Source organism: Corynebacterium massiliense DSM 45435 (assembly GCF_028609805.1).
Classification (GTDB): Bacteria; Actinomycetota; Actinomycetes; order Mycobacteriales; family Mycobacteriaceae; genus Corynebacterium; species Corynebacterium massiliense.
This window is the reverse complement of sequence record NZ_CP063189.1, coordinates 398,323-454,885: the sequence shown is the minus strand read 5'-3', so window position 1 is coordinate 454,885 and position 56,563 is coordinate 398,323. Positions and strand designations below refer to the sequence as shown.

Sequence of the window (56,563 nt, the reverse complement as noted above, 5' to 3'; positions counted from 1 at the left end):
CGGCCGCGCGGGTCTCGGCCGCGAGATCCTTGGTGCCGGTGTGGCACAGCGTGACCGTGGCGTTCTCGCTGCGGCGGGTGAGCATGAGCCCAATCGGGCGGCCGACGGTCACCCCGCGGCCGATGACCACAGCCTTCGCCCCGTCAAGCTCCACACCGAAGCGGCGCAGCAGCGAGATGCAGCCGTTCGGCGTGCACGGCAGCGGCGCCTCCTCGTTGAGGACCAGCTTGCCCAGGTTGACCGGGTGCAGGCCGTCGACGTCCTTTTTCGGATCGATAAGCTCCAGCACGCGGTTTTCATCCAGGTGTTTCGGCAGCGGCAGCTGCACGATGTAGCCGGTGCAGGCGGGGTCATCGTTCAGCTCCGCGATGACGTTTTCCAGCTCCTCCTGGCTGATATCTTCCGGCAGATCCTTGCGGATGGACTCGATGCCGAGCTTCTCGCAGTCCTTGTGCTTCATCTTCACGTAGGACTGAGAGCCGGGATCCTCGCCCACCAACACGGTGGCAAGACCCGGGGTCACCCCCTTTTCTTTGAGCGCGTCAACGCGCTTTTTCAGGTCTGCAAAAATCTCGTCGCGGTAGAGTTTGCCGTCCAGTTTGGTTGCGCTCATGGCCACCATCCTAGACTTCTCCCCATGAGCCGCTTGCACCTCGTCTTCGATAATCCGGTCATCCCGAACAACACCGGAAACGCCATCCGCACCGCGGCGGTCACCGGCGCGAAGCTCCACCTCATCGAGCCGCTGGGCTTCAACTTCGAAGACAAGCACCTCAAGCGCGCAGGCCTGGACTATCACGACCTAGCTGACATGGACATCCACGCCAACTTCGACGCCTGCATGGACGCGCTGCCCGGTGCGCGCGTCTTCGCGTTTACCACCCAGGCCACCCGCTGGTTCACGGACGTGGACTACCAGCCGGGCGATGTGCTCCTCTTCGGCACCGAGCCAACCGGCCTGCCGGAAGAACACCGCAACCACCCGCGCGTGACCGACCAGGTGCGGATCCCCATGCTTCCGGCGCGCCGCTCGATGAACCTGTCCAACTCGGCCGCCATCGCCGTCTACGAGGCATGGCGGCAGCTGGGTTTCAACGGGGCGGTCTAGTTCCCGACTCCTCCGTTTTCAGCCGCCGCGGCCCAGACGAAAGGCCTGTACACACCCCAAATTGGTGACATTGACAACAACCCTGCCCGCCTCGCATGTTTAGGCTAGACAAACCTACAGACAAAAGAGTAAACCTATCCCTGCATGAAGGTTAGGCAACCTAACACTCCGGTTAGGCCCGCTGACCTGCGAAAGGTTTACTGCTATGACTACCACCCACCCGTTGCCCACGGCCGATACTCTGCCCGAGGGCGCCACCGTCACCTTGGGTGAAAAGTGCATTTCCGGCCAGTGCGATTCCGCCCTCGCGGTCCGGCTCGGCGAGCTGGGCATCCGGCCCGGGGCTAGCGTCACCATGGGCCGCCGCGTCGCCGGCGGTGCCCGTCTCGTCACCGTGGGGACGTGCCGCTATGCCATCGACAAGCGCACTCTGCGCGCCATCGAGGTGTAACGCCGCCGTGTCTGTTGCCTCCCCTAGCTGCCACAGCGATCCCGGCGGCGCCGTCGCCCCTGCTGGCTCCCCCATCATCGCCCTTGTCGGCGCCCCGAATTCCGGAAAGTCCACCCTGTTCAACGCCCTGACCGGCGCTCGCGCGCAGACCGGCAACTGGCCGGGCACCACCGTGGAAATCAGCCGCGGCGCGTGGAAACTCGGCGCGCCGTGCCCGGTCGAACCGCCGGTCACGGCCGACGTCATCGACTTCCCCGGCGCGTACTCACTCGACCCCTTGAGCCCCGATGAGGCGTTGACCCGCGCGATGCTCATCGACTGCCCGGATGCCGAAAAGCCGGACGCCGTCATCGTGGTGGTGGACGCCACCGCTGTCGCCCGGGGCCTTAACGTGGCCTTCCAGCTGGCCGAGCACCCCAACCGCTTGATGATCGCGCTGACCAAACTCGACGTCGCCGCGGCACAAGGCACCCACGTGGACGCCGCCGCATTAGAGACCGCCACCGGCATCCCCGTCTTCCCCGTCGACGGCCGCCGCCGCACGGGCCTGGACAGCTTGCGCGATCAGACGCGTGCGCGTCTGGGCGAGGGGCCGGAAACGCTGCGGGACGATGCGTCCATCGACACCCGCTTTGCGGATCTCGATGCCGCCGCCAAAGCCGCCGTCCGTACCACTGACCACACCACCCCGCTGTCGCACCGCCTCGACGCCGTGGCGCTGCACCCGGTCGCCGGCCCGCTATTGTTCCTCGCGGTCATGTGGGTGGTCTTCCACATCACCACCACGGTCGCCGCCCCGCTCCAAGACGGGCTCGAGGCGTGGGTGACCGGCCCGCTCAGCGACGCCGCCCGCGCCGCGCTCAGCGCCATCGGCCTGGGCAACAGGCTGGTCACCGGTCTACTCGTCGATGGTCTCATTGGTGGCGTGGGCATGGTGCTCACCTTCGCCCCGCTCATGGCGCTGATGTTTCTGTGCCTGGCCGTGTTGGAAGATTCCGGGTACATGGCCCGCGCGGCGGTGGTCACCGACCGCGTCATGCGCGCCATCGGCCTGCCGGGCAAGGCGTTCATCCCCATCGTCGTCGGCTTCGGCTGCAACGTGCCGGCCATCTCCGCCACGCGCGTGCTGGGCAACCCACACCACCGCATCATGACGTCCCTGCTCATCCCGTTTACGTCGTGTTCGGCACGCTTGGTGGTCTTCGTCATGCTGGCCACCACGTTCTTCCCCGCGCACGCCGGGTCCGTGGTCTTTGCCATGTACGTCATTTCTATTGCGCTGCTCGTTCTCGTGGGACTGGCGCTGCGCCGCACGCTGTGGCGGGCGGTGCCGGAAGAAGCACTGGTCATCGATCTGCCCTCCTACCAGCTGCCCACGGTGCGCTTGGCCGTGTCCGTGATGTGGACCCGGCTCAAAGGGTTCCTGCGCACCGCCGGCGGCATCATCGTCAGCACCGTCGTAGTGGTCTGGCTGCTGATGGCCATTCCGGTTGGCGCGCCGCTGGACTCGGGGCAGCCGGCCCCTGAGGACTCCGCGTACGGTGCGGTAGCGCGCACCATTTCGCCCGCCTTCGCCCCGGCCGGCTTCGACTCGTGGTCACTCACCGGCCCGCTGGTCACCGGGTTCGTGGCCAAGGAGGCGCTTATCTCTACCTGGTCACAGACTTACGCGGTCGAAGACGTCACTGACGCCTCGCCGGAAGAGCAGGCCCAAAGCGACTTAAGCGATCACGTCCGCGCGGATTTCGCGGGCGCGTCCGGCGGCCACCCGCTCGCTGCCGTGTGGGCCTACATGCTCTTCCTGCTGGCTTATACCCCGTGCGTGGCCACGATTGCCGCCCAACGCCGCGAGTTGGGCTGGCGGTGGACGCTGTTCGGGTTCGGCATCCAGCTCGTCACCGCCTGGGTGCTCGCCGTGGGCGCCTTCCAAATCCTCCGACTGTTTGTGTAAGCCATGAATTCACCGAACACGACCGGCCCCATTGACGCGGTGCGCGCCGCGATGGCCGAAGGTATTACCTCCCGCCGCGCCCTGGCCGCGCGTACCGGTTTAGAACCGGGCACCGTCGACGTGGTCTTGGCGCACCTGGAAGCCACCGGGGATCTCACAGCGGAGACGATGACCGCCTGCCCAGCGGCGGGGTGCGGTTCTTGCAGCGCGGCCGCGGTATGTGGATCCGCCCATTCGCGCGGGCCCGTACTGCTTACGCTGCGCCGGCCCGCTCGCCCCGGGATCAATGCGAACAGCGTTCCTGCACACGCGGCAGCTGCCTCCCGCGCAGGTGGTGCAAAAGCTCGGTGGCGTCCGCGGCGCGTAGCTGCTGCGCGTTCATGGACACAGGCCCGGGAACGAGATTAAACCGCAGGTCGCTTACCCCCATCATCCGGTTCAGCGGGCCACGCGTATAGGTCAGCTCCTGGATGTGCGGCGTAGCCACTACGGACATCCGGCGGGCCCACCGTCCTTTATGCACCACCGCGCACTCCGCGTGCTCTGCGGTGGGTTCAACGAGTGTGACCGCCTGCTGTGCCCTGTCGATGGGCGTGGCCCAGAACGCCGCCCGGGGCGTGGTGTAGGTGGGGTTGGTATGACCGTCCGGGTCAGCAAATGCTTCTACTTCCTCCGCGTTAAGGCCCGTGGCCAGCTGCACCAGCGCGAGTGCCTCGTCGCGCGTCCCGACGGGCAAGACCCGAGTCGACCCCGAATTGTCCCTCAGCACACTGCCGTAGCCGGCGACGGACACCTCCACCCGGTACCACCCGGCGAAGCGCCACAACATCGGCCGCTGGACCGCGACCGCGTGGATGCGGTCGACGCGGATGGTCTGCCGGCGGCGTTCAGTCAGCCCGTAGGACACCACTAACTGCCTGTCCCCGCTTGCCGGATCCTCATTCACGTGCGCGGTGAACCGCCACGCCTCGTTAAGGAACCGGAAAACGGAGGGCACAGTTCCCAACACAAAGGGCAACGCCGCCGCCCATCCCAGCGGGCTGAGCAGTGCGAGTCCCCCGCCGATAACCAGCACAATGACCCAGGGGTGCAGCAGCACCCCACCCACGGAACGATTGAGCGGTATCTCCGAAATCAGCGCATCTGCCCCTAGATCCGCATCCGGCTCCGTCTCGAGTCCCGATTCTGACCCCGACGCGGGTTCGTCTTCCCCACCGCCTACGACGTCGGCGCCGCGCACGCGCTGCAAGACGACGTCACGCAGTGCTTCAGCGTCGGACATGCGTAGGTAGTTGATCACGATGACCGAATCGACGCCGCCGGCAGTCTCCACCCGCACAGCGGCCAGCCCGAAGAGGCGGGCGATGAACGGCTCCACCACGTCAACCGCCTGGGTGCGCTCAAAGCGCGCCGTCCGCACGTGGGAGGACAAGACGCCGTGGCGAAACGACAGTTCCTGATCCCCCACGCGATAGCCCATACGCCGCCACCACACACCGGAAACGAACCAGATGCCGACGCAGGCCACAGCGAAACCGAGCGCCGCCACAACCGCGCTTACCAGTGCAATCTTGCCGTGGCCAGTTGTGAGAAAATCCCACAGCATGGCCACCACCTTGTCGTAATGCATGACGATGGCAAGCACGAACGCCACGATGCCGGACCAGAATTTCAACAGGGGCGTCGCGCGATGAACCCGGTGATACCCCTGCTCCGTGATGTCGGCGCTACTCACAGGCCACTCGCTTTCTCGCGGGCCTGGAGGGTCAGCCGATCCCGCAACGCGTCGGCATCGGCTGCAGGCAGGCCAGGGATCGATGCATCCGTGCTTGCCGATGCCGTGTTGAGCTGAACCTTTCGCAGCCCGAAGAGGCGATCAATGGGGCCGGCAGTGACGTCAATGAACTGGATACGGCCATACGGCACAACGGTGAGGGTGTGCCACCACCTGCCACGGGTGATGAGCAGGTCGTGCTCGGTTTCCTTCCACCCCAGGCGTTTAACCTGCAAACGGATAAAAGCGAATTCAACCACCGCCCACACGGCGAAAATTCCGGCCGGGATGTAAAACGCCCAGTGCAACAACACCGCGCAGACCACGCACGCGACAATGAGGACGGAAAAGACGATCCCGGTAGCGAGAAAACGCGCTGCAATCAGTTTGGGCGAGACCGGGGTGAAATCCATAGCCATGACCCTATCGGACCAGACTTACTGGGCCACTACCGGAAATCGCGGGAGCCGCGGCTGAACCACTCGCCCACCTCGAGCGGCTCCAGCTTGTCGGCGACGACACTAATGGCGCCGGTAGCGTTTTCGACGACACCGCGGATGATGAGCGAATGGGCGGTGCGGGCGAGCACCTTCTGCCGTTTCCACAGCCCCGGCGAAACCATCACGTTCATCAGACCGGTCTCGTCTTCCATTCCGAGGAATGTCAGTCCCGAGGCGGTGCCGGGGCGCTGGCGGTGGGTGATCACGCCGGCGATGCGCACGCGCGTGCCGTCGGGAACGTCGCGGAGTTGGGCGGCGGTGAGGATGCCGGCATCGGCAAGCAGGTTCCGGATTGTCTCCATCGGCTGCTTGTCGTGGGTGACCCCGGTGGCGGCCACGTCGGTGGCCAAAAGCTCAAACGAGCTCATCCCGGGAAGCGAGGGGGCCTCGATGGCGGACAGGCCCGGCAACATGCCGTCGCGTTCGGTGGCGGCGACTCCCGCCTGCCACAGCGCCTGGCGGCGGGTAAGCCCAAAGCAGTCCAACGCGCCGGCGGTGGCAAGTGCCTCCACCTGGGAGACGGTGAGATCCGCCCGGCGCGACAGGTCCGGCACGTCGCGAAAGGGTCCTTCGGCGGCTGCTGCCGCTTCGATGCGCTCGGCGGCCTTATCGCCCAGCCCCTTGATGAGGTTCAGGCCCAGCCGGATCTTCGCCGGGGTATCTTTCCCGCCCACGACGCGGGCCTCGGCCCCGGAATCGTTAACGGTAGCCGGCAGTACCTCAATCCCGTGGCGGCGCGCGTCCTGGATGAGCGACTGCGGCGAGTAAAAGCCCATCGGCTGCGCGCGGAGTAGCCCCACGCAGAACTGCGCCGGGTAGTGGTACTTAAACCAGGCGGAAAAGTACACCAGCGAGGCGAACGACTGCGAGTGCGACTCCGGGAAACCGTAGGCGGCGAACGCCACGATCTTCTGCCACAGCTTTTCCGCCACGTCACCGGTGATGCCGTTGGTTCGCGCCAGCCCGTCGAAGAACCGGGATTTCAGCGCGTTCATGCGCTCCGGGGAGCGCTTGGACCCCATCGCGCGGCGCAGGTCGTCGGCCTCCGCGCCGGTAAACCCGGCGGCATCGACGGCGATCTGCATCAGCTGCTCCTGAAACAGCGGGATACCCAGCGTCTTTCCCAGGGACTTCTCCAGCACCGGATGGTCGAAGGTGACGGATTCCTTGCCGTCGCGGCGCGCGAGGTACGGGTGTACCGACCCGCCCTGGATGGGACCGGGGCGGATAAGGGCGACCTCCACGACGAGGTCGAAAAACACCCGGGGTTTCAGCCGCGGCAAGGTGGACATCTGCGCGCGGGACTCCACCTGGAACACGCCCACCGCGTCGGCGCGGCAGAGCATGTCGTAGATCTCCGGCTCGGCCAGGTCCAGCTCCCACAGGTTGACCGTGCGCCCGGTGGACTCTTTCACCAGATCGATCATGTGGTGCAGCGCCTCGAGCATGCCCAGGCCCAGCAGGTCGAACTTCACCAGCCCGGCGGCCGCGCAGTCATCTTTGTCCCACTGGAGCACGCTGCGGCCTTCCATGCGCGCCCACTCCATGGGCACCACGTCCGCGATGGGCCTATCGCACAGCACCATGCCGCCGGAATGGATCCCTAAGTGCCGCGGCTGGCCCTCGAACTGGGCGGCGAGGTCGGCGACATCGGCAGGCGGCTCGGCGATCCCCTTCGACCACGCGTCGGCCGCGCCCTGCGGGTAGCCGAGCGCGCGGGCGGCGTCGCGGGTCGCCCCCTTGTGGCGGTAGGTAATCACGTTGGCCACCTGCGCGGCGCGGTCCCGGCCGTGCTTGTCGTAGGCGTATTGGATGACCTCTTCGCGTCGAGTGGACTCAATATCGATGTCGATGTCCGGCGGGCCTTCGCGGTCCGGTGAGAGGAACCGCTCGAACAGCAGGCCTGCAGAAATCGGCTCGGCGTTGGTGATGCCGAGCGCGAAGCAGACCGCCGAGTTGGCCGCCGAGCCGCGCCCCTGGCACAGGATGTTGGCGGACTTACAAAAGTCGACCAGGTCGCACACGATGAGGAAGTAGCCGGGAAAGCCGAGCTTGTCGATGACGTCGAGCTCGTGCGCGATCTGCTTTCGCGCCTTGTCCTGCACGTCTGCCGGACGGCTGGCGTAGCGCGCGGTGGCGCGCTCGCGGACTAGGTGCCGCAGCCAGGTCATCTCCGTGTGCCCGTCTGGCACCGTAAAGTCCGGCAGGTTGGGCGCAAGCGCATCCCAGGTAAACGCGCACTCCTCGGCCACCCGGACGGTCTCGGCGATGAGGTCCGCGCGCCCTGGCACGAGCCGTTCCATCTGCTCGCCGGAGCGCAGCCAGCCCGCGCCCATAGGGTGCTGGTCAGGCTCGGCATCCGCCAGCGACTGCCGGCGCGCCAGGGCGCGCTTGGCGCCGGCTAAGTGGACATCGTCACGCGTAGCGGCCCCGGGCAGGGCCGTGACGATGCCGCGGAGGTTGTTGTAGGCATCCAACGCCGCGTGGTGATCGGCGTCTTCCGGGGTCATGGTGCAGGCGTATTCACGCACGAGGTTCGCAGGACCGAAGGTTTCCAGCAATGCGTCAATGTGTTCGATCCACGCGTGGTCCACCAGACACAGGCACGTATCCCCCAATTGGCGCGCCACCTCCGTAAGCGGCGGGTAGGACACCTTGTCTTTCTCCCCGGCATCCATGCGGGCGCGGACGATAAGGCGCGACAGCCGTCGGTAGCCTTCCGGCCCGCGGGCGATGACGGGCAGGACCGGCAGCGCACCCTCGTCGAGGGTGAGCTCCGCACCATAGACCGTAGGCAGCTGTGCCTCGGCGGCGGCTTCTGCGAACTTCATCAGCCCGTAGAAGCCGTCCCGATCCATCACGCACAAGGCAGAAAGGCCAAGCTCAACGGCGCGACGCACCAATTCCTCCGGCTCGGACGCGCCGGAAAGGAAGTTATACGCGGAGGTAGCGTGCAGCTCGGCGAAGGCGACGCGCGGCGAACGCGAACGGCCGCTGCCGTTCTGCGTGGCCTCGCCCGCAGCCGGGGCGGCGCCCGACTCCGGTGGCGTGCCCAGGTGGTTGACCGGCACCGGCGTAGGTCCGGGGCGGCCGGACAGGATGCGTTCGATGCGCGACCACGACAGCGCCCGCCCGTTGAAGAATCTCACGCGCCCATCGTAGACCGAATTGGCACCTGTGTTCGAATTGAACACAAGGTAACACACTGAGCGGTCTAAAAAGTTGCTCAGCAAAGTAGACAAAGCGGTTCAAACGTTGCTAGGTTAGCCCCAGAACTTCCAGCGAAACTATTCCCAGCGCATGCGCGCATACGCCCCGGCGCTGCGGAAAGCACAGCATTAAAGAAAAGGACACGTACACCATGCAGATCCGCCGCATTATCGCCGCCGGCGCAGCCGTGACCCTCGCCTCCACTGGGCTCGTTGCCTGTGGCTCGGGCGATGATTCCGACATCATCCGCGTCGGCACCACCGACGCCGCCAAGAAGGCGTGGTCCGCCTTCGAAGACGCCGCGAAGGAAAAGGGCTACAAGGTAGAGATCGTCCCCTTCTCCGATTACACCACCCCGAACCAGGCGCTGGAACAGGGCAAGCTGGACACCAACAATTTCCAGCACCTGCAGTACCTGGCGGAATACAACAAGGGCAACGACACCGACCTGGTGCCGATCGTCTCCACCGAGATCGTTCCGCTGGCGCTGTTCTGGAAGGACCACGATTCCCTCGACGGCATTGACGGCGAGGAAATCGCTATCCCGAACGACACCACGAACCAGGCCCGCGCCATCAACCTGCTCAAGCAGAAGGGCCTGGTTGAGCTCAAGCCGGACGCGCCGCTGAGCCCGCAGCCGAACGACATCGACAAGGACAAGTCCAAGGTCAAGGTCGCCCCGGTCGGCGCGGAGCAGACCTCCTCGGCCTACAGCGAGGGCAAGCCCGCCGTCATCAACAATTCCTTCCTGGACCGCGCCGGCATCGACCCGCACTCGGCCGTCGCGCAGGACGATCCGAAGTCCAAGGAAGCCGAGCCGTACATCAACGTCTTCGCCGTGCGCTCCGAGGACGCCGACAACCAGGAACTGAAGGACTTGGCCGCGCTGTGGCACTCCGACGAGGTGCAAAAGGCCGTGGAGGAAGACTCCGCGGGCACCTCCATCCCGGTGGATCGCTCCGCCGAGGAGCTGCAGGACATCCTCAAGCGCCTGGAGGAAGAAACCGACGGCGCTGACGCCAACGCGTCCAAGTAGCCGGCCTACCAACTGCCCGCCCACCGACACGCTTACCCAGAAGCTGCAGGGGAAAAGAAACTAGTGACACAACCAAGCACGCAACCAGGTGCGGGGAGCTCCCCCGTTTCCCAATCCCGGGGCACCCGAGTCGAATTCCGCGACGTCACCAAGACCTTCGAGACCACGAAGAACAAGCTCTTCAAGAAGGAAAAGGGCGCGGTGACGGCGCTTGACGATGTCTCGCTGACCGTCGAGCCCGGCGAGATCGTCGGCATCATCGGCTACTCCGGCGCAGGTAAATCCACCTTGGTCCGCCAGATCAACGGCCTGGACACCCCCACGTCCGGCGAGGTTCTCCTCGACGGCAAGAACATCGTGGGCATGCCGGAATCGGAACTGCGCGGCATCCGCCGCCAGATCGGCATGATCTTCCAGCAGTTCAACCTCTTTTCCTCCCGCACCGCCGCAGGCAACATCGAGTACCCGCTGAAGCTGCAAGGAGTGGACAAGGCGGAGCGGAAAAAGCGCGTGAACGAGCTGCTCGAGTTCGTGGGCCTGGGCGACAAGGGCGGTTCCTACCCGGAGCAGCTGTCCGGCGGCCAGAAGCAGCGCGTGGGCATCGCCCGTGCGCTGGCCACGCAGCCGTCGCTGTTGCTTGCCGATGAAGCCACCTCCGCCCTTGACCCGCAGACCACCCAAGAGGTGATCGACTTGTTGCGCCAGGTCAACAAGGAGTTCGGCATCACCATCGTGGTGATCACGCACGAGATGGAAGTGGTGCGCTCCATCGCCGACAAGGTTGCGGTCATGGAGCACGGCCGCGTGGTGGAGCAAGGCCCCATCTACGACGTGTTCTCCCACCCGCAGACCGCGGTGGCGCAGCGCTTCGTGTCCACCTCGCTGCGCAACACCCCGGACCAGGTGGAGGCCGACGATCTCCTGGCCCACTCCGGCCGGCTGGTGACCGTGGACTTAAGCGCCCACTCCGGCTTCTTCGAGGCCGCCTCCCGCCTGCGCGAGGATGGCGTGGACATCTCCATCGTGCACGGCGGCGTGACCACGCTGCAGCGCAAATCCTTTGGCAAGATGACCGTCCGCCTCAACGGCGATGACGCGGCCATCGACCGCTTCATCAACACCTTGTCCCAGACCACCGACATTGAGGAGATCACGCGATGACCGACGCGCTGAACACTGACACCACGCTCCTCGCCGCGGGCGGCAAGTGGGATCGCCTAAGCGGCACGCTGTTCGAGGCAATCGGCGATACCCTCATCATGGTCACGGTGACCATGCTGGTCGCGGGCCTTCTGGGGCTTATCCTCGGCGTGCTGCTCTACACCACCCGCCCGAGCGGCATCCTGCACAACCGGTTCATCCACACCTTGCTCAACGTGCTGGTGAACTTCGTGCGCCCCATCCCGTTCATCATTCTGCTGGCGTTCGCACAGCCACTGACCGTGGCGGTGATGGGCTCGTCCATCGGCCGCGAGCCGGCCACGTTCGTCATGGCCATCGCCGCCACCTTCGCTGTCACCCGCGTGGTGGAGCAGAACCTCGTCTCCATCGACCCGGGCATGATTGAGGCCGCCCGCGCCATGGGCGCCGGCCCCTGGAAGATCATCACCTCGGTCATCATCCCGGAGGCCCTCGGCCCGCTGGTGTTGGGCTACACCTTCCTGTTCATCGCCGTGGTCGATATGTCCGCGATGGCCGGCTACGTCGGCGGCGGCGGTTTGGGTGACTTCGCCATCGTCTACGGCTACCGCGCCTACGACTGGGAGGTCACCGTCGTGGCCACCCTCATCATCATCGTGCTGGTGCAGGCCGCCCAGTTCTTTGGCAACTGGCTCTCGTCGAAGATCATGCGCCGTTAGCTCCCCCCGCGAGCGGGCGCTAACGGCGTTCGCGGGTGTGAGCGACGTAGGTAAGCGGAAATCCCCGGGCCGGGGCATCCAATCCGGCAGTGTCCCAGCCCGGGGATTTTTCTATGTCTTAAGCGTCTCCGGGTTACTTGTTCACCTTGGCCACGGCTTCATCGATAAGCGGCTTCATGCGCTCGGTGGCCCACGGAACCGTCAGCGGGTTGATCATGGACGACGCGGTCACCAACGACTGGTCGGTGTAGGCGACCTCGCGGCCGTCTGCGATGGCCGGAATGCGCGAATACGCCGGATCCTTGTGCATGGTCTTCCGGTTTTCGTCATCCATGTAGAAGGTGAAGATGAGATCGGAGTTGTCCAGCTTGTCCAGGTTCTCCTTGGACACCTGCGCGGAGTCGGTGCCGGGCACCTCGTCCTTGCGGAACTCCTCCACCACCGGGTCGACGGTGAGGCCGAGCGCACGGACCATCGCCACGCGCTGCTCATCGGGGAAGAAGATGCCTAAGTTTTCCGGGCCCGAGTTGTAGATGTAGCTGAAGGTCTTGCCCTCGTACTCCGGCTCCTTGGCGTCGGCGAGCTCGCCCTGGATGTCATCGATAAGCCCCTGCGCCTTATCTTCCTTGCCCAGTGCCTTGGACACGGTGCGAATCTGATCGTCCCACTTGATAACCCACGGCTGTTCCTCGTAAGCCACGGTCGGGGCGATCTTGTTCAGCTGGTCGTACTGCTCCTGGGTCAGGCCCGACCACGGAGCGAGGATGACGTCCGGCTCGTATTTGAGGATCTCCTCCGGGCTCAGATTGTCCTGGCCCTTGATGAGGGCGGGCAGTTCGTCGCCCTTGTCTTCGACCGCCTCGCGGATCCACGGCAGGTAGCCCGAGTCGTCCGCACCCCAGTCGTATTCCTCCATGGCCACCGGGGTCACGCCCAGCGCAATGGCGGTCTCGGTCGAGCCCTGGCCCAGCGTCACCACGCGCTCCGGCTTCTCGTCGATCTCGGCTTTCCCCAGCGCGTGTTCGATGGTCACCGGCTGGATATCGGAGTCCTTGCCGGCTGCGCCACCCTGTGCGGAATCGTTGCCGCTCTCGGCGGAGCAGGCGGCCACGCCGGTGCTGAGTGCGGCAACGGTAAACACCGTCGCGGCCGCCTTGACGGCGCTGGTCGCCTTGTCCCCACCCAAGATGGAAGACTTCGTACGCAGAGAATTCACACTGGTTCCTTTCTGGGAAGCCGGCAGCGTCTGCCGCGCTTCATTGATTCACCATGGCGCACCACACAGGCCTGATTTTTAGGTTAGGTTTGCCATATGTTTTCTGCGTCGCTAGCTTAACGAAAGCTTGGTGCACGCGTCTACAACCTGCCGGTTCTACATCCACCCCGGAGGCCACCTACACCGGCGCCTACACTCCAGACCTTCCAGCTATTAGGTGAGGGTTGCCTAATGGTATTGTCCGCGACTATGCCACCCCTTTCCCCCACACGCTCGCCCGCAGCCGACGTCGATACCGACACCACTACCGACACCGGCGCCGACGCCGTTGTCGCAGCAGGCAGCGCCGGGAGCGCCAACGCCAGCGTTGCGACGCGGCACCGGCGGCGCGGCCGGCTGGCTGCCATCGCGATCTTGGTCGCCCTGATTGCCGTCGGCGCGCCTCTCTCGCTGGCGCTGGGCTCACGGTCCGTGCCGCTCGACGTGGTGTGGGATTCCATGCGCCACCTGCGCGAGCTTCTGGCACGCCCCGACTCGCTGAATGCGGACCAGCTGGCCGTGGTCCAGTTGCGCTTCCCCCGCACCCTCCTCGCCGTACTGGTCGGTGCCGCCTTAGGCGTGGCGGGCGCACTCATCCAGGGCCACACCCGCAACCCGCTGGCGGATCCGGGCATTCTGGGCATCTCTTCCGGCGCGGCCCTCGCCGTGGTGGCGGGGCTGGCACTGGGTGGGATTAGCGGCACCCTCCCCAGCGCGGGGCTAGCCTTCTGCGGCGCGGCGCTGGCCACCGTCGCCATCTTCGGCCTGTCCTCCATCGGCAGCGGGCAGGTCAACCCTTTGACGCTCATCCTCGCGGGCGCGGCCCTTTCGGCCGTCCTCAACGCCATCACCTCAGCGTTTGTTCTGACGGACAACCAGAACCTGGACTATATGCGTTTCTGGACGGTCGGGTCCGTGGCAGGCCGTGACTTGCACGTCTTCTGGGCGGTACTTCCCGTGCTGGCCGTGACGCTCGCTGCGGCGCTCGCCTGCGGCCCGACGCTCAACGTGTTGACCATGGGCGAAGAGTCCGCCTCCGCCTTAGGCGTCAACGTCGGCCGCAGCCGCATCATCGCCATGCTGCTTATCGCTCTTCTCGCCGGGACGGCCACGGCCGCGGCGGGGCCCATCGGCTTCATCGGCCTGGTTATCCCACACATCGCGCGGTCTATCACCGGCCCCGATTACCGCTGGATCCTGCCGGTCTCCGCCCTGGCCGGCGCCGCATTGCTGGTGTACGCCGACATCGTCGGCCGCCTCATCGCGCGCCCCGCGGAGGTGCAGGTGGGCATCGTCCTGGCGTTTGTGGGTGCCCCACTTTTCATGTTCCTCATCTACCGCAATCGGGTGGTGAACGTATAGATGCCCTCCCCGACTACTTCTGCACCCCCTGCCCGCCTGGCCAGCCGGCCAGCTCTCCGCGTCGGTCCGTTTTCCACGGTGTGGCGGCCCCGCGCGGCCATGGCCACCGTGGCCATCTTGTGCGTTGCCGCGCTGGCTTTCGCCTTCTCCCTTGCACTGGGTGACTACCAGCTCGACCTGGGCACCGTCTTCCAGGTGCTCTTTACCGGCGGGGGCAGCCGGACCGAGCGCTTGGTCGTGCTCGAATGGCGCCTACCGCGCTCGCTGGCCGGGGTCGCGGTGGGCGCGGCGCTGGGCCTGTCCGGTGCGCTGACCCAGAACGCAACCCGCAACGCGCTGGCCAGCCCAGACATCCTGGGGATCACCTCGGGCGCATCCGCCGCGGCGGTGACCGTGCTCGTGCTCGGTACCGGCGGCGGCGTGGCTGGGTGGCTGGCAGGCGCGGGCATCCCCGTCGCCGCCGCGCTGGGCGGTCTGCTGACCGCCGTAGCCATCTGGGCGCTGGCCTTCCGCCGGGAGGTCGACTCGTTCCGGCTCGTGCTTTTCGGCGTCATCATCAACGCGCTGCTTTTGGCCTACGTCAATTTCTTGCTCATCCGTGCAGCGCTTCGCGATGCCGCCACCGCCCAGTTCTGGCTCACCGGATCCCTCGGTTCCTCCGTGTGGGGCCGGGTCATCCCGCTGCTCGTCGTGGTGGCCTGCTGCCTGCCACTGCTGGCCTGGATATCCTTCCGCTTGAACGCCAGCTCGCTGGGCACCGACGTGGAAAAGGCGCTGGGCCAAAACCCGCAGCTGACGCACATGAGCCTGTGGCTCGTCGCTGTCCTGCTGGTGTCGGTGGCCGTCGCCACGGCGGGCCCTATCGGGTTCGTCGCCTTCGTGGCCCCGCAGCTGGCCTTGAGGCTATGCGGGCTGTCGCGCCCGCCACTTATCGCCGCCGCGCTCACCGGCGCCGCCCTCGTGGTGAGCGCCGACTTAGCCACCCAGCACCTGCTTCCCAAAGAGCTACCTGTCGGCCTGCTCACCTCCGCCATCGGCGGCGTATTCCTGATGTACCTGCTCGTCCGCACCAACCAGAGGACCACCGTATGACCACCGCACCCCGCACCTGCACGCAGGAGATCTCCGCCCGCGACCTGCACGTCAGCTACGGCGACACTGAGGTCATCTCCGGCCTCGGCGTCACCTTCCCCGCCGGTAAGGTGACCACCATCATCGGCCCCAACGGGTGTGGCAAGTCCACACTGCTTAAAGCCACGTCCCGGCTCATTCCCTCGACCGGCCAGGTACGCCTCGATGACTGCGATGTCACCACGCTGAAGAAAAAGGAGCTGGCCAAGCTCATCGGCGTGCTGCCCCAAAGTCCCATCGCGCCGGAAGGGCTTCTGGTCGCCGATCTCGTCGCGCGCGGGCGGCACCCGCACCAATCGTGGATCAACCAGTGGTCGTCCCATGACGAGGAAGAGGTCGTGCGCGCACTGGAAAATACCGGCAGCGCCCACCTGGCGGATCACCGCGTCGACGCGCTTTCTGGCGGGCAGCGCCAGCGCGTGTGGATCTCGATGGTGCTTGCACAAAACACCGACGTGTTGTTCCTCGACGAGCCGACGACGTACCTCGATCTGTCCACCTCCATTGAGGTGCTCAACCTGGTCACGCGCCTGCGCGACGAGCTGGAGCGCACCGTGGTCATGGTGCTGCACGACTTAAACCTGGCGGTGCGCTACTCCGACCACCTAGTGGTCATGCGCGACGGCGCAGTCATCGACTCGGGCGCGCCTGCCGATGTCATCACCTCCGAGCTCCTCGCCGAGGTCTTCGACCTCGACGCGCTCATCATCGAAGACCCGGCCACCGGCGGCCCGCTTATCGTCCCCGCAGCACCGGCGACGGCGCCCGCTGCCGAGTCGCAGCGCGGGGCTTAGTCCTCCGCCTCGACGGGACGGACCGCCACTGCCACCCACGCGGTCTCGGTTTTCGGACCTTTGCCGCATGAGGCAACGACGCCCTCGACAGTCTGCGGTTCCACCTCGACCTCCCACTGCCGGCCATCGCGGCGGTGGGCGATGCGGACGAGCTGCGACGGGGCCTTCTTGTCTTTCTTCCCGCGCGTGCCGTCTAGCTCGGCGGGCACAACGAGATCGCCGAACGCTGGCGTTTCACCGTCCTCGATGAGCTCGCGCGCGACGGCGAGCTCTGCAACCTGGCCGCGCTCGGACCAGATGCCCCGCCCGCGGTTGGCGGGGTAAAACAGCTCGCCGCGCAGCGCGGCCTCGGCCATGTCCTGCGCCGCCTGCGTATTCAAGCGCCCGTAGCTGTAGGCCCAGGGCATCACCTGGACGGTGGGGGCGAAGCGGTGGCCTTTCATGTGGGAGGACTCCCACACCACGGAGTCGGGGCACGTTTGCGTCAGCTGCGCGGCCAGCGGGCGCCCCTTGACCGCGCAGCACTGGTCGCGCTTGGAGTGGGTGCACACGAGCACCAGCGGGGTGTCGATTCTCTCCCCGCCATTCTTGCCCGGGCCACTGAGGTCGAGGCCGAGGATGTCCTCCGGTCCGGGAAGCAGGACTAGCTCGATAACCTCGTGGCGCGCCCACACCAGGTAGCAGCGCCGCAGCTTCTTCACGTCGCGGCCACGGCGCCCGGCGCGGCGGATGAGCTGGAGGGAAGCACCGGCACCGGCGAGTGTGGATTTGAGCTGCGCGGTAAGTTCGTCGCCGAAGGTGCCGCCGTCTAAAACGTCGCGTGACCAACCGCCGGGGGATTCGAACAGGACGTACACCGATTCCTGTTTTGCGGTGCCCGCCAGCGGGCCCACCTCGACATCTGAGCACATCACGCGATCCATGCGGACTACTCTACGTTCCGCTCCTGCTTGCAGAGAAGTAGACGTTTTCGGTTCGCATGGTTTGGCCGAATGGATATGGTTAGACCTATGACTTACGCGCATCGTCGTTTCACTCTGGCCGCAGGTACCGCCGCCACGCTCCTTCTCGCTCTGTCCTCGTGCAGCGCGCCGCAGGATCAGGCGGGGTCCGCTGACGGGGCTGACACCTCGGAGGCTGGCCCGGAGACCGTGACCTCGACGCGGGCCCCGGAGTCCAGCTCCGCCGCGGGCACCACCCCGCCGCAGACAAAGGCGGCCCAGACCGGCGGGAAGAACGACGGCAACGAGGCGGGCATTGCCCCGCTGGGCGATGCCAACACGGAGATGAAGACCGCCCGCCCGGAAGCGCCCGGCGAGCTCATCGTCTCCGACGTGCGCGTGGGCAAACACGACGACTTTGACCGCGTTGTCTTCGATCTGGAAGGTGAGGGCACGCCGGGCTGGTTCGTGGATTATGCCACCACGCCGACGCAGCAGGGGTCCGGCAACCCGGTTGAGTATGACGGCACGATTGCGCTCAACGTCAATGTGGACGGCACGACCTACCCGTTTGAGCTGGGCAAGGACGCCCCGGACATCGGCACCGTCAAGGGCGGCGGCGACCGGGTGACCGAGGTGATTAGCAGCGGCACGTTCGAAGGCCGTTCCCAGTTCGTGGTGGGGCTGACGGAAAAGCGGCCGTACTCGGTGCAGGTGCTGGACAACCCGTCCCGTCTGGTCATCGACATTTCCTAGGAAGAACGCCGCCGCGCGGGAAGGCCACTAGCGGTAGCTCGCTTCCACCCGCCACTGCTGGTTTTCCCATAACAGCAGCCACGCCCGCTGCCGGCCGGACTGCGCGGTCGGCTCCTCCCCCACGACTTGCAGGCGCGCAACCCGCTGCGGGGAATTCGTCCACCACTGGGTATCTACTGGCCAGGGCCCGGCCCAGGCGACGACCCGGTAGCGGTGCTTGCCCCAGCCCAGCGCGTACGGCACCGAGCTCAACAGCGCCTCGGCGGTGACCCCGACGGGGGACGCGGCGGCATCGATAAGCCGGATGCGGGCGGCCGGGTGGTTGGTTGACGGGCCGCGCAGATCCGGGGAGCTGACCGCCGGCAAGGGGGCGGGGATTCGCCCCGGCCACGCGCCGGCGGGCGCCGGATCCCGCTGTTCGCCGTAAGGGGCGAAGGTGATGCGCTCTGCCACCCCGCGGCCGCCGGCGACATGGGGTTGAAGCACGCGATCTATCCCCAACGTCGACTGCACCCGCGCGATGGCGCGGTGGGCTTTCTCCGCGGTGCGCTTCGTTCCCCACAGGGCCTCATCCATGCCGGGGCGGGCAGTCTCCACGGGATCGAGCAGGAGCGTGACGATGCCGTTTTCCCCGCCGTCCCAGTCATCACCAGTCGCCTGCGCGGGGGTGGCGGCGCGGGCGGCTGACAGCCAGCCGTCGAGCTGCCAGCGCACCCGATCGGCCGTGTCCGCCTCCGTCAGCGCGTGCCGGATCCGCCAAACGCGCTCGAGACGCTGCCCATCGGTAAATTCCGCCACCACCCGCAGACGCGTGCACACCAACCCCGCGGCGGCGAGCGCCGCGTGCAACCGCGCGGCCAGGTTCCGGGCGATGAAGGCCGCGGCGTCAACACGCGCGATGGGTTCTTCGGGGGTAACCCCCACTGCGTAGTCGCTGGCCGGCAGATCCGGCGCCACGCGCCGGTCCGGGGCGGCCCGGGCAATAGCGTGGCAGGTCCGGCCCGCCTCCCCGAAGCGGGTGACCACCTGGGCCAGCGGAAGCTGCGCCAGCTCGCCCAAGGTGCGCAGCCCCAGCCGTTCGAAGTGCGCGACCAGCTCGGCCCCGCACCCCAGGCTCGTTTCCGCCGCGAGTGTACGCACCGCACGTGGGGCGAGGTAGTCACGCGACGCCCCGGGCGGCACCACCATGCCGCCGCCCGGGTGGCGCGCAGCGATAAGTGCGGTGGCGATCTCGTCCGCCACCCCCACGGTGCTGTCGACCCCGCGGCGGGCGGCGGCATCGACCAGCATCTCCACCGCGGCCTCCTCGCCGCCGTGGAAACGCCCGGCGGCCCCGGCGTCCACGATCACCAACCCGGGGCGCAGGATCTCCACCGATGAGGCCACCTCATCCAACGCGCCCACCAGCGTGGCAAACACTGCTCCGTCGCGGTCCGGGTTCGCTTCCACCACTGTGAGCTCCGGGCACACCGCCTGAGCCTGCCGCTGCCGCATCCCGCGCCGGATCCCCACCGCCCGCGCAGCCGCGTTGCACACGTGCACCCGGTGGGACTGCACAAGCGCCAGCGGCACCGATCCGACGCCGGCACTAGTACCCGCGCCCGCGTCACCGGCTCCGGGTGTGTCCACCGCGCCATCGAGAAGCGCGGCCTGCAGCGGCCAGTCCGGAAACCACAGCGCGGCGACGCGGTGTGCCACCTCATGGCCCGCCACGTGACTGTCGCTGCTCATACCGCCTCCAGGCGGCGCCGGCGCTTACCGCACGTCACCACTCCCCGCCGGGCCCCGTCCTTCGCCTTGGCCTGCACCGCGATGTCGAAGCCCTGGATGCGGCCGGTCCCCGCGCCGATTCCGCGGAAGGACTCCACGTGCGCGTCAATGACCAGCGCGCTGCCCGGCAGATGCGCTCCCACGGTGAGCAGGGACGCCTCACCCTTCCGCAGCTTGGCCAAGACCGGCCGCGCACGCGTGGGGGTGACCTTCTCGCTTCCCTGCACCCCGCCGCGGTAGATAACGAGGTCCATCCCCTCCACGAGCACCCCCACCACGGACCACGGATCCGGCCCGGGATCGGGGATGACGATGACCTTGTCCACATCTCCCGACTCGCTTACCTGTGCGAGGAGAAGATCGGGCCATCCCACGACGGCCACCTGGCCGCCGCGAGCAGTGACACTGCAGATAATCTCCACCACCAGCGCCGGACAGTCGCTCACCGCGACCGCCTGCCGCCGAGCCAAGCCGCCAGACACCAGCAGTTTACCCAGTTCAGACGGGACCGGAAGGATCTCTTCCGGGTCCGCAACCGCAGGGGCCTCCGTCCCGCCGAGGGCGGCCATGCGTGAGCGCAGCACGGCGATGCGGTCTCCGCGATCAAGGGTCGCGAGGTCCACCGCCTCCCCGGCTGCACGAACGCTTGTTTGAGTCACGGGAGATAGTATGTACCCGACCCCAGACACAATGCAACCATATGTTCGAAAGGTAGGGTGACCGCCATGAACCCGCACACTCGGCCCACGCCTATCCCCACCCCGGGATGGGTTCGTCTCGTGGGTAGCGCCCTCATCGCCACCGCGGTCACCATCTTCGCCAGCCGCGCGGACATCGCGGTCGCAGCCATCGTCGCACTACTGTCAGTCGCCGCCGCAGTACTGCTCACCCTCACCCACCCGTATCAGCAGCAGATGCGCGACTTCGCCGAGCGCGAAAACGTCACGATGATGCCCTCTGTCGCACAAATCATCCCGCTGTTTGTCCTGTGGCTGTGCGTCATGCTCGCCCCGCTCATCTCACTTCCCGCTTGGGGCTCCGCCCTGGTGTGGTTCGGCTTCTTTATCGCTTGCTTCTTGCTGTACCCGCACGTAGACGGATCGCGAAAACTGGCGTACGCCTAAATCCTCCCTGGGTATGATGCGCAGTTTCGCAGGCTATGACAGTATATTCACGGTCTTTATAAGCACTGAATACATTGTCTACAACAAGGAGCCTCCTCCCCATGGCTATCGACGCCGCTCGCCCCGTAGAAAAGCGTTCGAAGAGTAAAAAGATCTGGTGGATCATCGGCTCGATCCTGCTCGCACTCATCCTCCTCGCTGCGCTTGCCGCCTTCGCCCTCCGCGGCGGCAGCAGCGGCGGTTCGGATTCCGCCGCACTGTCCCCGTCCGATCTGACGAAGGTGGAAAAGAAGGACTTCACCACCACCCTGTCCGGCACGGGTGATATCTCCGCCGACCGCGAAGCCACGCTCACCACGCAGCTGACCGGCCCGGTCACCAGCGTCGAGGCCGCCGTCGGCGACCGCGTCGCGCCGCAGCAGGTGCTGGCCTACATCGACACCAGCAAGGAAGAGCAGGAACTTGCTTCCCAGAAGGCAAGCCAGAATGCCGAGCTCGGCGAGAGTGAGGAGCAGTTCCAGCAGGCCCAGCAGGAGCTCCAGGAGCTGCAGAACGCCCGCGCCCAGGCCGCGACCGAGGAAGAGGGCGTGGACTTGCAAAACCAGGTCAACGCCGCGTCCCGCCGCGTCGATCGCGCGTGGGAGCAGCTGACCACCGCCCGCGACTCGGCGCAGTCGCAAAACAACAGCCTGCAGGTGGCCATCAACAGCGGTCAGGTCGCCACCCCGATCGGCGGCGTGGTCACCTCCGCCGACGCGCACCGCGGCTCCCCCGCCGAAGGCCCCTTGTTCACGGTGGCCGACGATTCCTCCCTCAAACTCACCGTCATGGTGAAGGAGGCGGACATCTCCACGGTGAAGGAAGGCAACCGCGTCACGTTCACCTCCCCGTCCGCACCGGGCAAGGAGTTCGAGGGCACCGTCTCCAGCATCTCGCCCGTCGCCGGCGATTCCATCCCGGGGCACTCCACGAAGGGCAACATGCCGGGCTCGGACATCGAGTCTGAAGAAAAGGCGCAGTTCCCGGTGGAGATCATGGTCGACGGCGACCACGAGGGCCTGCGCATCGGCTCCACCGGCAAGGCGAAGATCACCACCTCGGAAGAAAAGAACGCGACCACCATTCCGCTGACCGCCGTCACTCCGGACGAGGATAAGACGTACGTCCTGGCCGTCACCGGCGAGGGCGACAACGCGCGTGTGGAAAAGCGCGAGGTCACCATCGGCGCCAAGAACAACCTCGATGCGCTGGTCAAGGACGGCCTGAAGCCGGGCGACCGGGTCATCACCCAGGTAAAGGATCACCAGGATCTCGACGGCCAGACCGTGGATCTCGGGGAGGCGTAACCAGTGACGACTCCGGACAATCACGACGCCACGGATCCCGGGGCAGCCACCACCGAGATACCCCGCGTGCCGGCGTCGAGCGATCTGCTCATCGATATGCGTGGCATCACGAAGACGTTCAACATCGGCAAGCCCAGCGAGCTCACCGTCATCCCCGGGCTCGATTTCACGGCTGCCGCCGGCGAATTCGTCTCCATCGTGGGCCAATCCGGCTCGGGTAAGTCGACCCTGATGAACATCATTGGGCTGCTCGATCGCCCGACCCGGGGCACGTACTACCTGGGTGGGGTGGACGTCCTCGACAGCACCGACGACCAGCTCGCTCGCTACCGCTCGGCGTCCATCGGCTTTGTGTTCCAGAACTTCAACCTCATCGGCCGCATTTCCGCGCAGGAAAACGTGGAAATGCCCCTGCTGTACGCCGGTGTGCCCGCCAGCCAGCGGCACGCCCGCGCCGCTGAGCTGCTGGAGATGGTGGGCATGCAGGATCGCGCCAAGCACCTGCCCAACGAGCTATCCGGCGGCCAGAAACAGCGCGTGGCCATCGCCCGTGCGCTGGCCAATGACCCGGACATCCTGCTTGCCGATGAGCCCACCGGCGCCCTCGACTCCGCCACCGGGCGCATGGTGATGGATCTGTTCCACCAGCTCAACCGCGAGCAGGAGAAGACCATCGTGTTCATTACCCACAACCCGGAGCTGGCTGCGGAGACCACTCGCACCGTGACCATGTCGGACGGCCGACTAGAAAACGGGGTGCTCGCATGAACGTGAAAGAGGCATCCAAGCTGGCGCTGGCCAGCCTGCGCAACAACAAGATGCGCTCCGCACTCACGCTCCTTGGCGTCATCATCGGCATTGCCGCCGTCATTGCGATTTTGACTCTCGGCCAGTCGCTGAAGACGAATATGCGCCAGTCCCTGGAGGCGGTCGGAGCCAACACGATCACCGCGAGTGTCTCGGTAAAGGATCAAGACGATCCGCTCGGCGTTCCCGGCATGACCAATATCAACGATCCGGATGAGCGCCTCAACCCCGACATGGTGGAGGCTGTCCGAGAGCGACTGGGCTCTGACATCACCGGCGTTGCCATCGGTGGCGATAGCTACACCAGCGCCGGCCCAGACTTGCAGTACTCGGACGCGCTTGAAACCCACGAGAAGAACTCGACGAGCGTCCTCGGTGTTAACCCCGACTACCTCGGAAACGAGGACCTCGAACTCGTCGCCGGACGCCTGCTTTCCGATGACGACGTGGAAACCGGGCGCGACGTCGCGGTTATCTCCGACGAGCTCGCCGACGAGTTCTTCCCCGGCGGCCCCGAAACCGCGGTGGGCAAGGCCATCAACTCGACAAGCAACGACAGCAAGACACCCATCGACACCGACTTCACGGTCATCGGCGTGGTCAAAGCCAAGGACGAAGGCGGCGGCTTGCTGAGCATCCCCCCGATACTTCCCTCGGCTTTCATCCCCTACCCGGCACTTGCCGATGTGTCCGCACAAGCCGGCGCCGGAGAGACCTTCGGCAGCGTCGACATCCTGACTGCCCCGGATGCAGACAAGGAAGACGTCGCCCGCCGCGTGCAGGAAGTTTTCGACGGCTACTACGCCGGCAGCGAGAACTTCGAGGTCAAGGTGTCGGACGGCACCGAGGGCATGGACGAGTTCAATAAGTTCCTCACCGCACTGAGCGCGGGCCTGGCCGGTATCGGCGGAATCTCCCTGCTCGTCGGCGGCATCGGCGTCATGAACATCATGCTGATCACCGTCACCGAGCGCACCCGGGAGATCGGCGTGCGCAAGGCGCTGGGTGCTCGCCGCCGCGACATCAAGTGGCAGTTCGTCATCGAGGCCATGATCGTCTGCCTCGTCGGCGGCCTCATCGGCATCATCCTGGGCTCCGCCTTGGGCATGCTCGGCGCCTCACTCATGGGCACCTTCGTATTCCCGCCTCTGAGCGCCGTGCTGATTTCCATCGGCTTCTCACTCGCCATCGGCCTCTTCTTCGGCTACTACCCCGCCGCCAAGGCCGCAAAACTCGACCCGATCGACGCCCTGCGCTACGAGTAGCAACCGGCTAACCAAGGGAGAGACGGAACTGGGATTGCCCCAATTTCACAGCGGCATCTTCCTCGTTGTCACCGGCAGTCACGGACTCCGGTGACAACTCGTAGTCGACGTCCTCCTCGCCAGCAATCTGGAAACCATGCCCGCGGGCTTTCCTGCTACTCCCACTCGATGGTTCCCGGCGGCTTGGACGTCACATCCACGACCACGCGGTTGACCTCCGCGACCTCGTTGGTGATGCGGGTGGAGATCTTTTCCAGCACGTCGTAGGGAACGCGCGTCCAGTCCGCGGTCATTGCGTCTTCCGAGGTGACCGGGCGCAGGACGATGGGGTGGCCGTAGGTGCGGCCATCGCCTTGGACGCCGACGGAGCGGACATCGGCAAGCAGCACTACCGGGCACTGCCAGATCTCGTCGTCCAGGCCGGCGTTGGTGAGCTCCGTGCGGGCGATGAGGTCGGCCGCACGGAGGGTCTCCAGGCGCTCCTCGGTGACCTCGCCGATGATGCGGATGCCCAGGCCCGGCCCCGGGAAGGGCTGGCGGCCGACGATTTCGTCGGGCAGGCCCAGCTCGCGGCCCACGGCGCGGACCTCGTCTTTGAACAACAGGCGCAGCGGCTCGACGAGCTCGAACTCGACATCGTCAGGCAGGCCGCCGACGTTGTGGTGGCTCTTGATGTTCGCGGTGCCCGCGCCGCCGCCGGACTCCACGACGTCCGGGTACAGCGTTCCCTGGACGAGGTAGTCCACGGTGGCGCCCTCCGGGGCATCGGCAAGAACGCCCGCGACCGCGCGCTCGAAGGAGCGGATGAACTCCGCACCGATAGCCTTCCGCTTGGCCTCCGGGTCGGTCACGCCGGCGAGCTTGCCCAAGAAGGCCTCGCGCTCGTCCACGGTCACCAGCTTCGCGCCGGTGGCGGAGACGAAGTCCTCCTCCACCTGGCGGCGCTCGCCGGCCCGCAGAAGGCCGTGATCGACGAAGACACAGGTCAAGCGATCACCGATGGCGCGCTGGACCAGCGCGGCGGCCACCGCCGAATCGACGCCGCCGGACAGGCCGCAGATGGCGCGGCCGTCCTCACCGATCTGGGCGCGCACCTCCGCAATCAGGGTCTCTGCGATGTTGTCGGCGGTCCAGTTCTGCTCGAGGCCGGCGATCTCGGTGAGGAAGCGGGTAAGCACCTCCTGGCCGTGCGGCGAGTGCAAGACCTCCGGGTGGTACTGCAGGCCGGCCATCTTCTTGGCCGGGCACTCCATGGCAGCGACCGGGGCGCCGGCAGAGGTGGCGGTCACCTCAAAGCCCTCCGGGGCCGCGGAGACCGCATCGCCATGCGACATCCACACCTTGTGGCTTTCCTCCAGGCCGCGGTGGAGAACGCCGCCGTTGACCTGCATATCGGTGCGGCCGTACTCGCGCTCACCCGTGTTGGCCACGGTGCCGCCCAGCACGTGGTTCATGGCCTGGAAGCCGTAGCAGATCCCCAGCACCGGCACGCCGAGCTCCAACAGCTCCGGCTGGAGCTGTGGGGCGCCGTCGGCGTAGACGGACGACGGGCCGCCGGAGAGGATGAGGGCAGCCGGGTTCTTCGCCCGGATCTCCTCCACCGAGGCGGAGTGCGGCACGACCTCGGAATAAATCCGGGCCTCGCGCACGCGGCGGGCAATAAGCTGCGCGTACTGCGCGCCGAAATCGACGACTAGGACAGGACGAGGGGTAGCTGTAGTCACGGCGAACAGTTTAACTTACCTGCTCGCGCCCTCGAACTAGCAGAGGTGGATGCGCGGACGCCGCTCAATATCGGGCACCGCGCGGCGCAGCATCTCGCGGGTGACCACCGCGTTTTGCCCCGTGCCCAAGAAGATGAAGCGGAACATCTCACGCCACGGGGTGCCCGGGGACCACTCGAAGTACACGTCGGGCTGCAGGCCCGCGATGCGTTCCGCCTCCATGGCCGTGACCGCCACCGCGTTGGGCACCGAGGTGGCCTCCGCGATGAGCACCGCGCGGCCCTCGGCGTCCACCTCGCCCTTAATCGCGATGGGCACGGCGAACTGGGACGGGTCGCGCAGCTTGATCTCCACGAAGACCGGGTCGGCGGCGCTCAAGTGGTTGAGTCGGCGCACGCGCTCTTCCTTTTCCGCCAGCGGGATAAGCCCGCGCCACGGCACGAGCACCACTTCCCCGCCCCGCGCGCAGCGCTCCAGAATGTCGCGGGCGGTGGCGTCCACGGTGGCGTCCTCGCCGCGCACCTCGTAGGAGCGCCACACACGCGAGGCGAGCGAGATGACCACGATGCCGACGATGAAAAACGCGGCGACGCGCAGCCCGTCGGGCCGCTCGACCACGTTAACCACCAGGGTCAGGACCAGCACCGCGAACGTGACCCCGGCTATCTTGCGGTGCCAGCCTTTGAGCAGCACCGTCACGGCGGCCGCGCCCGCGGTGAGCACTACCAACACGCCGGTGGCATACGCGCCGGCCTGGCGGTCGACATCGGCGCGGAACGCTAAGGTGACGGCCACCGCGATGGCGGACAGGATGAGCACCATCGGCCGGGAGCGCTTCGCCCACTCCGGGGCCATGCCGTAGCGCGGCAGGTACTTTGGGATGAGCGCGAGCAGGCCTGACATCGCCGAGGCACCCGCGAACCACAAGATGGCCACCGTGAAGGCGTCGTAGACGTGGCCGAAACCTTCGCCGAGCTCGTGGTGCGCGAGCCACGCCAGCGCGCGGCCATTGGCCGAGCCGCCCGCGGCGAATTCCTCCGGCGGGATGAGCAGGCTCACCGCCCAGGAAGAGACGACGAGCAGGGTCGACATCGCGATGGCGGAGGTAGCCAACAGGTGCTTGGCGCGCACGATGCGCTGGCCCAGATCCTGCGCGCGGATGAGCGGCATGACGGACACGCCGGCCTCAAACCCGGACAGACCCAGCGCCAGTTTGGGGAAGACCACGAGGGCGAGCAGGGCGATCATCGCCGGGTTGGAGCTGCGCTGCGTCAGCGAGTCAGCCCAGTGGGAAAAAACCTCCGGGTGGTGGGCGATGTCCACGCCCGCGGCCACGAGCACCACGAGCGTCAGCGCGACGAAGGTGCCCACCAGCACCGTAGCCACGGCCACCGCCTCGCGGAAGCCGCGGAGGAAAACCGCGGTAAGCGCCGCAATGAGCGCCAAGGTGACGGGCAGCTGCCACGGCGAGTTCGAGGTGCCGAGAAGGTGCGCGGAGGCGTCCGCCGAGGACAGCGTCATCGTGATGATGAAGTCCGTCATGGCGAAGCCGAGCAGAACGAGCACGACGAATTTGCCGCGCCACCCGGCGACGAGGCTTTCCAGGAGGGAAATGGATCCCAGCCCGTGCGGGGAGCGGGCGGCGACGTGCCGGTAGACGGGCACGACGCCCAAAAGGGTGACGGCGACCAAGACGAGCGTGGCGATGGGCGCCAGCGCCCCGGCCGCCGCGACGGCGATGCCGGGCTGGTAGCCGAGGGTAGAGAAATAGTCCACGCCGGACAGGCACATGACCTTCGGCCAGGCGTACTCCTGCGTGGTGCGCCGCCGCTGCGCGGAGAAGTTATCCCGCCGCAGTGGCTGCGGGCGTGTCAACGACGCATTGCGATTCACCCCAGGGAATCTACTCCCTTGCTAGCGAACCGCAAGTCCCACCTTTTGGAACGATTTGAGATCCGTATAACCGCACTTTGCCAACGCACGGCGCAGGCCGCCCACCAGGTTTAATTGACCGAAAGGCTCGTTCGACGGGCCGTGCAGAACGGTCTCCAGACTGGGGGCAGCGGGCGTGTTACCCCCGGCGTAATCGGCGTCCAGATCGCCCGGGAGCACCCCGGCGTATTCGATGATGCCGCGCGGGTACCGCGGGTGCCCGGCCGCCGACGGCCAGTAAAAGCCCTGCCCGCCGGCCTCAGCCGCCTGGGCGAGCAGCGGGCCGAGCACGACGGCATCGGCGCCGCAGGCAATGGACTTGACGATGTCCGCGGAGCTATCCAGCCGGTCATCGGCCAGGATGTGCACGTACCGGCCGCCGGTCTCGTCGAGGTAGTCGCGGCGCGCGGCGGCGACATCGGCAATCGCGGTGGCCAACGGCACGTCAATGGCCACGGTGGCCGGGTTCGTGTTCACGCCGCCGCCCACGATGACGCCGGCCGCGCCGGTGCGCATCAGGTGGATGGCGGTGGTGTAGTCGGCCACGCCGCCCGCGATGACCGGAACGTCGAGCGAGCCGATGAACTCCTTCAGGTTGAGCGGCTCGCCGCCGGTGGCCACGTGCTCGGCGGAGATGAGAGTGCCCTGGATGACCAGGAGATCCGCGCCAGCGGCGATGACCACCGGGGCGAGCTCCCGCGCCCGCTGCGGGGAGACGCGCACCGCCACGATGACGCCGGAATCACGCACCTGCCCGATGCGCTCGGTGAGAAGGTCCGTGTCCAGCTCGGCGCGGTGCAGCTGTTGCAGCACACTCAGGTCCTCCGGGGAGGCGCAGACCTTAGCGATGGCCTCGTCCAAGTCGGCGTGGCGGCCCCACAGGCCCTCGGCGTTGATGATGCCGAGGCCGCCCTGCTTGCCCATCTCGATGACGAACTCCGGGGTGGCCAGCGCGTCGGTCGGGTGCGACGCGAGCGGGATATCGAAGGTGTAGGCGTCGATATTCCAGGTCGTGTCTACATCCTTGGACGAGCGGGTCCGGCGGGTGGGCAGGATGGAAATATCGTCCAGGTCATAGGTGCGGCGCGCCTCGCGGCCCAGGCCAATTTCTACGTTGTCACGCACGTGGGAATCGTTCCTTTGAAAATACTTAGCGGTAGTTCGGGGCTTCCATCGTCTGCTGCAGGTGGTGCGGGTGGGATTCCACCAGCCCTGCAGAGGTGATCTGCACGAACCGCTTGGTCTTCAGCTCGTCGATGGTGGCGGAGCCGGTGTAGCCCATCGCCGCGCGCAGACCGCCCACGATCTGGTGGGTGATCTGCTCGATCTCGCCGCGGTAAGGCACCTTGCCTTCCACGCCCTCCGGCACGAGCTTGTCCTCGGAGCGCACGTCCGCCTGGAAGTAGCGGTCCTTGGAGTAGGAGCGCTTCTCTCCGGTCAGGCCACGGCCCTGCATGGCGCCCATCGAGCCCATGCCGCGGTAGCGCTTGTACTGCTTGCCGCCCACCACGACGATGTCACCCGGGGCCTCCTTGGTGCCCGCGAGCATGGAACCGAGCATGACCGAGTCAGCGCCGGCGGCCAGTGCCTTGGCGATGTCGCCGGAGTACTGCATGCCGCCATCGGCGATGACCGGCACGCCCGCCTTGGAGCAGGCGGCCGCGGCCTCCATAATCGCGGTGATCTGCGGCGCGCCGACGCCGGCCACGACGCGGGTCGTGCAGATGGAGCCTGGTCCGATGCCGACCTTCACGCCGTCCGCGCCGGCCTCTACCATGGCCTGCGCCGCAGAGCGGGTAGCCAGGTTGCCGCCGATGACGTCGACTTTGTCGCCGAAGTCCTGCTTGACGCGGGAGACCATCTCCAGTACGCGGTTGTTGTGGGCGTGTGCAGAGTCGACGATGAGGACGTCCACCCCGGCATCGACAAGCGCACCTGCACGCTCGTAGGACTCCTCGCCGGTGCCGATACCCGCGGCAACGAGCAGGCGGCCGGAGTCATCCTTCGAGGCATTCGGGTACTGCTCCGTCTTCACGAAGTCCTTGACGGTGATGAGGCCGACCAGCTTGTTGCCCTCGGCGACGATGGGCAGCTTTTCCACCTTCTGGGTGCTCAGCAGCTTCAGCGCCTTGTCCTTGGTCACACCCTCCTCGGCCACGACCAGCGGCATCGGGGTCATCACATCGGCGACCTTGCGCTGGAAATCCGGCTCGAAGCGCATATCGCGGTTAGTGCAAATACCCACCAGGGTGCCGTTCTCGTCCACCACCGGCAGCCCGGAGATGCGGAAGCGGGCGCACAGCGCGTCGACCTCTTCGAGAGTCATGTCCGGCCGCGCGGTCACCGGATCGGTGACCATGCCGGACTCGGAGCGCTTCACCGTCTCCACCTGCTCCGCCTGCTCCTGAGTGGACAGGTTGCGGTGCAGCACGCCGATGCCGCCCTGGCGGGCCATGGCGATGGCCATGCGGGCTTCAGTGACCGTGTCCATCGCCGCAGACGCCAGCGGCATGCCCAGGCGGATGTTGCGAGTAAATTGCGCGGAGGTGTCCACCTCAGACGGGATGACGTTGGACTCCGCGGGCAGGAGCAACACGTCGTCGAAGGTAAGTCCCTTGAGGAAAATCTTGTCGGGATCGTCGCCGCCGGTGGCAATACGCTGGGTGGACATTGCGGTATATCTCCTAACCTTGAGGGGTGTGCAGCGAGGCTGACCGAAACTCGCAGTTAGCTACTTACCTTAATGTCTCTCCCCGCTGCGGCATACCTGCGGGGCGGAGCGACAATTCCGCGCACATATAAATTGTCAACGCTGCGCGCGGGCAATAGGCTTGCGGGGGTGAATTTCTTCGCCAACATGCCCCGCGACCCATTTGCCGACGATCCAAATGATCCCGCCTCCTTCCTCGAAGAAGAGGCACAGGCAGAGCCGCTGAGCAACGAGGAGCGCGTCGGCCTCATCCGCGATCTGGCGCTCGTCGAGGAGTTCGCGCGCCACTTAGGCCCGCGCGGCATCGACGGGATCTTCTTCCTGTGCGAGGACTGCGACGAGTACCACTACTACGAGTGGGACATCATGGCGTCCAACATGCGCGCCACCTTGAACGGCGAGCTCGCCCCGGTGCACGAGCCCGGTGCGGAGCCCAACCCCATGCGCTATGTCCCGTGGGATTACGCCATCGGTTTCATGGACGGGCTCGACGCGCGGTAACTCACCGCTAACTCACTGCCCCGCCCCCAAGCTCCGGTCGGGGCCCGAGCTACTCCGTCGCGGAGTGCGGCGCGCCCGTCAGATCCTCCAGATCCGTCGGCTCAGCCGGGTCTTCTGGCGCGTTCTCCGGCGCCCGCACCGACCCCTCGGTCGTGCCGTTTGCCACGGTCACCGTCTCGGTGACGACAACGGTCTCGGTGGCGGTCGCCCGCTCGGGTGCCGAGTCCGCCGCACCTGGTGCGTCCGCGCCCCCGCCGACGGTCTGGGTCACGGTCTCGCGCTCGGGCCGCGCCGACTGGTCCTGCTGCGGCTTGTCGCTGGGCCCCTTGGCGGGATCGGCCTCGCGGGTTTCCGTCTCCACGACGGTCTCCTGCTCGGGCGCCACGGACTGGGTGCGGGTGCGCGTTTCCGTCTTCGTCGCCGTCTCCGGCAGCCCTAAGCGGCGCCGCATCTCGGCGACGCGTTCCATCACCGCACCGTGATCCCCGCTTTCCGAGGCCTTCTCCAGCTCCTCCAGCTCGCCGGCCAATTCCACCTCGGACACCGATCCCTTCGGCTCGCCCACGTTGAAACCGGCAGCGCCCACGCCCGCGATGAGCAGCGTGGCGGCGGCAGCGCCGATCATCCCGGACACCAGCGGGTGGTTCTTCAGGGAGAAATGACCGCGCTGGTGCCGCGCGTGCCGATGCCGCGGTGCCAACTCGGTCACCGACGCCCCGCCGTGGGCAGGCGCATCGCCAGCCGAGGCGCCGCTAGCTACTGCCGTAACATCCGGCGCGTCCGGCATGGGCGCTTCAATATCGCGGCGCGCATCGAGCAGCAGGCCCGCGAGTTCGTCTTCACCTGCGGAAGGATCCGCACCGTGGGAAAGGGCGGTGAGGAACTCGTCGCTTGTACGCAGCGCATCGAGATCACTGCGAGCGTCGTGGCTCATTGTCCCCTCTCCTTCCTGGCGGTCGATTGATTATGGGCACGGTCCTGGTGGCGTGGGCTAAGGCCCATCTACTGATGGTGTTCACGGATCCCGAACTCCGCCGGGTTAAGCCGCTTGCGCAGCTGCGTGAGAGCGCGGTGTTGCGCCACTCGCACAGCACCGGGGGTAGAACCGACGATTTCTGCCGTGTCATCCGCGCTGAGCCCGACGAAAACGCGCAGGATAATAATCTCGCGCGCACGTTCACTTAACGTATCGAGTAGCGCGCGGACTCTGTTACTGCTATCGCCCACCAAGGCGGCTTCTTCCGGCGAATAAGCGGTATCCGCGTGTTCGGGGACTTCGTCCATCGGCGAGGACTTATCCCGCCCCATCGAGCGGTGCGCGTCGGTGACCTTGTTAAACGCAATGCCGTAGACATACGCCATAAACGGCCGGCCCATGTCGACGTACTTGTGGATCGACGTGGCCACTGCCAGGCAGGTCTCCTGCGCAATATCCTCCGCGGTCGGCTGCCGGCCACCGCCGACGCGGGCGCGGCAGTAGCGCAGCACCTGCGGGTGCACGATGCGGATGATGCGCTGGAGCGCTCGGGAATCGCCCTCTACGGCACGCGGTACGAGTTCCGCGAGTTCGTCGTCGGTCTCAGCCACACGCTCCTGCCTTTCTACTCCAGAGGCCTATCCCAGGTTTATAGATCACCGTTACGCAATTTCAGTGGATTAACGGACTTTTCACACCTTCTCACCCAAGCGTCACCCTGTGGACACCCGTAGTTTACTCACGCGCGCCACACTCAACGTCGGTCAGTATCCGCGTGACGTGTACAGGAGAATAAGCAAAGTGGCTTTACCGCAGAACCTTCCGGGGCCGAATACGGATTTCTGGGACTGGCAGCTCCGCGGGGCATGCCGGGGAGAAAACTCAGAGGTCTTTTACCACCCGGACGGGGAACGCGGCCGCGCCCGCGCCGAACGCGAAAACCGCGCGAAGGCCATCTGCCACACCTGCCCCGTCATCAGCCTCTGCCGCGAGCACGCCTTGGAGTCCGCCGAGCCCTACGGCGTGTGGGGCGGCATGTCCGAGGGCGAGCGCAACAAGGAACTGCGCGCCCGCGCCCTGCAGCGCAAGCACAAGCCACGCAAGCGCGCCGCGGTCACCGTCTAGTCACAGTCCGCCGAGCCGCGCGCACGCTCACCGCGCGCACGAAAGGGCCCGCGCTCTCTATAGCTTTCTGAGCGCGGGCCCTTACTGCGCAGCCTCCCCGGCCAACGGGTTTCCCACTAACGGGACGCTTGGCCTGCGGCCAATAGTTCCCTTAGTGGTGGTGGCCGTGACCAGCCTCAGAGGACTCCTCCTCGGCCGGCTTTTCCACCACGGACGCCTCGGTGGTCAGCACCATGCGGGCGACGGAGGTGGCGTTAACCACGGCGGAGTGGGTGACCTTCACCGGGTCGATGATGCCGGACTCCACGAGGTTGCCGTACTCCAGGGTGTCGGCGTTGAAGCCCTCACCGTTCGGCAGCTCAGCCACGCGGGAGGTGACCACGGCGCCGTCCAGACCAGCGTTGGAAGCGATCCAGTACGCCGGGCGGGTCAGGGCCTTAGCCACGGACAGCACGCCGACCTTGGCGTCACCTTCGAACTCGTCGGCGTAAGCGTTGAGTTCCTTGGCGATCTGCACGAGCGCGGAACCGCCACCGGCGATGACGCCCTCCTGGACCGCCGCGCGAGCAGCGTTGATGGCGTCCTCGACGCGCAGCTTGCGCTCGTTCAGCTCGGTCTCGGTGGCCGCGCCGACGCGGATGACGGCGACGCCGCCGGACAGCTTGGCCAGGCGCTCCTCGAGCTTCTCCTTGTCCCAGGAGGAGTCGGTGCGCTCGATCTCGCGGCGGATCTGCCCGCGGCGCTCGTCGACAGCCTCAGCGGAGCCGGCGCCGTCCACGATGACGGTCTCGTCCTTGGTCACGGTGACGCGGCGGGCGGAGCCCAGGACGCTGGTGTCGGCGTCCTTGAGGTTGATGCCCACCTCCGGGTCGACGACGGTCGCGCCGGTCACCACGGCGAGGTCGTCCATGAACGCCTTGCGGCGGTCACCGAAGTACGGCGACTTCACAGCAACGACCTTGAGCGCCTTGCGCAGGGAGTTGACCACGAGTGCCTGCAGCGGCTCGCCCTCGACGTCCTCGGCGATGACGAGCACCGGCTTGCCACTTTCCGCGATCTTCTCCAGCAGCGGCAGGAAGTCCGGCAGCGAGGAGATCTTGTTGCGGACGAGGAGCACGTGGGCATCGTCAAGCACGGCCTGGTGCGCATCGGTGTCGGTGACGAAGTACGGCGACAGGTAGCCCTTGTCGAAGGACACGCCCTCGGTCACATCCACGCTGGAGTCCATGGACTGGGACTCCTCGACGGTAACCACGCCGTCCTTGCCCACTTTGTCCATCGCGCCGGCGACCATGTCGCCGACCTCGGAGTCGCGGGAGGACACGGTGGCAACCTGCGCGATTTCCGATGCCGAGTTCACCGGCGTCGCACGCTTCTTCAGCTCTTCAACAGCCTTCTCGGCAGCCGCCGCGATGCCGCGGTTGAGCTCGATCGGGTTGGCCCCGGCCGCGACGTTGCGCAGGCCCTCGAAGATGAGGGACTGGGCGAGCAGGGTCGCGGTGGTGGTGCCGTCACCGGCGATGTCGTTGGTCTTGACGGCCACGGACTTCACCAGCTGCGCACCGAGGTTCTCGAAGGGGTCCTCCACCTCGATGTCGCGGGCGATAGTCACGCCGTCGTTGGTGACGGTCGGGCCACCGAAAGACTTGGTGAGCACGACATTGCGGCCGCGCGGGCCCAGGGTGACCTTGACGGTATCGGCCAAGGTGTCCACGCCGCGCTGGATGCCCTCGCGGGCTTCCTGGTCGAAAGCAATGAGCTTAGCCATAGTGGCTGAAACCTCCTGTACTTTCTTTACTTCTCGATGACAGCGAGCAGGTCACGAGCGGACAGAAGGAGGTACTCCTCGCCGTCGTACTTCAGCTCGGTGCCGCCGAACTTGGAGAAGATGACGGTGTCACCCTCGTTGACGCCCACCGGCTGGGTCTCGCCCTTGTCGTTGGTGCGGCCCGGGCCGACGGCAATGACGGTGGCTTCCTGCGGCTTCTCCTGCGCGGAGTCCGGGATGACCAGGCCGGATGCGGTGGTGGTTTCAGCCTCGACGATCTGGACGAGGACCTTGTCCTCCAGCGGCTTGATCTGTGCCATGATGATTCCTCCGTATGAAATCTGCAGACGGTTAGTCAGTGTTGTGCCGGTTGCAAAAGTCCAGCACAGCCGTCGTCGCGGGTGAACAACTGTGGGCCAAACAACCTGTCTGGCACTCTACCGCGGTGACTGCTAAGTCTCAACAGTCACGTATCCCCTGCCCGCGCCCTATATCGGGCTTATCTGCGCGCACGCCAGCGCCGCTGGCCTCCAGCGGCCACCCGCGCCACCGCGGAACGTTGCCCCGGCGCGTGTTTACGGGATTTTTCACCCCAGATCGTGCGAGATCGAGCCGAAAAATCCTGTTATCTCGCGCTGCTTGCCGGCAGCAACTGAAGCGGCGGCCTAGACCACCGGCACCTCGACCTCGAGCTGGGTGTCGGTGCCGGCGGTGAGTTCGGACGGCTGCGCGCCCTCGTGGATAACCTGCGCGCCCAGCGCGGCAATCATGACGCCGTTGTCAGTGCACAGCTTGAACTTGGGCACGCGCAGCTCAATCCCGGCGTCAGCACAGCGCTCGGCGGCCAGCTCGCGCAGCCGCGAATTCGCCGCAACTCCCCCGCCAAGCAGCAGCGTCTGCACCCCAGTGTCCGCGCACGCGCGCACCGCCTTGGCCGTCAGCACGTCGCACACCGCCTCCTGGAACGACGCGCACAGGTCTTCGATGTCGACGGTGCGGCCTTCCGCTTCGGCCTTTTCCACGTAGCGCGCAACGGCGGTCTTTAACCCCGAGAACGAAAAGTCGTGGCGGTGCTCGCCGCGCAGGTCCTCCGCGCGCGAGAGCCCCCGCGGGAAATCGATGGTCGCCGCGCCCTTCCGCGCCAGCTTGTCGATGACCGGCCCGCCCGGATACCCCAGCCCCAGCAGGCGGGAGACTTTGTCGTAGGCTTCGCCGGCGGCATCGTCAAGCGTGGAGCCCAGCTCCCGCAGCGGACGACCGACACTTTCAACCTCGAGCAGCTGCGTGTGGCCGCCCGACACCAAAAGCGCCACCGAGTGCGGCAGGGCGTCGCCTTCGAGATTCGCCACCGCCACGTGCCCACCCAGGTGGTTCACACCGTAGAAAGGAACGCCCCAGGCTGCGGCGTAGCCCTTCGCCGCCGACGCCCCGACGAGCAGCGCCCCGGCCAGCCCGGGACCGACCGTCGCCGCCACCGCATCCGGCTTTTCGATGCCCGCCTCATCCAGCGCCGCCCGCATCACCTGGGGCATGGCCTCCAGGTGGGCGCGCGAGGCGATCTCCGGTACGACGCCGCCGAAGCGCGCGTGCTCCTGCATGGAAGACGCCACTGCGTCCGCGAGGACCTCGAGGTGGCCGTCCGCGTCGATGCGGACGATGCCCACGCCGGTCTCGTCGCAGGAGGATTCGATGCCGAGGACGATCGTGCTATCAGTCATGGGGTTTTAGTGTAATCGGCTGCTTAAGGCCCGCAGAACCGCTGCCCGCAGAACCGCTGCCCACCGCACTGCTATCCGTCGCCCCGGCACCGCTGGGGCGACGCATCGTGTGCGCATCCGCGCCCGACGGCTGGTAGTAATTCCGCCGGATGCCCATCATCTCGAAGCCGTAGCGCTCGTACATGGAAATGGCCGCCTCGTTGCCCACCCGGACTTCTAGGAAAATCGGCGCGGCCTTGAGGTCGGCGATGTGGCAAATGTTGTCCATCATCATCCGGCCGATGCCGCGCCGCTGGTGGTCCGGGTCGGTGCCGATGGTGTGGATCTCGAACTCCGGGTCGCATGCCGGGCCGAGCATGCCGATGCCCGCGTACCCCACCAGCAGGCTAAGCTCGGTGTCTTCCACGCCGAAGTAGAAATTGTGCGGCTGGGAAAACTCCGCGCGGAACGCGCTCGCGCTCCACGGGGTCTCGCCAGGGAAGAGCAGAACGTCGAGCTCCGCGCAGCGCTCCGCGTCCGCGGCCGCCAACTCGCGCAGTTCGAGGGCCACGGCTACTCCGCAGCCCCGTCTGCGCCCGAGCTGCGCTGGTCCCGCGAGGTCAGCGCCACCGAGGAACGCACCGCCGGCGGCTCCTTAGCATCGGGGCGGCGCAGATACATCGGCTCCAGCGGCTGCGGTTCAGCGCTGAAATCGGCAACCTCGACGAGCTGCTTCGCTCGCGGGGTGACCTCACCGACCACGCGCTCGCGCAAGCCTGCCGGTAGCCGGTCACCGAGTTGCTCCGGGATGAACACGGCGTCGATGTCGGGGCAGCCCGCCATGGCGTCGGCCGCATCCTCAGGCCGGGCCACGCTGGGGCCCATCACCCGTGCGAAGGTGCTGTCACCGTCGCGCTGGTAGACCGCGAAGTACATTTCTTTGCGGCGGGCATCGGTCGCCACGAGCACCGTGCGGGTCTCCTCCGAGACCGCCGCGAACACCTGGGCGGCCATCGCGTCGTGGGAACAGACCCCGTAGCAGGGGATACTGAGTGCCTGGGCGATGGCCTGCCCGGTCGCCATGCCGACGCGCAGGCCGGTAAATGGCCCCGGCCCGCAGCCGACGACGACGGCGTCGAGATCGGCGTAGGTGAGGTGGGCATCGGCAAGCAGCGTGCCGATGGTGGGCACCAACCGCTCGTTGTGGGCCCGGGTGTCCGGGATGACGCCGTCAAAAACCTTCGGATCTTCGTGGTCGAGGCCGGGGCCGGCATCGACCACGCCGGTGACCAAGTCGGTGGTCGCCGTATCGATGGCAAGTACGCGCATTAGTTTGCCGGGATAACCCAGGTACCGTGCTGATCCTTCATGAACGGGATGAGCGTGCGCGCATCCATCGGCCCCGGCGAGCCGGCGGAGCACATGTTGACCTTGTCGGTCTTGATGTGGTCGACCTTGGTCTCGCCGTCCTGGTTGAGTAGCAGCACGAGGTTCTCATCCGCTGGGACGGATTCGCCCTTAATGCCCAACTTCTTGGCGTCCACCTCGTACATCTTTTCCACGTCATCGGTCGGGGTGCCCGGGCAGATGATGCCGGCCAGTGGCCAGTCGTCGCCATAGACGTCCACCGGCGCGATAGCGGTCGCGCGCAGGTTTTCCTCGTCCATGTGCTTGAGCTTGTTTTCCAGCGAGCCCACGTAACCGGAGTCGTCGCGGTTAGCCGCCGAGACGACAAGGCCGATAAGGCCCAACGCGAACAGTGCTACGACAACGGTAGCGATGACACGACCAAGTTTGGATAGGTGCACTTTGAAAAGCTCCTCAACGCAGATTATGAACGGTTGATACTCTAACCGCCGTGCCAGTGCCAGGCGAACGCACGGGTCTCATCGGCGGCTTCGCGGTCGATGCGCACGGCCAGGTAGCCGGTGGACAGGCGTTCCGCGAGGCCTTCTCCCCACTCGACCACGACCACGGCCTCCTCCAGATCGGTATCGAGGTCGAGCGCGTCGAGCTCGCCGAGCGGATCGCCGCTGGCCGCGCCTTCCCCGGTGTCGAGCCCATCCAAAAGGCGGTAGGCGTCAACGTGGACCAGCGCCGGGCCGCCTACCGTGGAGCGGTGCTCGCGGGCGATGATGAACGTCGGCGACGTGACCCTGCCTTTGACCTGCATGCCGCGGGCAATGCCCTGGGTGAAGGTGGTCTTTCCCGCCCCGAGCGGGCCGTCCAGCACGACGACGTCGCCGGCTTCCACTGCTGCGCCCAGCCGCTCCCCGAGCGCCTTCGCGTCGGCGGCGGTGCGAGCTAGTTCGGTGCCCTGCCGTGGGAAGGTCTCACGCATCGTCACGCTCCTTGCCGCAGTAGTCCCGCGCGGTCCGGCGATTCGAACCGGGCCACGTCAACACTTCGTAGCTGATCGTATCGAGCTTTGCCGCCAGCTCGTCGGCGCTCATACCGCCTGGGCCGAAGACCACCGCCTCGTCGCCTGCGGACACCCCGGCCGGGTTATCGCCGAGGTCCACCATGATCTGGTCCATGCACACCCGCCCGACCTGCGGGTAGCGGCGGCCGCCGATGCCGATCTCCAGCGCGCCCTGCGCCCGGCGCGGCAGCCCGTCGGCGTAGCCCACCGGAATGTTCGCGAGCCACCCGGGCTTATCCGCCTGCCAGGTCAACCCGTAGCTCACCGCGTCCCCCGGCTGGACGGGCTTTAAGCTGACGACGTCAGCCGCCCAGGTCATCGCCGGGCGGAGCCCGTGATCGTGGCCAGGCGCCGGCTCGTACCCGTACAGCGCGAGCCCGCAGCGCACCTGTTGGTAGCGCAGGTCCGGGCGGGTGAGCGCGGCCGCGGAGTTGCCCAGGTGGTTGACCGAGCACTCGAGCCCAGCGGCGTGGGCGCTTCGCAGCGCACGCTCGAACGCGTCGCGCTGGGTGTTGTTGTGCGGGTGGTCCACCTCGTCCGCGCAGGCGAGGTGGGACATCAGCCCGGTCACGGTGAGGTGGTCGGTGGCGGCGAGCCGGCGAAAGACCGCGTCCCAGTCCTTCTCGTCCACGCCGGCGCGGCACATGCCGGTTTCGACCTCAACGCAGATACGGGCGGGGATCCCGGCGCGGATGAGGGCGTCGACGTGCGCGGGCGACGCGGCAGCCAGCTCAACGCCGGCGGACAGGGCGTCGGACAAGTCCTCGCGCGGATCCCAGATCCAGGCGAGCACCGGCTTGTCGATGCCGCCTTCCCGCAACCGGAGCGCCTCCGCGATGGTGGCCACCCCGAAGGCCTCCGCCCCGGCAGCGTCCATCGCCTGTGCGACACGCAGGGCCCCGTGGCCGTAGGCGTTGGCCTTGACCACGCACATCAGGCGTGTGCCCTCCCCGAGGAGGGTTTTCACCGTGTGGACATTGTTTGCAATGGCGTCCAGATCGACGCGGGCCCGCAACAAAGACATGCGTCTCGGTTTACTCCACCGTGACGGACTTGGCCAAGTTGCGCGGCTGATCGACGTTGTAGCCCTTGGAGCCGGCGACGTTGCAGGCGAAGATCTGCAGCGGCACCGTGGCCACCAGCGGCTGCAGGAGCGTCGGGGTCTGCGGGATGCGGATGATGTGGTTCGCAAACTCCTCGACCGCGGTGTCGCCTTCCTCCGCGATGACCACGGCCACCGCGCCGCGAGCGCGGATCTCCTGGATGTTGGAGACCACCTTGGCGTGCAGTGAGTCGCGCCCGCGCGGCGACGGCACGATGACGAAGACCGGCTGGCCCTCCTCGATGAGCGCGATCGGCCCGTGCTTGAGCTCGCCGGCGGCAAAGCCCTCGGCGTGCAGGTAGGCGATTTCCTTCAGCTTCAGCGCGCCCTCGAGGGCGACCGGGAAGCCCACGTGGCGGCCCAGGAAGAGGACCGACTCGGCGTCGTGCCGCGTTTCGGCCAGCTCGGCGACCTGCTTTTCCCCGTCGATGACCTGCTGAATCTTGTCCGGCATGTCGCGCAGCTCGGCCAGGATGGATTCCACCTCGTCGGCGAACTTGTTGCCTCGCAGCTGGGCCAGGTACAGGCCCAACAGGTAGGTCGCAGTGATCTGGGCCAGAAAGGCCTTGGTGGAGGCCACGGCGATCTCCGGGCCGGCGTGGGTGTAGAGCACCGCGTCCGACTCGCGCGGGATGGACGCGCCCTGGGTATTGCAGATGGCGATGACCTTCGCGCCCTGCTCGCGGGCGTGGCGCACCGCCATGAGCGTGTCCATGGTCTCGCCCGACTGGGACATGGCCACGACCAGGGTCTTTTCGTTGACGATCGGGTCGCGGTAGCGGAACTCGTGGGCGAGTTCGACCTCGCACGGGATGCGGCACCAGTGCTCGATGGCGTAGCGCGCCACGTGCCCGGCGTAGGCGGCGGTGCCGCAGGCGACGACGATGATCTTGTCGATGGATTTGAGGATCGACTCATCGATACGCAGCTCGTCGAGCATCAGGTGTCCGTCGTCGTCGAAACGGCCCAGCAGGGTGTCGCGCACGGCCGCCGGCTGATCGTGGATTTCCTTTTCCATGAAGGAGTCGAAACCGCCCTTTTCGGCCTGGGCGGCGTCCCACTTGATCTCGAACTTGCGGCCTTCGACCTCGGTGCCGTCGTAGTCGGTGACCTCGTAGCCATCGGCGGTGATGGTGACCACGCGGTCGTTGTCGATTTCCACGGCGGTCTTGGTGTAGTCAATGAACCCGGATACGTCCGAGCCCAAGAACATCTCGTCTTCGCCGACGCCGACCACGAGCGGCGAGTCACGGCGGGCGGCGACGATGCGGTCCGGGGCATCCGCCGAGATGGCGAGCAGCGTAAAGGCGCCGGCGAAACGCTTACAGGTCAGCTGCATAGCCCGGGTGAGGTCGCCTGCGGCCTGGTTATGCAGGACATCGCCAAGCAGCACCGCGGCAACCTCGGTGTCGGTCTCCGAGCGGAACTCGTAGCCCTTCTCCGTAAGCTCGTTTTTCAGCTCGGTGAAGTTTTCAATGATGCCGTTGTGCACCAGAGCGAGTTTCCCGTCGTCGACCACGTGCGGGTGGGCGTTGGCGTCCGTCGGGGCGCCGTGGGTGGCCCACCGCGTGTGCCCGATGCCCAGCACAGAGTCCTGCAGCGGGCGGTTGTCGATTTCTTCTTCCAAGGCGGCGACCTTGCCGGCCTTCTTGCGCCATTCCACTCCGTTTTCGGAGTACATGGCCACACCAGCGGAGTCGTATCCGCGGTATTCCAGGCGGCGCAGGCCTTCCATCACCACGTCAAGAGCAAAGTAGTCCCGGTCGGCCGCGGGCTGGCCGACATATCCGACGATTCCACACATGGCCGCAAATTTTACAGCACGACCGCGCTAATACCTCTACGCCAGCACGCCGCGTTCTTCATCTATCCTGATATTTGTGTCTGCGAATCTGAAGAAGCACTTAGCAACGTTGTCCAAACGCGGCCCGCACCGCGTCATGGTGGGCGATTTGGGCTACGCCGGTCTTCCGGGCCGGGTGTACGCCCCCGCCGAGGGCAAGAACCAGCCGGCCGTGGCATTCGCGCATGACTGGATGAAGAAGGTCAAGGACTACCACGCCACCCTGCGCCACCTGGCTAGCTGGGGCATCGTGGCCGTCGCCCCGGACACGGAGACGAACTTCAACCCGAACCACCGCGACTTCGCCGCCGACCTGGAGACTTCCCTGCAGGTGGCTGCCTCGGTCAAGCTGGGCCAGGGCAACGTGGTGGTCAACCCGTCCAAGCTGGGCCTAGTCGGCCACGGCATGGGCGGCAGCGCGGCCGTGCTTACCGGCGTGGACAACGAGAAGGTCAAGGCCATCGCGGCGTTGTACCCGGCCCCGACCGCGCCGTCCGCTACCCAGGCCGCCCGTTCCTTAAAGGTCGCCGGCTTGGTCATCGGACCGGGCAAGGACGATCTTTTCGATGCCGGCAACCCTGCCAAGTTGGCCTACAACTGGGCGACCGAGGTCGCCTACCGCGAGATCGACAAGGGCACCCAGGCCGGCTTTTCGGAAGATACCTTCCACAAGCTGCTGCTGGGCACCGGGGCCCTGCAGGCAGGCGCCATGGAGACCGCCCGCGGACTGGTTACCGGTTTCCTTCTTCACCAGCTGGAAGGCGAGAAGAAGTACGCCGCATTCTCCGAACCGGATGCCGCTGGCAAGGGTGTAAAGAGCCTGACCGGCTCCGATCTCTACGACCGCGCAGGCTTTTCCCGCGACGACGAGCTATCCGGCCCGAACCGCCACTCGGTCGCCCGCCCAGTCAGCGAGAACGCCTAGCCCTTCCGCAGCACCGACCTCACCTGGCGCGTACCAGCTGCAGCACCGGCCCCGGCCCCGGCACCACTTGGCGCAGCGCTTGACGATGCCGACTTCTTCGCACCCCAGCCATCCACAGCCGCCGCGCGCGACGTGCCGTGCACACCCCGCGCCGCAGGTGGTGGTGCATCCGCCGCCGACAGCAGCGACGAGACGGGGCCGCGCCCAGCCCGCGCCGGACGAGTATCCCGCCCACCCACAGGTGCCCCGCCGGCAGCGGGGTGCTCTCCGCGACGCGAGTCGCGGGCGGCCTGTTCCGCAGACTTTTCTAACTCGGCCTGTGCCTTGGCCAGCCGTTGTTCAAACTCCAGCAAACGCGCCGCGGTCCGCTCGCGGAACTGCTGCGCAAAATCGTCGAAATCCACTACCACTGCCCAGCCTTTCGCGCCCGCGGCGCCTGGTTATTGTCGTTGGTTTCCTGCGGTTCGGGTGCAGTTGTTTCCGCTACCGGCTCTGCAACAGGCGCGGCCGATTCCGCTACCGGTTCTGCCGCCACCGGTTCTGCTGGCGCTGGCTCTGCTGGCTGCCCGCTGACAGGCTCCGCTGGGGCTTGCACCGCCGCGGCTTCCGTCAGCCCCATTCGTTCCAGCTTTTCCGCCGGCGCGTCCGGCTGCTCTACCTCTGCTAGCTCAGCGGGAGGGACAAAGACACCGTCGTCGCCTTTCTCCGGTTCGCAAGGAGCAGGTTCGGGTTCATGTTCAGGCTCGCACGGCTCCGGCTCGCAGTCTGGTTCAGGTTCCGGTTCCGGTCCCGGCTCTGGGCACTCGCACGCCTCCCCCAGCTGTTCTAAACATTCCGACGCTGCGGCGATAAACACCCCAAGGCCAAACAGGGCCACGCCAATTCCAGCGGCTCCCAGAGCGCCTGTGCACGCATGCGCTTGCTCGTACGAGACGCTGCATTCGGACTCGGCGTCATTCACCGCGGCCGGCTCGGTGCTGCGCGAAGCTTCGGTCAGCTCCGCAGAATCAATAACCTCACAGTGACAGGTGCAGGCGCGCGGCTCTGCGCACTCGCACTGGCGGGGTGTGTCGTTACACTCCTCCACACTCGCCGGTACCGTTCCCGGATTCTTCTCTGGAACCGAAGGCTGAACCGGTTCCGGTTTGGGAGCCGGGCACTGTTCAACAGGGCGCGGCTCGACCGGACGTGGCTCAGGATCGGCAGTTGAGACAGCCGCGGGTGTAGTCGGCGCGGAGTCGATGCACGCTGCAGCCGGCGCGGTCGGAGGCGGCGCGGTCGGAGCCGGAGTAGTCGGAACCGCCGGAGCGGGCTGTGCAGGCGGAGCGGGTTGCGGCTTGTCGGCCGGTGGCGGGCACTTCTCAGGCGCCGGCGCACATTCAGCAGTCGCCGGTACCGGCTTCTGTTTCGGCTTCGGGCATGGCTCAGTAGCGGGGCCTGGCTTGTGAACCGAATCGGGCTTCTTTTCGTCGTCACAGCCGCACACATCAGGAGCCTCCGGCGGCAGCTCCCGGCCGCACACCTCGTCGCAGCGGCGCTCGAACTCGCAGTAACAGGAGTCGATGGCCGTATCGCGGTCTTCGCACGTGCGGGAAATCGAGGAGTTGGTGTGTTCAATGAATTGACTGCCTATCGCGCTGATGATGGGCAAGATGACCCGTAGAAGCGGATGGCGCCGGGCGATGAGAGACAAGATGTCTAGGAAGGCGATGGCCGTTGAGGCCAGCTCGCCGATGGCGGAGTCGGAGACGTGCACGACATCGTCAATCGCGCGCGAGCACTCCTCGGCGGAGGTGGCTAAATGGCGGGCATCGTCACGCTCCTGCTCATGATCCGCCTGCACGCAATCCATGCGCTCACGCACCGCGCCGTGGGCGATATCGAAATCGGCCGAGCCCAACACTGGGCTGAACCCATTCCCGCCGCCGCGCGGACGATCGATTCCCACCGCGCTGTTCGTGTGGGTGACAAGCGACGCGGTGTCGATGCCGTCCACCGCACCAAACAGGTTGACTAGCTGGCTAATCGCCATTGACGGGCCCGCATACATCCCCTTGCAGGCGAATTGGAACTGCGAAACCGCGCGGTCGTATTCCTCCAAGACTTTCTTGGTGACGGCGCTTTCGGTGACGGCACTCATCGGCGCGCCCCCTTATCCGCCGGTGCGTGCACGGCCGCCTCGGGGTCGAGCGCGCCCAAGCGGCGTGCCGATCCGTCATCGGTGTCGTCCGCGACGGCGAACTGTCGCACCGCCGACTCCGCTGTCGCCCCCAGCGTTTCCACGCGTTGTAAGCCACGGCTGTGGATCTGCGAAAGCAGCCCGGCGATGCGTTCACCGTGGGCGCCGAAATCGCGCCCGGCGGTGTGCGCAGCATACGCCGGCCGCTGGGCTAGTAAGGATGCGCGCTGTTCCGCGCTGTCCGCGATGACATCGCCCAGCACGGACGTCATCTTCCGGATATCGAAAAATACCTCGGGCATAGGCCCTCCCCTAGTTAATCGCCGCGGGGAGAAGCGCTACCCACTTCCTGTACTCCCCGCTTGCCGCCAATCGTCAGCACCCTAATTGGACTGGCAAGCGGGCCCGAGGGTTCCCGGCCGAGGGAAACTTTTCTCTCTAGCCCCTACACAGCCGCCACGACGGCGGCGAGGCGCCCGGCGACCTTGCGGGCGTGCTCTTCCTCGGTGGCTTCCACCATGACGCGGAACAGCTCCTCGGTTCCGGACGGGCGCAGGAGGACACGGCCGGCATCGCCAAGCTCCGCCTCGGCCTCCTGGATGGCCTCCTTGACCTCGGAGGACTCCAGGATGATGGACTTATTCGGCACCGGGACGTTGATGAGCACCTGCGGCAGCACGGTCATCACCGAAGCCAGCTCCTGCAGGCTCTTGCCGGTCTCCGCCATGCGCGCCATCACGGACAGGCCGGTGAGCAAGCCATCGCCGGTGGTGGCATCGTCCGCCTTGACGATGTGCCCCGACTGCTCGCCGCCGAGCGAGAGATCGGCACGGTTGAGCTCCTCCAAAACGTAGCGGTCACCCACCTTGGTCTGGCGCAGCTCAATGCCTTGATCCTGCATGGCCAGCTTCAACCCCAGGTTGGACATCACGGTGGCCACCAACGTGTTGCGCCGCAACTCGTTGTTTTCCTTCATCGCCACGGCGAGAAGTGCCATGATCTGGTCGCCGTCCACGACGTTTCCTTCCGCGTCCACGGCCAGGCAGCGGTCCGCGTCGCCGTCGTGGGCAAGCCCCAGGTCCGCGCCGTATTCCTTCACCGCCTCCTGCGTCTTTTCAATGTGGGTCGAACCGCAGTTGTCATTAATGTTGAACGCGTCCGGCTTGTGGTGGATGGGAATGACGGTGGCACCGGCGGCCTCGTAGGCCTCGATGGCCACCCGCGATGCTGCGCCGTTCGCCGTATCCACCACCACGCGAATGCCGGTGAGATCGGTCGGGACGGCCTCACGCAGGTGTTTGAGGTACCGGCCGCGGGCGTCGGGGGCCTCGGAAATGATGCGGCCGAGCTGGGTGCCGGTCGGGCCGTCTTCGGCGAGGTTGGCCATGGTGGCCTCAATGCGGTCTTCTACCTCGTCCATGAGCTTGCGGCCGCCGGCCGAGAAGAACTTAATGCCATTATCCGGCATCGGGTTGTGGGAGGCGGAAATCATCACACCCAGGTCAGAACCGTAATCATCGGTAAGAAACGCGATGGCCGGGGTGGGCAGCACGCCGACGCGCACGACGTCGACGCCGCGGGACGCCAGCCCCGCCGCGATGGCGGAATCCAACATCTCACCCGACACGCGCGGATCGCGCCCGACCACCGCGGTAGGCCGCAATTCGTAAGATTCCTTCGTGGCTGTCATCACTTCTGCGGCCGCCTGCCCTAGCTTTAAGGCCAGCATGGGAGTGAGCTTCTTATTCGCCAGGCCGCGGACACCATCGGTTCCGAAAAGTCGAGTCATGGGCACAATTATGCACGGGCGCCCCGCGCCCTCGCACACATCGCCATCAAACGGCAGATCGGTGTGAGCCAGCCGGGGACCGCCCACATTCGTGCACAGCTTCTGCAACATCGTTAAGCCGTGTATACACTGGCTTTACATGAGTACACGGGGTAGAAACGCACCACAATTTTTAAGCTCACTCGGCGCGGTGACCAACGCGGTGGCAGACCGTCTCCCCGGCCGCAGCGTTGACTTCCAGCCGGTCTCCCCCATCGGCTGGTACCGCCACGAACAGGGCGTGCGCCGTTTGCAGGACAGCTTTTCTGAGATTCCCCGTGGCGCCCGCGTGCGGCTGGCGAAGAAGACCTCCAACCTCTTCCGCGGGCGCGAGTCCACCACCCCAGGCCTCGACGTCAGTGGTCTCGGCGGCGTCATCGCCATCGACCCGGTCGCCCGCACCGCCGATGTCCAGGGCATGTGCACCTACGAAGACTTGGTGGATGCTACCTTGCCCTTCGGGCTTGCTCCCCTCGTCGTGCCCCAGCTGAAGACCATCACGCTTGGCGGCGCGGTCACCGGCATGGGCGTGGAGTCCACGTCCTTCCGCAACGGCCTGCCCCACGAATCGCTGCTGGAGATGGACGTGCTGACGGGCACCGGGGACATCGTCACCTGCTCGCGCGACGAGAACGTGGACCTCTTCCGCGCTTTCCCCAACTCTTACGGCAGCCTGGGCTACGCGGTCCGCCTGACTATTGAGCTGGAGCCGGTGCCCGACACCATCGAGCTGCGCGAGGTGCGCTACGACGACCTGAAGGATTTCCAGGAAGCGTTGGCGCAGACTGCGGAGACCGGGAAGTTAGAAGGCGACAGCCTCCACGGCCTGGACGCGGTGTCCTTCAGTCCCGCGGAGAGCTACATCATCGCAGCCCTCCCAGCCGAAGGGAACAATTACCCCGCCACGTCCGACTACACCCGCGACGCCATTTTCTACCGCAGCATCCAGCACCCCCGCGGCACGAAGCACGATCTGCTGTCCATCCGCGATTACATCTGGCGCTGGGATACCGACTGGTTCTGGTGCTCCCGCGCCTTCGGCGCCCAGAACCCGAACGTGCGCCCGGTGTGGCCGCGGCAGTGGCGCCGCAGCTCGTTCTACTGGAAGATCGTGCGGCTCGACCGGAAATACTCACTGGAGTACAACTTTTTGAAAAAGCCGCACGGCCTGCCCGCCACCGAGCGCGTGGTCCAGGACATTGAGATCACCGCGGACAAGACCGCGGAATGGCTCGAGTGGTTCTTTCAGGCCTCTGACATCCAGCCGGTCTGGTTGTGCCCCATCCGCCTCCGCGACGGCGTGGAGGACCTGTCGCGCACCGGCGAGATTCTTCGCGATGCCGACGAGCCGTGGCCGCTGTATCCCCTGCAGGCTGGCACGACGTGGATTAACGCCGGCTTCTGGTCCGGGGTTCCCGCCGACCACGTCTCCGCCGACGCTGAGCCCGGCGCCTTCAACCGCGTCATCGAGGCGAAGGTCAACGAGCTCGGCGGCCACAAGTCGCTGTACTCGGAGGCGTTCTACTCGCCGGAGCACTTCCGCTCTTTGTACGGCGGCGACTACCCAGACCAGATGAAAAAGGCCTACGACCCGGACGGGCGTTTTCCCACCCTGTTTGAAAAGACCGTCGGAAACGCCTAGCCCTCACACGCCCCGGCCGACCCACATACCCCATCCCTGACACGCACAATTAGAGAGGACATCGCACTTCCATGAGCCCGTTTCAACCGATGACCGTCGCGCAGATTATCGATGAGTTCATCCCCGGCAAAAACCCCTTCTACTGGGAGGCATTCGACGGTTCATCTACCGGCAACCCGGATGCGAAATACACCGTGCGCATCAACAACGTGGAAGGCCTGTCCTACATCGCGACCTCTCCCGGCGACGTGGGGCTGGCGCGCGCGTACGTCACCGAGGGCCTGTCCTTTACCGGCGAGCACCCCGCGCACCCCTACGGAATCTTCGACAGCCTGCGCGACTTCTACGAGGCCTTCGAGCGCCCCGCCCCGAAAACGCTGCTGCGCATACTGCGGTCGCTCGGTTCCATGGGCGCGATCCAGGTCCAGCCACTGCCGGAGGTGGAGCGCGCCTCCCGCATTGAGCGCATCGTCCGCCACGGGCTGACCCGGCACACGAAGGAGCGCGACGCGGAAGCAATTTCCTCGCACTACGACGTGAGCAACGATTTCTACGAACTCGTGCTCGGCGATTCGATGACCTACACCTGCGCCTACTACCCCAAGCCGGACGCGACGCTAGAGGCCGCGCAGGAAAACAAGTACCGTCTGGTGTTTGAAAAGCTCCACGTCACCGAGGGCGATCGCATCCTCGACATCGGCTGCGGCTGGGGCGGCATGGTCCGCTACGCCGCGCGCCAAGGCGTGCACGCCATCGGTGTGACGCTGTCCAAGGAGCAGGCCGAATGGGCACAGCACAAGATTGCGGAGGAGGGCCTGTCTGACCTCGCGGAGGTCCGCCACATGGACTACCGCGACGTGCAGGAGGAAGGTTTCGATGGCATTTCTTCCATCGGCCTGCTGGAGCACATCGGCGTGCCCAACTACGCCGATTACTTCGAGTTCCTCTCCGGCAAGCTCCGCCCGGGCGGGGTGATGGTCAACCACTGCATCACCTACCCGGACAACCACCGCACGCGCCGCGGCACCTTCATCGACCGCTACATCTTCCCCGACGGCGAGCTCACCGGCTCCGGCACCGTCATCCGCAAGATGCAAGATCACGGCTTCGAGGTCTTCCACGAGGAAAACCTGCGCTTCGACTACATGCGCACCCTACGCAAGTGGTGCGAGAACTTGCAGGACAACTGGGATAAGGCCGTAGAACTCGTCGGCGAGCCCACCGCCAAGCTGTGGGGCATGTACATGGCCGGTTCCGAGTGGGGCTTCGAGCACAACGTGGTCCAGCTCCACCAGGTCGTGGGCATCAAGCTTGACGATGCCGGCTCCCGCGCCGGCGTCCCCGAACGTCGCTGGTGGAACGACTCAGTGTTCTAAAAGCTGAGGCTAACTATGGGGCGTACTCTACCGATTCTTTAATGCAAGAACGGTGAGTAGTACGCCTAGCCCGCCGAAGGGCAAAAAGAGAGCTAGCGGCGGTTGAAGGTCTGGGATTATCACCCAAAACAGAAGAGCCAGCAAGAAGACTCCCCAGTACAGCAAGGCAAGTTTCGGACTAATAGAGGCTGGCTGCCGCTTTCTCTCACCTGTCATACAACTCCCCATATACATCATCTTTTCAGGCCTAAGGCTGCCCAAACGGCCCTGACTCGCTAGCTTATAGGTTTTAGTAGAAACCCGCCCTGGTTTTAAAAACAGAAAACCGCCGGCCCCAAGAAGGGAACCGGCGGTTCGCAAAAGCGAGTCTTCGTAAGAAGATTTAGCGCTTGGAGAACTGCGGGGCACGACGTGCCTTGTGCAGACCAGCCTTCTTACGCTCGACGGCACGTGCGTCACGGGTGAGCAGACCAGCCTTCTTCAGGGTGGTGCGGTCGCCCGGGTTGTAGGTGTTGAGCGCACGAGCGATAGCCAGACGCAGGGCGCCTGCCTGACCGGTCGGGCCGCCACCCTGAACGCGGACCTTGATGTCGAACTGGTTCTCACGCTCGAGCAGGGTCAGCGGGGTCAGGATGTCCTGCTGGTGCAGCTTGTTCGGGAAGTACTCGTCGAACGCGCGGCCGTTGACGGAGATCTGGCCAGAACCCTCGACCATGTAGACGCGGGCGATGGCGCGCTTACGGCGACCGACGGTCTGGATCGGGCCCTCGTGGATAGCCGGGGCCGCGTCCTCGACCTGCTCGTCCTCGCCGGTTGCGAGGGTGTCACCGATGGTGTTGGTGAACTCCTCGGTCGTGGCGGTTGCCGCAGCGATGTCGGCAGCGTCGGCGACGTTGTTCTCGGTGTTCTCGGTGTTGTCGTGGTTCATCGGCTCGGTCATTACTGTGCCACCTGCTTAAACTCGTAGGTTTCCGGCTGCTGACCGGCGTACGGGTGCTCCTCGCCAGCAAAGACGTGCAGCTTCTTGATGGAAGAACGGGAAAGCTTGTTTTTCGGCATCATGCCGCGCACTGCTTCCTCGACAACCCGGACCGGGTTCTCGTCCATCGAGCGGCCCAGGGTCGTAGCCTTCAGACCACCCGGGTAGCCGGAGTGGCGGTAGCGCATCTCACGATCGCGCTTGTTCGAGGAAATGTGCAGCTTTTCTGCGTTCACAATGATGACGTGGTCACCGGTGTCAACGTTCGGAGCGAACTGCGGCTTGTGCTTGCCGCGCAGCAGGTCTGCCACGGTGGAAGCAAGCTTGCCCAGAACCACATCCGTTGCGTCGATGATGTACCACTTGCGGGTAAAATCACCGCTCTTGGGGTGGAAAGTAGACAAAATGACTCCTTGAAAGCCTGTCTCGGGACTGCCGGCCATCGTCGTGCGCTTCCGCGCGAAACTACAGCGGCCGGTGGAGACCTGCAGCTCGCGGTGCCGGTGATGCTCGCTCACGGGTTAGCACCGTGAATCGGGCAGGCCGACTAAACGCACAGGGAAATTAGATTACTGGCGCGTACGCGAAAAACCAAAACGGCCAGTGCGCTCGATTGAGCACCTACCGGCGAAGTTCCTACGGCGAAGTAGAAAGCCAAAGCTCCCGTCGGCCACTCCTCTTGAGAGGAGCACGACGGGAGCTTTGGTTAGATTTGTGGGCTTGCTGCGGGGTTTAGCCCCAGGACGCAGCTGCGCGCTGGTTGACCTCGCTCATGCGATCGTTGGCGGAGCCGACGGTCTAAGAGATGGTGGCCAGGACGGTGTTGAGCTCATCTGCCGCGTTATCCCACTTGGCCTGAGCCTCCTGGTAGGCAGCGGAGCTATCACCTTCCCAGGTCGCGGCCATCGGCTGGATGATGGACTTCAGATCGCCGAGCAGACCATTGATGCGGCCCGCGGTGGAGTTGATGTCGGACGCGGCACCCTCGATGGCGCCGAACTCGTACTTGATTGCAGACACTGTGGTCGTCCCCCTTGGTTAGATGTGCTGAGAAAGTCTGTGTCGGTGTAGGTGTCTGTGGGTCTTAGAGCGCCAGGCCCGCGCCGTCGCCGCCGACGTTGCTGAACGCGTGGGCGTTTTCGGCTTCGACGTCGTCAAAGTTGCGGGCGTTGGAGCGGATGTTGTCGGAGATTGCGGTGAGCGCCTCGTTGAGCTCGCGGGCCGAGTGGTTGTAGCGCTGCATGAGGTTGTCGAAGGACACCTGCGCGTTGCCTGCCCAGCTGCCGCGGACGGAGTCCACGACACCCTGCAGACGGGTCAGCTCGCCCTGGACTTCGTCATTGGTGGAGTCAACGCGGCCGGCGGTGGCCACCATGACGTCGGCTTCAGTCTTGAAAAGTTGGGTCATTGTTCGCCCCTCCTCGAACTAGTGGTGTGTGTGTGAGTGAAAGTGAATGCGGGCTTGAAAAATATCCCCCGAAAAAGCCCGAAGGACTTTCTCACTTGTATTGGACTGCCCTGCCTGCCGATCGGTTACCGAAATAGTTGGAAAATATCTTTTCCCTGGTAGTGGTGGGTTTTCACGCGGCATCGACAAGCGTGGCGGATTCCACCGCCATGCGACACGCGGCTTTCTGGATGGTGGTGGGCTCCTCGCGGCTATGACATCCCACGGACAGCTGGTGATCGCCTTCCACCCACGTGGTCCACTCCACGGCGGAGCCGTCACCCGGGTCTTCCGAGTATAGGAACCGGCCATCCCGCTCGAAGGGTTTGTCCAAGCCTTCATCCGCCTCGATTTCCTCACGCAACTGGGCGTACAAGGCGTCCTGCGGCACGGAGAACATGGGATCGGCCGCGATGAGTATCCGAAGATTCGGATCCTTTCCCGTGGCGGTGAAGACCCCATCTTCCTCGGAGGTGGTAAACCCTTCCGGCAACTTCACCACAACCGGCCCGACGGTGGTCTCACGGGCGGGGATGCCGCCGCGGTGCTTGTCCTGGTCTGGAAAGTCTTCCGTGTCCGGCTCTTCCCCCTTCTCGCCTTCCTCCCCTATCGCGGGAAACGACGTGGGGAATTGGAATGCCTCTTCGGTGGGTGCGTCCTTCGCGCTCGCCTCGTCCGCTACGGCACTAGCAGCGGGATCCACGCTGGCTTCGATGTCACTGCCCGTGCCCCGCAGCGTCCACCAGCACACGCCGATGACCACGAGGACCACCGCCGCGATCACCCCATGGAATGGGTCGAGGTAGTTGAGCGGCTCGAAGTTGTGGATGGGCGGGTGCTTTTTCGCGTGGCGCCCCTGAGCCGAGCGGCACTGCGCTAGGCGCGGCTGACCGGACGGTGCTGCAACGGTCCCGACCCCAGTCTCGGTGTCGATCTCGCTTCTAGATGGGCTTTCCAGGCGGTGCCGGGGGCTGCCCGTGGCACGGTCAGTGGTGTGGGTGGCGGGCTGGGGTGGGGCATCGCCAAGCGCGGCGTCCTCGCCGGCGATGTCGGAATCCGTTACAGCGGCGAACACTGTCGTGTCCGGAAACTGCGGGCTGCCAGTAGCCCCTTGTTCGTCGCGGACCTCCGCATCGGACAGGGCGAACTGGCGGCGCAGGATCTGAGCGGCCTCCTCGCTGAAGGCGGTTCCCGACGGATCGGCGATGACGGTGATGGTCACCGCGGGCCACTGCGCCCCCATGAGTTTGCGGGCTTGGTCGATGGCCCCGCCCAGCGCCCACCCATCGACGATGCCGCTGCCGGGAAGGTCATAGCGGTAGACCGATTCCGGACCTTCGTAAATGGTGGCGGCATCCATCACCGTCACTGTCAGCGTGGTGGTGCGGGTCGCGGTCATGCGTTGGCTCCTTCCGTGGGGCGCGCGGACTGACACAGGCCGACCGGGGTTCCGCGGACGATCCACGTGCCTCGGCCGGGCGGCTGATGGGTGGGTTTGATTCCGAAGATGGGGCCTTCGTCCTTGTCGGCGTCCATGAGGAAGACTGCCGGCTGGGCATCGCGAAGCCCCGCGAAGAACTTGCCGAACAGCGCGCGGTTAATGCCGCCCGCCTTGCGGGCCATCACGATGTGGAGACCAATGTCCCGGGCATGCGGGATAAGCTCCACGAGCGGGTGCAAGGCCATGTCACTGACCAGGTCGAAATCGTCGATGACCACGTAGATGTCCGGGCCTTCCCACCAGTCCCGGCGCGCCAGCTGGCTGGCGGTTACTTCCGGGCCGGGCAGGCGCGCGCTAAGTGTGGCGGCGGTATCCCGCAGCGCCTTCTCCGTCGCCGACGAGGAGGCCGCGTAGGCGGCGACCATGGACTCGTCGAACTCACCGAGGTGCGCGCGGCGGTGATCGATGACCACCAGGCGCGCTTCCTCCCGCGATCGGGCGGAGATGCCGGCGGCGATCGTGGAAATAAACGTCGACTTACCGCTGCTGGATGCGCCCACGCAGACCAGGTGGGCGTCGGTGCTTGGGTCCCAAGCGACCGGGTCCAAGCGGGGACCGCCGATGCCCCACGTCACTGACTGTGCAGTGAGCTCGGCAGTGACAGCGGTGTTTGCGGTGTGGGGCACTGCCGGGAGGTTGGCCACCGTGATGTCGCGCGGCAGCATCTTCAGCGCCGGCGCGGGTGGGCAGGCGGTGTTCGCGGCGGTGGCAGCGAGGTGCACGAGGTCTTCCGTCGCGGTCTGGGCGAACAGGAAGTACTCGCCGCTGCCGGTAATTCCGCGCCCGGGGGCGGCGGGCAGTTTCTGCTGCTTTTTGCGGTCGATGAGCGAGTCCATGGCCTCGCCGAGGCGCAGCTCTAGGCGAGTTCCGATGAGATCGCGGATGCTCGGGCGCATGGTGGTCCAACGCGGGGTGGTGACCACGAGGTGCACGCGGGCGGCGGGTCCGTCGGCCGCGATGGCGGTGCACTTTTCCGCGAGGTCTTCGAAGTCGGCGCCGGCGGTGCCGATGTGATGCCAGCCGTCGACGAACAGGAAGGTATCGCGCGTATCGCCGGTCCCCTGCTGGGCGTCGGCGATGATGCCGATGACTTCATCAATCACGCGGCGCACCTTTTCCGCCTCCGCACGGGCCGCCACACCCGAAACATGGGGCAGGCGCTGCAGACCGGTCAGCCCGCCGCCACCGAGGTCAAGGACGTACATGCGCGCCTCGTCTGGGGTGTGGTGGGCCGCAAGCGCGGCGGCGATGGTGCGGACCGCGCTGGATTTGCCGGCCTGTGGGCCGCCACAGATCGCCAGGTGCCCGCCGTGTTCCGTGAAGTCGATGACCAACGGGTCTTGGCGCTGTCGGTAGGGCCGGTCGATGATACCCACCGCGCAGCGCAGTGCGGCGCCCCTCGCGTCGGAGCGCGGTGCGCCGGGGCGCGGTGCGCTGGAGCCTCCAGCGCCGCCTTCGTACAACCGCACCACGTCCGGCAGGCGGATGGCGGCGGGCAGCGGCGGCAGCCAAATGCGGTGTGCCTTTTGCCCGCGCGCGTGCGCCTCTTCGCGGGCGGCCTGCACGACCTCCGCGAGCACGGTGGTCGAGTCGTCGTAGACGGCCTCCGGCGCAGTGTCATCCGTGTCCTCCCATCCGGTAAACAGCTCCACGCGCGGCGCGGGTGACGTAGCTACTGCCCCATCGCCACGCAGCGACGGAACAACTCGGCGCTGCAGCGGGCCGGAGACGTACGAGGCCTGAAACTTGGTGAGATCCTCCGCATCGGTCTTCAAGAATCCGGCGCCCGGCTGGTTGGACAGGTGGTAGGCGTCGGTCGCACCGAGCACCTGGCGGGATTCGGCGGCAGAAAACGTGCGCAATCCCAGGCGGTACGACAGGTGCGAATCCAGGCCGCGCAGTTTTCCCTCCTCCAGTCGCTGCGAGGCCAGCAGCAGATGCACGTGCAGCGAGCGGCCGAGGCGCCCGACGGCGACGAAGAGTTCCGCGAAGTCTGGGTGCTGGCCCAGCAGTTCGGAGAACTCGTCGACGATGATGACCAGCGCAGCCAGCGGGCCGGGATCGTCCACATCCGGATCGTCGAAGGCGCCGGCTTCCCGGGCGGCGGTGTAGTCACCGACGTTGGCGAAGTTCCCAGCGCGCCGCAGCAGTTCCTGGCGGCGGTGCATCTCCCCGGAAATGGCGTCGTACATGCGCTCGACCAGAGTGGCTTCGTCCTCCAGGTTGGTAATCACCGCCGAGGTGTGCGGCAGTGATTCACACCCCAGGAAGGTCGCGCCGCCCTTGAAATCCACGAGCACCAGGTTCAGTTGGTCCGGGCTGTGGGTCACCGCGAGCGCAGTGACGAGGGTGCGCAAGAGTTCGGACTTAAACGAACATGGGTTGTGGGTACGATGGCGAACCCCACGAGAGCACACAGAGGGAGCACGGCAGGGTGTCCGTCGCC

Annotated in this window: 51 protein-coding genes and 2 pseudogenes (1 of these 53 cut by a window edge); 20 read left to right on the top strand and 33 right to left on the bottom strand. The window is 66.1% G+C overall.

Annotated features, from left to right (window positions below; translation table 11 throughout):
- Nucleotides 1-613, bottom strand: partial view of a bifunctional methylenetetrahydrofolate dehydrogenase/methenyltetrahydrofolate cyclohydrolase gene (locus CMASS_RS02245; RefSeq protein ID WP_027018586.1) — the 5' portion only. The gene continues 245 nt to the left of window position 1, outside the view; the window shows 613 of its 858 coding nt (coding positions 1-613); its start codon is at nt 611-613; the stop codon falls past the left edge of the window.
- Between the two features lie 24 nt (nt 614-637).
- Between CMASS_RS02245 and CMASS_RS02240 the strand changes: the two genes are divergently transcribed.
- The 4 genes and pseudogenes from CMASS_RS02240 to CMASS_RS02225 all read left to right on the top strand — a co-directional run.
- Complete coding sequence (locus tag CMASS_RS02240) at nt 638-1,108, top strand: tRNA (cytidine(34)-2'-O)-methyltransferase (RefSeq protein ID WP_022862666.1); 471 nt, start codon at nt 638-640, stop codon at nt 1,106-1,108.
- Between the two features lie 205 nt (nt 1,109-1,313).
- The gene (locus CMASS_RS02235; RefSeq protein ID WP_022862667.1) at nt 1,314-1,559 is read left to right on the top strand and encodes a FeoA family protein; all 246 of its coding nucleotides are present in this window, start codon (nt 1,314-1,316) and stop codon (nt 1,557-1,559) included.
- Nucleotides 1,519-3,510, top strand: coding sequence for a ferrous iron transport protein B (gene feoB, locus CMASS_RS02230; protein ID WP_169460796.1), 1,992 nt, complete (start codon nt 1,519-1,521; stop codon nt 3,508-3,510). Before CMASS_RS02235 ends, feoB begins: the two co-directional genes overlap by 41 nt.
- A 3-nt stretch (nt 3,511-3,513) precedes the next feature.
- Nucleotides 3,514-3,711: pseudogene (locus CMASS_RS02225) on the top strand (hypothetical protein); the annotation flags it as partial.
- 82 nt (nt 3,712-3,793) lie between these two features.
- Here the strand turns inward: CMASS_RS02225 and CMASS_RS02220 are convergent.
- Genes CMASS_RS02220 through CMASS_RS02210 form a run of 3 tightly spaced genes read right to left on the bottom strand, consistent with a single transcriptional unit; the run spans nt 3,794 to nt 8,933 of the window.
- The gene (locus tag CMASS_RS02220; RefSeq protein WP_022862669.1) at nt 3,794-5,245 is read right to left on the bottom strand and encodes a PH domain-containing protein; all 1,452 of its coding nucleotides are present in this window, start codon (nt 5,243-5,245) and stop codon (nt 3,794-3,796) included.
- A complete protein-coding gene (locus CMASS_RS02215) occupies nt 5,242-5,697 on the bottom strand; it encodes a PH domain-containing protein (protein WP_022862670.1) in 456 nt (151 codons plus the stop codon). Before CMASS_RS02215 ends, CMASS_RS02220 begins: the two co-directional genes overlap by 4 nt.
- A 35-nt stretch (nt 5,698-5,732) precedes the next feature.
- Nucleotides 5,733-8,933: an error-prone DNA polymerase gene (locus CMASS_RS02210; protein ID WP_027018588.1), complete on the bottom strand. Its 3,201-nt coding sequence runs from the start codon at nt 8,931-8,933 to the stop codon at nt 5,733-5,735.
- Nucleotides 8,934-9,145: 212 nt separating this feature from the next.
- Here CMASS_RS02210 and CMASS_RS02205 point away from each other — a divergent pair, with 212 nt between their 5' ends.
- From CMASS_RS02205 to CMASS_RS02195, 3 genes are all read left to right on the top strand, one after another.
- Entirely contained in the window at nt 9,146-10,030 is an 885-nt protein-coding gene (locus CMASS_RS02205) for a MetQ/NlpA family ABC transporter substrate-binding protein (protein WP_022862672.1), read from the top strand.
- 63 nt (nt 10,031-10,093) lie between these two features.
- Nucleotides 10,094-11,191, top strand: coding sequence for a methionine ABC transporter ATP-binding protein (locus CMASS_RS02200; RefSeq protein ID WP_022862673.1), 1,098 nt, complete (start codon nt 10,094-10,096; stop codon nt 11,189-11,191).
- On the top strand, nt 11,188-11,889 hold the full coding sequence (locus CMASS_RS02195; RefSeq protein ID WP_022862674.1) for a methionine ABC transporter permease: 702 nt from the start codon (nt 11,188-11,190) through the stop codon (nt 11,887-11,889). The genes CMASS_RS02200 and CMASS_RS02195 overlap by 4 nt, the downstream gene beginning before the upstream one ends.
- A gap of 133 nt (nt 11,890-12,022) precedes the next feature.
- Here the strand turns inward: CMASS_RS02195 and CMASS_RS02190 are convergent, their stop codons facing one another.
- Entirely contained in the window at nt 12,023-13,075 is a 1,053-nt protein-coding gene (locus CMASS_RS02190; protein WP_051126825.1) for an iron-siderophore ABC transporter substrate-binding protein, read from the bottom strand.
- A gap of 279 nt (nt 13,076-13,354) precedes the next feature.
- Between CMASS_RS02190 and CMASS_RS02185 the strand changes: the two genes are divergently transcribed.
- The 3 genes from CMASS_RS02185 to CMASS_RS02175 are packed head-to-tail and all read left to right on the top strand — an operon-like array spanning nt 13,355 to nt 16,431.
- Nucleotides 13,355-14,506 carry a FecCD family ABC transporter permease gene (locus CMASS_RS02185; protein WP_084684387.1) on the top strand — a complete coding sequence of 384 codons (1,152 nt, stop codon included), beginning with the start codon at nt 13,355-13,357 and terminating at the stop codon, nt 14,504-14,506.
- Nucleotides 14,507-15,598: a FecCD family ABC transporter permease gene (locus CMASS_RS02180; protein ID WP_027018591.1), complete on the top strand. Its 1,092-nt coding sequence runs from the start codon at nt 14,507-14,509 to the stop codon at nt 15,596-15,598. It abuts the gene before it with no gap.
- Complete coding sequence (locus tag CMASS_RS02175; RefSeq protein ID WP_022862678.1) at nt 15,595-16,431, top strand: ABC transporter ATP-binding protein; 837 nt, start codon at nt 15,595-15,597, stop codon at nt 16,429-16,431. Before CMASS_RS02180 ends, CMASS_RS02175 begins: the two co-directional genes overlap by 4 nt.
- Here the strand turns inward: CMASS_RS02175 and CMASS_RS02170 are convergent.
- The gene (locus tag CMASS_RS02170) at nt 16,428-17,354 is read right to left on the bottom strand and encodes a sucrase ferredoxin (protein ID WP_205617722.1); all 927 of its coding nucleotides are present in this window, start codon (nt 17,352-17,354) and stop codon (nt 16,428-16,430) included. The two genes, CMASS_RS02175 and CMASS_RS02170, sit on opposite strands and share 4 nt — an antisense overlap.
- Before the next feature lie 87 nt (nt 17,355-17,441).
- On the opposite strand from CMASS_RS02170, the gene CMASS_RS02165 reads away from it, so the two are divergent.
- The gene (locus CMASS_RS02165; protein WP_051126817.1) at nt 17,442-18,128 is read left to right on the top strand and encodes an AMIN-like domain-containing (lipo)protein; all 687 of its coding nucleotides are present in this window, start codon (nt 17,442-17,444) and stop codon (nt 18,126-18,128) included.
- Nucleotides 18,129-18,155: 27 nt separating this feature from the next.
- On the opposite strand, the gene CMASS_RS02160 is transcribed toward CMASS_RS02165, so the two are convergent.
- Together CMASS_RS02160 and CMASS_RS02155 are read right to left on the bottom strand one after the other, a co-directional pair.
- The gene (locus tag CMASS_RS02160) at nt 18,156-19,859 is read right to left on the bottom strand and encodes a Y-family DNA polymerase (RefSeq protein ID WP_051126818.1); all 1,704 of its coding nucleotides are present in this window, start codon (nt 19,857-19,859) and stop codon (nt 18,156-18,158) included.
- Nucleotides 19,856-20,557: a hypothetical protein gene (locus CMASS_RS02155; RefSeq protein WP_240482761.1), complete on the bottom strand. Its 702-nt coding sequence runs from the start codon at nt 20,555-20,557 to the stop codon at nt 19,856-19,858. Before CMASS_RS02155 ends, CMASS_RS02160 begins: the two co-directional genes overlap by 4 nt.
- Before the next feature lie 66 nt (nt 20,558-20,623).
- Between CMASS_RS02155 and CMASS_RS02150 the strand changes: the two genes are divergently transcribed.
- The 4 genes from CMASS_RS02150 (at nt 20,624) to CMASS_RS02135 (ending at nt 24,440) form a co-directional block, all read left to right on the top strand.
- The gene (locus CMASS_RS02150) at nt 20,624-21,022 is read left to right on the top strand and encodes a hypothetical protein (RefSeq protein ID WP_022862680.1); all 399 of its coding nucleotides are present in this window, start codon (nt 20,624-20,626) and stop codon (nt 21,020-21,022) included.
- A gap of 101 nt (nt 21,023-21,123) precedes the next feature.
- Nucleotides 21,124-22,368, top strand: coding sequence for an efflux RND transporter periplasmic adaptor subunit (locus CMASS_RS02145; RefSeq protein ID WP_022862681.1), 1,245 nt, complete (start codon nt 21,124-21,126; stop codon nt 22,366-22,368).
- A 96-nt stretch (nt 22,369-22,464) separates the two neighbouring features.
- On the top strand, nt 22,465-23,136 hold the full coding sequence (locus tag CMASS_RS02140) for an ABC transporter ATP-binding protein (RefSeq protein WP_033399503.1): 672 nt from the start codon (nt 22,465-22,467) through the stop codon (nt 23,134-23,136).
- Nucleotides 23,133-24,440: an ABC transporter permease gene (locus tag CMASS_RS02135; RefSeq protein WP_022862683.1), complete on the top strand. Its 1,308-nt coding sequence runs from the start codon at nt 23,133-23,135 to the stop codon at nt 24,438-24,440. The genes CMASS_RS02140 and CMASS_RS02135 overlap by 4 nt, the downstream gene beginning before the upstream one ends.
- Nucleotides 24,441-24,595: 155 nt before the next feature.
- On the opposite strand, the gene guaA is transcribed toward CMASS_RS02135, so the two are convergent.
- Genes guaA through guaB form a run of 4 tightly spaced genes read right to left on the bottom strand, consistent with a single transcriptional unit; the run spans nt 24,596 to nt 30,767 of the window.
- Entirely contained in the window at nt 24,596-26,164 is a 1,569-nt protein-coding gene (gene guaA, locus CMASS_RS02130) for a glutamine-hydrolyzing GMP synthase (RefSeq protein ID WP_022862684.1), read from the bottom strand.
- Between the two features lie 36 nt (nt 26,165-26,200).
- The gene (locus tag CMASS_RS02125) at nt 26,201-28,057 is read right to left on the bottom strand and encodes an APC family permease (protein ID WP_022862685.1); all 1,857 of its coding nucleotides are present in this window, start codon (nt 28,055-28,057) and stop codon (nt 26,201-26,203) included.
- 21 nt (nt 28,058-28,078) lie between these two features.
- Entirely contained in the window at nt 28,079-29,221 is a 1,143-nt protein-coding gene (locus tag CMASS_RS02120) for a GuaB3 family IMP dehydrogenase-related protein (RefSeq protein ID WP_022862686.1), read from the bottom strand.
- A 25-nt stretch (nt 29,222-29,246) separates the two neighbouring features.
- Entirely contained in the window at nt 29,247-30,767 is a 1,521-nt protein-coding gene (gene guaB / locus CMASS_RS02115; protein WP_022862687.1) for an IMP dehydrogenase, read from the bottom strand.
- A gap of 168 nt (nt 30,768-30,935) precedes the next feature.
- On the opposite strand from guaB, the gene CMASS_RS02110 reads away from it, so the two are divergent.
- The gene (locus tag CMASS_RS02110) at nt 30,936-31,307 is read left to right on the top strand and encodes a DUF5319 domain-containing protein (RefSeq protein ID WP_022862688.1); all 372 of its coding nucleotides are present in this window, start codon (nt 30,936-30,938) and stop codon (nt 31,305-31,307) included.
- A 49-nt stretch (nt 31,308-31,356) separates the two neighbouring features.
- Here CMASS_RS02110 and CMASS_RS02105 read toward each other — a convergent pair whose 3' ends face one another.
- Both CMASS_RS02105 and CMASS_RS02100 read right to left on the bottom strand, forming a co-directional pair.
- Nucleotides 31,357-32,241 carry a hypothetical protein gene (locus tag CMASS_RS02105; protein WP_022862689.1) on the bottom strand — a complete coding sequence of 295 codons (885 nt, stop codon included), beginning with the start codon at nt 32,239-32,241 and terminating at the stop codon, nt 31,357-31,359.
- A gap of 68 nt (nt 32,242-32,309) precedes the next feature.
- Nucleotides 32,310-32,894, bottom strand: a complete 585-nt coding sequence (locus CMASS_RS02100) for a sigma-70 family RNA polymerase sigma factor (RefSeq protein WP_022862690.1) — start codon at nt 32,892-32,894, stop codon at nt 32,310-32,312.
- 190 nt (nt 32,895-33,084) lie between these two features.
- On the opposite strand from CMASS_RS02100, the gene CMASS_RS02095 reads away from it, so the two are divergent.
- Nucleotides 33,085-33,408 carry a WhiB family transcriptional regulator gene (locus tag CMASS_RS02095; protein ID WP_022862691.1) on the top strand — a complete coding sequence of 108 codons (324 nt, stop codon included), beginning with the start codon at nt 33,085-33,087 and terminating at the stop codon, nt 33,406-33,408.
- A gap of 151 nt (nt 33,409-33,559) precedes the next feature.
- Here CMASS_RS02095 and groL read toward each other — a convergent pair whose 3' ends face one another.
- The 9 genes from groL to glmS all read right to left on the bottom strand — a co-directional run bounded on the left by groL (nt 33,560) and on the right by glmS (nt 42,201).
- Nucleotides 33,560-35,176 (bottom strand): chaperonin GroEL, encoded by a 1,617-nt coding sequence (groL, locus tag CMASS_RS02090; protein WP_022862692.1) that lies wholly within the window; start codon nt 35,174-35,176, stop codon nt 33,560-33,562.
- Nucleotides 35,177-35,202: 26 nt separating this feature from the next.
- Nucleotides 35,203-35,496: a co-chaperone GroES gene (gene groES / locus CMASS_RS02085; RefSeq protein WP_027018598.1), complete on the bottom strand. Its 294-nt coding sequence runs from the start codon at nt 35,494-35,496 to the stop codon at nt 35,203-35,205.
- Nucleotides 35,497-35,841: 345 nt separating this feature from the next.
- Nucleotides 35,842-36,894, bottom strand: a complete 1,053-nt coding sequence (gene tsaD / locus CMASS_RS02080) for a tRNA (adenosine(37)-N6)-threonylcarbamoyltransferase complex transferase subunit TsaD (RefSeq protein WP_022862693.1) — start codon at nt 36,892-36,894, stop codon at nt 35,842-35,844.
- Nucleotides 36,887-37,444 (bottom strand): ribosomal protein S18-alanine N-acetyltransferase, encoded by a 558-nt coding sequence (gene rimI, locus CMASS_RS02075; protein WP_022862694.1) that lies wholly within the window; start codon nt 37,442-37,444, stop codon nt 36,887-36,889. The genes tsaD and rimI overlap by 8 nt, the downstream gene beginning before the upstream one ends.
- A gap of 2 nt (nt 37,445-37,446) precedes the next feature.
- On the bottom strand, nt 37,447-38,202 hold the full coding sequence (gene tsaB, locus CMASS_RS02070; RefSeq protein ID WP_022862695.1) for a tRNA (adenosine(37)-N6)-threonylcarbamoyltransferase complex dimerization subunit type 1 TsaB: 756 nt from the start codon (nt 38,200-38,202) through the stop codon (nt 37,447-37,449).
- Nucleotides 38,202-38,681, bottom strand: a complete 480-nt coding sequence (locus CMASS_RS02065; protein ID WP_022862696.1) for a hypothetical protein — start codon at nt 38,679-38,681, stop codon at nt 38,202-38,204. The genes tsaB and CMASS_RS02065 overlap by 1 nt, the downstream gene beginning before the upstream one ends.
- A 41-nt stretch (nt 38,682-38,722) precedes the next feature.
- On the bottom strand, nt 38,723-39,214 hold the full coding sequence (tsaE, locus tag CMASS_RS02060; protein ID WP_022862697.1) for a tRNA (adenosine(37)-N6)-threonylcarbamoyltransferase complex ATPase subunit type 1 TsaE: 492 nt from the start codon (nt 39,212-39,214) through the stop codon (nt 38,723-38,725).
- The gene (gene alr / locus CMASS_RS02055) at nt 39,207-40,319 is read right to left on the bottom strand and encodes an alanine racemase (protein WP_022862698.1); all 1,113 of its coding nucleotides are present in this window, start codon (nt 40,317-40,319) and stop codon (nt 39,207-39,209) included. Before alr ends, tsaE begins: the two co-directional genes overlap by 8 nt.
- Nucleotides 40,320-40,329: 10 nt before the next feature.
- Nucleotides 40,330-42,201, bottom strand: coding sequence for a glutamine--fructose-6-phosphate transaminase (isomerizing) (glmS, locus tag CMASS_RS02050; protein ID WP_022862699.1), 1,872 nt, complete (start codon nt 42,199-42,201; stop codon nt 40,330-40,332).
- Nucleotides 42,202-42,277: 76 nt separating this feature from the next.
- Here glmS and CMASS_RS02045 point away from each other — a divergent pair, with 76 nt between their 5' ends.
- Nucleotides 42,278-43,165 carry a dienelactone hydrolase family protein gene (locus CMASS_RS02045; RefSeq protein ID WP_022862700.1) on the top strand — a complete coding sequence of 296 codons (888 nt, stop codon included), beginning with the start codon at nt 42,278-42,280 and terminating at the stop codon, nt 43,163-43,165.
- Here the strand turns inward: CMASS_RS02045 and CMASS_RS02040 are convergent.
- The 4 genes from CMASS_RS02040 to glmM all read right to left on the bottom strand — a co-directional run bounded on the left by CMASS_RS02040 (nt 43,162) and on the right by glmM (nt 47,133).
- Nucleotides 43,162-43,569, bottom strand: a complete 408-nt coding sequence (locus CMASS_RS02040; protein ID WP_205617723.1) for a hypothetical protein — start codon at nt 43,567-43,569, stop codon at nt 43,162-43,164. The two genes, CMASS_RS02045 and CMASS_RS02040, sit on opposite strands and share 4 nt — an antisense overlap.
- A complete protein-coding gene (locus CMASS_RS02035) occupies nt 43,569-45,305 on the bottom strand; it encodes a hypothetical protein (protein WP_022862701.1) in 1,737 nt (578 codons plus the stop codon). Before CMASS_RS02035 ends, CMASS_RS02040 begins: the two co-directional genes overlap by 1 nt.
- Nucleotides 45,302-45,646: a hypothetical protein gene (locus CMASS_RS02030; RefSeq protein ID WP_022862702.1), complete on the bottom strand. Its 345-nt coding sequence runs from the start codon at nt 45,644-45,646 to the stop codon at nt 45,302-45,304. Before CMASS_RS02030 ends, CMASS_RS02035 begins: the two co-directional genes overlap by 4 nt.
- A 143-nt stretch (nt 45,647-45,789) precedes the next feature.
- Complete coding sequence (gene glmM, locus CMASS_RS02025) at nt 45,790-47,133, bottom strand: phosphoglucosamine mutase (protein WP_027018600.1); 1,344 nt, start codon at nt 47,131-47,133, stop codon at nt 45,790-45,792.
- Nucleotides 47,134-47,272: 139 nt separating this feature from the next.
- On the opposite strand from glmM, the gene CMASS_RS02020 reads away from it, so the two are divergent.
- Together CMASS_RS02020 and CMASS_RS02015 are read left to right on the top strand one after the other, a co-directional pair.
- On the top strand, nt 47,273-48,814 hold the full coding sequence (locus CMASS_RS02020) for an FAD-binding oxidoreductase (protein ID WP_051126819.1): 1,542 nt from the start codon (nt 47,273-47,275) through the stop codon (nt 48,812-48,814).
- Nucleotides 48,815-48,885: 71 nt separating this feature from the next.
- A complete protein-coding gene (locus CMASS_RS02015; RefSeq protein ID WP_022862705.1) occupies nt 48,886-50,190 on the top strand; it encodes an SAM-dependent methyltransferase in 1,305 nt (434 codons plus the stop codon).
- Between the two features lie 382 nt (nt 50,191-50,572).
- On the opposite strand, the gene rpsI is transcribed toward CMASS_RS02015, so the two are convergent.
- The 6 genes and pseudogenes from rpsI to eccCb all read right to left on the bottom strand — a co-directional run bounded on the left by rpsI (nt 50,573) and on the right by eccCb (nt 56,474).
- Nucleotides 50,573-51,130, bottom strand: coding sequence for a 30S ribosomal protein S9 (gene rpsI, locus CMASS_RS02010; RefSeq protein WP_022862706.1), 558 nt, complete (start codon nt 51,128-51,130; stop codon nt 50,573-50,575).
- Nucleotides 51,130-51,573: a 50S ribosomal protein L13 gene (rplM, locus tag CMASS_RS02005; protein ID WP_022862707.1), complete on the bottom strand. Its 444-nt coding sequence runs from the start codon at nt 51,571-51,573 to the stop codon at nt 51,130-51,132. Before rplM ends, rpsI begins: the two co-directional genes overlap by 1 nt.
- A 328-nt stretch (nt 51,574-51,901) precedes the next feature.
- A pseudogene (locus CMASS_RS02000) lies at nt 51,902-52,189 on the bottom strand (WXG100 family type VII secretion target).
- 64 nt (nt 52,190-52,253) lie between these two features.
- Nucleotides 52,254-52,577, bottom strand: a complete 324-nt coding sequence (locus tag CMASS_RS01995) for a WXG100 family type VII secretion target (RefSeq protein ID WP_022862708.1) — start codon at nt 52,575-52,577, stop codon at nt 52,254-52,256.
- A 172-nt stretch (nt 52,578-52,749) separates the two neighbouring features.
- Complete coding sequence (locus CMASS_RS01990; RefSeq protein ID WP_022862709.1) at nt 52,750-54,015, bottom strand: type VII secretion-associated protein; 1,266 nt, start codon at nt 54,013-54,015, stop codon at nt 52,750-52,752.
- Nucleotides 54,012-56,474, bottom strand: coding sequence for a type VII secretion protein EccCb (gene eccCb, locus CMASS_RS01985; RefSeq protein WP_051126820.1), 2,463 nt, complete (start codon nt 56,472-56,474; stop codon nt 54,012-54,014). Before eccCb ends, CMASS_RS01990 begins: the two co-directional genes overlap by 4 nt.
- Nucleotides 56,475-56,563: the final 89 nt, after the last annotated feature.

What these genes read in the sequence shown, in the direction of transcription:
- CMASS_RS02240 (WP_022862666.1), top strand. Translation starts at nt 638, where the DNA reads ATGAGCCGCTTGCACCTCGTCTTCGATAATCCGGTCATCCCGAACAAC.
- CMASS_RS02235 (WP_022862667.1), top strand. Translation starts at nt 1,314, where the DNA reads ATGACTACCACCCACCCGTTGCCCACGGCCGATACTCTGCCCGAGGGC.
- feoB (WP_169460796.1), top strand. Translation starts at nt 1,519, where the DNA reads ATGCCATCGACAAGCGCACTCTGCGCGCCATCGAGGTGTAACGCCGCC.
- CMASS_RS02215 (WP_022862670.1), bottom strand. Translation starts at nt 5,697, where the DNA reads ATGGATTTCACCCCGGTCTCGCCCAAACTGATTGCAGCGCGTTTTCTC.
- CMASS_RS02205 (WP_022862672.1), top strand. Translation starts at nt 9,146, where the DNA reads ATGCAGATCCGCCGCATTATCGCCGCCGGCGCAGCCGTGACCCTCGCC.
- CMASS_RS02195 (WP_022862674.1), top strand. Translation starts at nt 11,188, where the DNA reads ATGACCGACGCGCTGAACACTGACACCACGCTCCTCGCCGCGGGCGGC.
- CMASS_RS02185 (WP_084684387.1), top strand. Translation starts at nt 13,355, where the DNA reads ATGCCACCCCTTTCCCCCACACGCTCGCCCGCAGCCGACGTCGATACC.
- CMASS_RS02180 (WP_027018591.1), top strand. Translation starts at nt 14,507, where the DNA reads ATGCCCTCCCCGACTACTTCTGCACCCCCTGCCCGCCTGGCCAGCCGG.
- CMASS_RS02175 (WP_022862678.1), top strand. Translation starts at nt 15,595, where the DNA reads ATGACCACCGCACCCCGCACCTGCACGCAGGAGATCTCCGCCCGCGAC.
- CMASS_RS02170 (WP_205617722.1), bottom strand. Translation starts at nt 17,354, where the DNA reads ATGGATCGCGTGATGTGCTCAGATGTCGAGGTGGGCCCGCTGGCGGGC.
- CMASS_RS02165 (WP_051126817.1), top strand. Translation starts at nt 17,442, where the DNA reads ATGACTTACGCGCATCGTCGTTTCACTCTGGCCGCAGGTACCGCCGCC.
- CMASS_RS02160 (WP_051126818.1), bottom strand. Translation starts at nt 19,859, where the DNA reads ATGAGCAGCGACAGTCACGTGGCGGGCCATGAGGTGGCACACCGCGTC.
- CMASS_RS02150 (WP_022862680.1), top strand. Translation starts at nt 20,624, where the DNA reads ATGAACCCGCACACTCGGCCCACGCCTATCCCCACCCCGGGATGGGTT.
- CMASS_RS02145 (WP_022862681.1), top strand. Translation starts at nt 21,124, where the DNA reads ATGGCTATCGACGCCGCTCGCCCCGTAGAAAAGCGTTCGAAGAGTAAA.
- CMASS_RS02140 (WP_033399503.1), top strand. Translation starts at nt 22,465, where the DNA reads ATGCGTGGCATCACGAAGACGTTCAACATCGGCAAGCCCAGCGAGCTC.
- CMASS_RS02135 (WP_022862683.1), top strand. Translation starts at nt 23,133, where the DNA reads ATGAACGTGAAAGAGGCATCCAAGCTGGCGCTGGCCAGCCTGCGCAAC.
- guaB (WP_022862687.1), bottom strand. Translation starts at nt 30,767, where the DNA reads ATGTCCACCCAGCGTATTGCCACCGGCGGCGACGATCCCGACAAGATT.
- CMASS_RS02105 (WP_022862689.1), bottom strand. Translation starts at nt 32,241, where the DNA reads ATGAGCCACGACGCTCGCAGTGATCTCGATGCGCTGCGTACAAGCGAC.
- groL (WP_022862692.1), bottom strand. Translation starts at nt 35,176, where the DNA reads ATGGCTAAGCTCATTGCTTTCGACCAGGAAGCCCGCGAGGGCATCCAG.
- groES (WP_027018598.1), bottom strand. Translation starts at nt 35,496, where the DNA reads ATGGCACAGATCAAGCCGCTGGAGGACAAGGTCCTCGTCCAGATCGTC.
- tsaD (WP_022862693.1), bottom strand. Translation starts at nt 36,894, where the DNA reads ATGACTGATAGCACGATCGTCCTCGGCATCGAATCCTCCTGCGACGAG.
- tsaB (WP_022862695.1), bottom strand. Translation starts at nt 38,202, where the DNA reads ATGCGCGTACTTGCCATCGATACGGCGACCACCGACTTGGTCACCGGC.
- tsaE (WP_022862697.1), bottom strand. Translation starts at nt 39,214, where the DNA reads ATGCGTGAGACCTTCCCACGGCAGGGCACCGAACTAGCTCGCACCGCC.
- alr (WP_022862698.1), bottom strand. Translation starts at nt 40,319, where the DNA reads ATGTCTTTGTTGCGGGCCCGCGTCGATCTGGACGCCATTGCAAACAAT.
- glmS (WP_022862699.1), bottom strand. Translation starts at nt 42,201, where the DNA reads ATGTGTGGAATCGTCGGATATGTCGGCCAGCCCGCGGCCGACCGGGAC.
- CMASS_RS02035 (WP_022862701.1), bottom strand. Translation starts at nt 45,305, where the DNA reads ATGAGTGCCGTCACCGAAAGCGCCGTCACCAAGAAAGTCTTGGAGGAA.
- CMASS_RS02030 (WP_022862702.1), bottom strand. Translation starts at nt 45,646, where the DNA reads ATGCCCGAGGTATTTTTCGATATCCGGAAGATGACGTCCGTGCTGGGC.
- glmM (WP_027018600.1), bottom strand. Translation starts at nt 47,133, where the DNA reads ATGACTCGACTTTTCGGAACCGATGGTGTCCGCGGCCTGGCGAATAAG.
- CMASS_RS02020 (WP_051126819.1), top strand. Translation starts at nt 47,273, where the DNA reads ATGAGTACACGGGGTAGAAACGCACCACAATTTTTAAGCTCACTCGGC.
- CMASS_RS02015 (WP_022862705.1), top strand. Translation starts at nt 48,886, where the DNA reads ATGAGCCCGTTTCAACCGATGACCGTCGCGCAGATTATCGATGAGTTC.
- rpsI (WP_022862706.1), bottom strand. Translation starts at nt 51,130, where the DNA reads ATGACCGAGCCGATGAACCACGACAACACCGAGAACACCGAGAACAAC.
- CMASS_RS01995 (WP_022862708.1), bottom strand. Translation starts at nt 52,577, where the DNA reads ATGACCCAACTTTTCAAGACTGAAGCCGACGTCATGGTGGCCACCGCC.
- CMASS_RS01990 (WP_022862709.1), bottom strand. Translation starts at nt 54,015, where the DNA reads ATGACCGCGACCCGCACCACCACGCTGACAGTGACGGTGATGGATGCC.